General features: G+C 32.0%; 48 protein-coding genes (2 of these 48 only partly in view). 24 read left to right on the forward strand and 24 right to left on the reverse strand.

The features are described 5' to 3' along the window. The 3 genes from AC3IF2_RS07455 to AC3IF2_RS07465 form a co-directional block, all read right to left on the reverse strand. Positions 1-267 carry the start of a PspC domain-containing protein gene (locus tag AC3IF2_RS07455; RefSeq protein WP_489166445.1) on the reverse strand. Its footprint begins 1,530 nt before the window's first position, so 267 of the gene's 1,797 nt are visible here — the first part of the coding sequence; the start codon lies at positions 265-267; its stop codon lies off the left edge, out of view. Continuing rightward, the gene (locus tag AC3IF2_RS07460; protein ID WP_489166446.1) at positions 264-605 is read right to left on the reverse strand and encodes a PadR family transcriptional regulator; all 342 of its coding nucleotides are present in this window, start codon (positions 603-605) and stop codon (positions 264-266) included. Before AC3IF2_RS07460 ends, AC3IF2_RS07455 begins: the two co-directional genes overlap by 4 nt. 106 nt (positions 606-711) lie before the next feature. Continuing rightward, complete coding sequence (locus AC3IF2_RS07465) at positions 712-1,152, reverse strand: DUF4870 domain-containing protein (protein ID WP_489166447.1); 441 nt, start codon at positions 1,150-1,152, stop codon at positions 712-714. 282 nt (positions 1,153-1,434) lie between these two features. Between AC3IF2_RS07465 and AC3IF2_RS07470 the strand changes: the two genes are divergently transcribed. The 6 genes from AC3IF2_RS07470 to AC3IF2_RS07495 all read left to right on the forward strand — a co-directional run bounded on the left by AC3IF2_RS07470 (position 1,435) and on the right by AC3IF2_RS07495 (position 6,646). Continuing rightward, positions 1,435-1,893 (forward strand): DUF4442 domain-containing protein, encoded by a 459-nt coding sequence (locus AC3IF2_RS07470; protein WP_489166448.1) that lies wholly within the window; start codon positions 1,435-1,437, stop codon positions 1,891-1,893. A gap of 45 nt (positions 1,894-1,938) precedes the next feature. Next, the gene (locus AC3IF2_RS07475) at positions 1,939-2,568 is read left to right on the forward strand and encodes a hypothetical protein (RefSeq protein ID WP_489166449.1); all 630 of its coding nucleotides are present in this window, start codon (positions 1,939-1,941) and stop codon (positions 2,566-2,568) included. 113 nt (positions 2,569-2,681) lie between these two features. Beyond that, positions 2,682-4,952, forward strand: a complete 2,271-nt coding sequence (locus AC3IF2_RS07480) for an aminotransferase class III-fold pyridoxal phosphate-dependent enzyme (RefSeq protein WP_489166450.1) — start codon at positions 2,682-2,684, stop codon at positions 4,950-4,952. An 83-nt stretch (positions 4,953-5,035) separates the two neighbouring features. Then, positions 5,036-5,347 carry a YbjQ family protein gene (locus AC3IF2_RS07485; protein WP_489166451.1) on the forward strand — a complete coding sequence of 104 codons (312 nt, stop codon included), beginning with the start codon at positions 5,036-5,038 and terminating at the stop codon, positions 5,345-5,347. 140 nt (positions 5,348-5,487) lie between these two features. Beyond that, the gene (locus AC3IF2_RS07490; RefSeq protein ID WP_489166452.1) at positions 5,488-5,820 is read left to right on the forward strand and encodes a hypothetical protein; all 333 of its coding nucleotides are present in this window, start codon (positions 5,488-5,490) and stop codon (positions 5,818-5,820) included. A 25-nt stretch (positions 5,821-5,845) separates the two neighbouring features. Continuing rightward, complete coding sequence (locus AC3IF2_RS07495; RefSeq protein ID WP_489166453.1) at positions 5,846-6,646, forward strand: TIGR00266 family protein; 801 nt, start codon at positions 5,846-5,848, stop codon at positions 6,644-6,646. A 30-nt stretch (positions 6,647-6,676) separates the two neighbouring features. Here AC3IF2_RS07495 and AC3IF2_RS07500 read toward each other — a convergent pair whose 3' ends face one another. From AC3IF2_RS07500 to AC3IF2_RS07530, 7 genes are all read right to left on the reverse strand, one after another. After that, a complete protein-coding gene (locus AC3IF2_RS07500) occupies positions 6,677-7,366 on the reverse strand; it encodes a DUF4369 domain-containing protein (RefSeq protein ID WP_489166454.1) in 690 nt (229 codons plus the stop codon). A gap of 45 nt (positions 7,367-7,411) precedes the next feature. Beyond that, positions 7,412-8,722 carry a DUF819 family protein gene (locus AC3IF2_RS07505; RefSeq protein ID WP_489166455.1) on the reverse strand — a complete coding sequence of 437 codons (1,311 nt, stop codon included), beginning with the start codon at positions 8,720-8,722 and terminating at the stop codon, positions 7,412-7,414. 10 nt (positions 8,723-8,732) lie between these two features. Continuing rightward, complete coding sequence (locus AC3IF2_RS07510; RefSeq protein ID WP_489166456.1) at positions 8,733-11,264, reverse strand: M14 family metallopeptidase; 2,532 nt, start codon at positions 11,262-11,264, stop codon at positions 8,733-8,735. Between the two features lie 42 nt (positions 11,265-11,306). Beyond that, the gene (locus AC3IF2_RS07515) at positions 11,307-13,526 is read right to left on the reverse strand and encodes a DUF5916 domain-containing protein (protein ID WP_489166457.1); all 2,220 of its coding nucleotides are present in this window, start codon (positions 13,524-13,526) and stop codon (positions 11,307-11,309) included. A gap of 51 nt (positions 13,527-13,577) precedes the next feature. After that, the gene (locus AC3IF2_RS07520; RefSeq protein WP_489166458.1) at positions 13,578-13,748 is read right to left on the reverse strand and encodes a type II toxin-antitoxin system antitoxin; all 171 of its coding nucleotides are present in this window, start codon (positions 13,746-13,748) and stop codon (positions 13,578-13,580) included. Between the two features lie 9 nt (positions 13,749-13,757). Further along, a complete protein-coding gene (locus AC3IF2_RS07525; RefSeq protein ID WP_489166459.1) occupies positions 13,758-14,210 on the reverse strand; it encodes a hypothetical protein in 453 nt (150 codons plus the stop codon). 62 nt (positions 14,211-14,272) lie between these two features. Next, positions 14,273-15,133, reverse strand: a complete 861-nt coding sequence (locus tag AC3IF2_RS07530; protein ID WP_489166460.1) for an SPFH domain-containing protein — start codon at positions 15,131-15,133, stop codon at positions 14,273-14,275. 113 nt (positions 15,134-15,246) lie between these two features. On the opposite strand from AC3IF2_RS07530, the gene AC3IF2_RS07535 reads away from it, so the two are divergent. Next, the gene (locus AC3IF2_RS07535; protein WP_489166461.1) at positions 15,247-16,029 is read left to right on the forward strand and encodes a S1/P1 nuclease; all 783 of its coding nucleotides are present in this window, start codon (positions 15,247-15,249) and stop codon (positions 16,027-16,029) included. Positions 16,030-16,033: 4 nt separating this feature from the next. Here AC3IF2_RS07535 and AC3IF2_RS07540 read toward each other — a convergent pair whose 3' ends face one another. Beyond that, a complete protein-coding gene (locus AC3IF2_RS07540; protein WP_489166462.1) occupies positions 16,034-19,486 on the reverse strand; it encodes a pyruvate carboxylase in 3,453 nt (1,150 codons plus the stop codon). A 21-nt stretch (positions 19,487-19,507) separates the two neighbouring features. Then, complete coding sequence (locus AC3IF2_RS07545) at positions 19,508-20,569, reverse strand: hypothetical protein (RefSeq protein WP_489166463.1); 1,062 nt, start codon at positions 20,567-20,569, stop codon at positions 19,508-19,510. A 297-nt stretch (positions 20,570-20,866) separates the two neighbouring features. On the opposite strand from AC3IF2_RS07545, the gene AC3IF2_RS07550 reads away from it, so the two are divergent. Further along, complete coding sequence (locus tag AC3IF2_RS07550) at positions 20,867-21,565, forward strand: M15 family metallopeptidase (RefSeq protein WP_489166464.1); 699 nt, start codon at positions 20,867-20,869, stop codon at positions 21,563-21,565. A gap of 53 nt (positions 21,566-21,618) precedes the next feature. Here the strand turns inward: AC3IF2_RS07550 and htpG are convergent, their stop codons facing one another. After that, complete coding sequence (gene htpG / locus AC3IF2_RS07555; protein ID WP_489166465.1) at positions 21,619-23,547, reverse strand: molecular chaperone HtpG; 1,929 nt, start codon at positions 23,545-23,547, stop codon at positions 21,619-21,621. Positions 23,548-23,704: 157 nt separating this feature from the next. Here htpG and AC3IF2_RS07560 point away from each other — a divergent pair, with 157 nt between their 5' ends. After that, the gene (locus tag AC3IF2_RS07560) at positions 23,705-24,712 is read left to right on the forward strand and encodes a 3-oxoacyl-ACP synthase III family protein (RefSeq protein ID WP_489166466.1); all 1,008 of its coding nucleotides are present in this window, start codon (positions 23,705-23,707) and stop codon (positions 24,710-24,712) included. 47 nt (positions 24,713-24,759) lie between these two features. On the opposite strand, the gene AC3IF2_RS07565 is transcribed toward AC3IF2_RS07560, so the two are convergent. The 5 genes from AC3IF2_RS07565 to AC3IF2_RS07585 form a co-directional block, all read right to left on the reverse strand. Further along, entirely contained in the window at positions 24,760-26,664 is a 1,905-nt protein-coding gene (locus AC3IF2_RS07565; RefSeq protein WP_489166467.1) for a DUF349 domain-containing protein, read from the reverse strand. Positions 26,665-26,798: 134 nt separating this feature from the next. Beyond that, the gene (locus AC3IF2_RS07570) at positions 26,799-27,557 is read right to left on the reverse strand and encodes a shikimate dehydrogenase family protein (protein WP_489166468.1); all 759 of its coding nucleotides are present in this window, start codon (positions 27,555-27,557) and stop codon (positions 26,799-26,801) included. Continuing rightward, the gene (locus AC3IF2_RS07575; protein WP_489166469.1) at positions 27,529-28,551 is read right to left on the reverse strand and encodes a DUF368 domain-containing protein; all 1,023 of its coding nucleotides are present in this window, start codon (positions 28,549-28,551) and stop codon (positions 27,529-27,531) included. Before AC3IF2_RS07575 ends, AC3IF2_RS07570 begins: the two co-directional genes overlap by 29 nt. 1 nt (position 28,552) lies before the next feature. Beyond that, the gene (locus AC3IF2_RS07580) at positions 28,553-29,473 is read right to left on the reverse strand and encodes a polyprenyl-phosphate transporter (protein ID WP_489166470.1); all 921 of its coding nucleotides are present in this window, start codon (positions 29,471-29,473) and stop codon (positions 28,553-28,555) included. Between the two features lie 87 nt (positions 29,474-29,560). Next, complete coding sequence (locus AC3IF2_RS07585) at positions 29,561-30,898, reverse strand: tetratricopeptide repeat protein (RefSeq protein WP_489166471.1); 1,338 nt, start codon at positions 30,896-30,898, stop codon at positions 29,561-29,563. A 215-nt stretch (positions 30,899-31,113) separates the two neighbouring features. Here AC3IF2_RS07585 and pyrR point away from each other — a divergent pair, with 215 nt between their 5' ends. The 5 genes from pyrR to AC3IF2_RS07610 are packed head-to-tail and all read left to right on the forward strand — an operon-like array spanning position 31,114 to position 34,242. Next, complete coding sequence (gene pyrR / locus AC3IF2_RS07590) at positions 31,114-31,656, forward strand: bifunctional pyr operon transcriptional regulator/uracil phosphoribosyltransferase PyrR (protein ID WP_489166914.1); 543 nt, start codon at positions 31,114-31,116, stop codon at positions 31,654-31,656. Beyond that, positions 31,657-32,586, forward strand: a complete 930-nt coding sequence (locus AC3IF2_RS07595) for an aspartate carbamoyltransferase catalytic subunit (protein WP_489166472.1) — start codon at positions 31,657-31,659, stop codon at positions 32,584-32,586. Then, on the forward strand, positions 32,528-32,923 hold the full coding sequence (locus AC3IF2_RS07600) for a ribonuclease Z (RefSeq protein ID WP_489166473.1): 396 nt from the start codon (positions 32,528-32,530) through the stop codon (positions 32,921-32,923). The genes AC3IF2_RS07595 and AC3IF2_RS07600 overlap by 59 nt, the downstream gene beginning before the upstream one ends. Before the next feature lie 12 nt (positions 32,924-32,935). Then, a complete protein-coding gene (locus tag AC3IF2_RS07605) occupies positions 32,936-33,289 on the forward strand; it encodes a T9SS type A sorting domain-containing protein (RefSeq protein WP_489166474.1) in 354 nt (117 codons plus the stop codon). Next, entirely contained in the window at positions 33,286-34,242 is a 957-nt protein-coding gene (locus AC3IF2_RS07610; RefSeq protein ID WP_489166475.1) for a ribonuclease Z, read from the forward strand. The genes AC3IF2_RS07605 and AC3IF2_RS07610 overlap by 4 nt, the downstream gene beginning before the upstream one ends. On the opposite strand, the gene AC3IF2_RS07615 is transcribed toward AC3IF2_RS07610, so the two are convergent. Continuing rightward, complete coding sequence (locus tag AC3IF2_RS07615; RefSeq protein ID WP_489166476.1) at positions 34,239-34,601, reverse strand: CoA-binding protein; 363 nt, start codon at positions 34,599-34,601, stop codon at positions 34,239-34,241. The genes AC3IF2_RS07610 and AC3IF2_RS07615 overlap by 4 nt on opposite strands. A 243-nt stretch (positions 34,602-34,844) precedes the next feature. On the opposite strand from AC3IF2_RS07615, the gene AC3IF2_RS07620 reads away from it, so the two are divergent. The 4 genes from AC3IF2_RS07620 (at position 34,845) to AC3IF2_RS07635 (ending at position 41,110) form a co-directional block, all read left to right on the forward strand. Continuing rightward, entirely contained in the window at positions 34,845-37,271 is a 2,427-nt protein-coding gene (locus AC3IF2_RS07620) for a TonB-dependent receptor (protein WP_489166477.1), read from the forward strand. A 171-nt stretch (positions 37,272-37,442) separates the two neighbouring features. Continuing rightward, positions 37,443-39,047, forward strand: coding sequence for an alanine/glycine:cation symporter family protein (locus tag AC3IF2_RS07625; protein ID WP_489166478.1), 1,605 nt, complete (start codon positions 37,443-37,445; stop codon positions 39,045-39,047). 10 nt (positions 39,048-39,057) lie between these two features. Then, entirely contained in the window at positions 39,058-39,936 is an 879-nt protein-coding gene (locus AC3IF2_RS07630; protein ID WP_489166479.1) for a helix-hairpin-helix domain-containing protein, read from the forward strand. Between the two features lie 7 nt (positions 39,937-39,943). After that, positions 39,944-41,110 (forward strand): acyl-CoA dehydrogenase family protein, encoded by a 1,167-nt coding sequence (locus tag AC3IF2_RS07635; RefSeq protein ID WP_489166480.1) that lies wholly within the window; start codon positions 39,944-39,946, stop codon positions 41,108-41,110. Positions 41,111-41,235: 125 nt separating this feature from the next. Here AC3IF2_RS07635 and AC3IF2_RS07640 read toward each other — a convergent pair whose 3' ends face one another. Genes AC3IF2_RS07640 through AC3IF2_RS07655 form a run of 4 tightly spaced genes read right to left on the reverse strand, consistent with a single transcriptional unit; the run spans position 41,236 to position 45,563 of the window. Next, positions 41,236-42,399: a sigma-54-dependent transcriptional regulator gene (locus tag AC3IF2_RS07640; protein WP_489166481.1), complete on the reverse strand. Its 1,164-nt coding sequence runs from the start codon at positions 42,397-42,399 to the stop codon at positions 41,236-41,238. A 13-nt stretch (positions 42,400-42,412) separates the two neighbouring features. Then, positions 42,413-43,276, reverse strand: a complete 864-nt coding sequence (locus tag AC3IF2_RS07645; protein WP_489166482.1) for a DUF6268 family outer membrane beta-barrel protein — start codon at positions 43,274-43,276, stop codon at positions 42,413-42,415. Between the two features lie 42 nt (positions 43,277-43,318). Next, positions 43,319-44,635 (reverse strand): ABC transporter permease, encoded by a 1,317-nt coding sequence (locus tag AC3IF2_RS07650; protein WP_489166483.1) that lies wholly within the window; start codon positions 44,633-44,635, stop codon positions 43,319-43,321. A gap of 1 nt (position 44,636) precedes the next feature. Beyond that, the gene (locus tag AC3IF2_RS07655) at positions 44,637-45,563 is read right to left on the reverse strand and encodes an ABC transporter ATP-binding protein (protein ID WP_489166484.1); all 927 of its coding nucleotides are present in this window, start codon (positions 45,561-45,563) and stop codon (positions 44,637-44,639) included. 201 nt (positions 45,564-45,764) lie between these two features. On the opposite strand from AC3IF2_RS07655, the gene AC3IF2_RS07660 reads away from it, so the two are divergent. Genes AC3IF2_RS07660 through AC3IF2_RS07675 form a run of 4 tightly spaced genes read left to right on the forward strand, consistent with a single transcriptional unit; the run spans position 45,765 to position 51,672 of the window. After that, positions 45,765-46,223: a MarR family winged helix-turn-helix transcriptional regulator gene (locus tag AC3IF2_RS07660; protein WP_489166485.1), complete on the forward strand. Its 459-nt coding sequence runs from the start codon at positions 45,765-45,767 to the stop codon at positions 46,221-46,223. A gap of 23 nt (positions 46,224-46,246) precedes the next feature. After that, on the forward strand, positions 46,247-48,655 hold the full coding sequence (locus AC3IF2_RS07665; RefSeq protein ID WP_489166486.1) for a 3-hydroxyacyl-CoA dehydrogenase/enoyl-CoA hydratase family protein: 2,409 nt from the start codon (positions 46,247-46,249) through the stop codon (positions 48,653-48,655). Between the two features lie 4 nt (positions 48,656-48,659). Then, positions 48,660-49,850, forward strand: a complete 1,191-nt coding sequence (locus tag AC3IF2_RS07670; RefSeq protein ID WP_489166487.1) for an acetyl-CoA C-acyltransferase — start codon at positions 48,660-48,662, stop codon at positions 49,848-49,850. A gap of 19 nt (positions 49,851-49,869) precedes the next feature. After that, entirely contained in the window at positions 49,870-51,672 is a 1,803-nt protein-coding gene (locus tag AC3IF2_RS07675; RefSeq protein ID WP_489166488.1) for an acyl-CoA dehydrogenase FadE, read from the forward strand. An 85-nt stretch (positions 51,673-51,757) separates the two neighbouring features. Here the strand turns inward: AC3IF2_RS07675 and AC3IF2_RS07680 are convergent, their stop codons facing one another. Continuing rightward, positions 51,758-53,206 (reverse strand): S8 family peptidase, encoded by a 1,449-nt coding sequence (locus AC3IF2_RS07680; protein ID WP_489166489.1) that lies wholly within the window; start codon positions 53,204-53,206, stop codon positions 51,758-51,760. 215 nt (positions 53,207-53,421) lie between these two features. Between AC3IF2_RS07680 and AC3IF2_RS07685 the strand changes: the two genes are divergently transcribed. Together AC3IF2_RS07685 and AC3IF2_RS07690 are read left to right on the forward strand one after the other, a co-directional pair. Next, the gene (locus AC3IF2_RS07685) at positions 53,422-56,019 is read left to right on the forward strand and encodes a zinc-dependent metalloprotease (RefSeq protein ID WP_489166490.1); all 2,598 of its coding nucleotides are present in this window, start codon (positions 53,422-53,424) and stop codon (positions 56,017-56,019) included. Between the two features lie 100 nt (positions 56,020-56,119). Then, a protein-coding gene (locus tag AC3IF2_RS07690) for an amidohydrolase family protein (RefSeq protein ID WP_489166491.1) crosses the window boundary here: on the forward strand, positions 56,120-57,671 show its start. The gene runs 1,736 nt beyond the window's last position; 1,552 of the gene's 3,288 nt are visible here — the first part of the coding sequence; its start codon is at positions 56,120-56,122; its stop codon lies beyond the right edge, outside the window.

Below are 57,671 nucleotides of genomic sequence, written 5' to 3' on the forward strand. Positions count from 1 at the left end.
ATCAACCAGATAATCTTCTGGCTGCCCCATTACCTCTACAACTTCGTCTATATCAGACTCATTAACTACTTGACGAACATCTTTAACTCTTTCAGATAACAACTCACCAATACGCAATTCTATATCGGCAATAATTTCATCCCTTCCTTTAGGATCGTCACTTAATGATCTACGAATCGCATCTATGTATCTTCTTAATTTTTGATAAGCAGTTTCATCAATATGAAAAAAGATTCCTCCTAGATTTATATTAATTGTCTTGTTCATTTTTTTGTTGGTTTTTTGCTAGTTACGATTTTTACAGCTCCAACGAGCTCGTTCCAAGTTGTGTTTAATTCTTTTAAAAACAGTTTACCTGTTTCTGTTAATGCATAATATTTTCGTGGCGGTCCAGATGTAGATTCTTCCCATCTGTAACTTAGCAATCCTGCATTCTTTAATCGGGTAAGTAAAGGATACACTGTACCCTCAACCACCAGCAGTTTTGCATCTTTCAAATGTGATAGAATTTCAGAGGTATAAGCATCTCCACCTTGTAAGATGGAAAGGATGCAGAACTCTAACACTCCTTTTCTCATTTGCGCCTTTGTATTCTCTATCTTCATACTATTCTATTGATTAATGCTTATAAAAATATGGCGACGAAAACGTCTACTACATATAAGATTATGGCTGTTAATATTGAAATCATAATTGGTTGATTTTAAGATTTTATTTTATAAATTTTATTGTTAGAGGATACTTATATACTTCTCCTCTACTCGCTTTAATTGATGCTACTATTACTAGGATGAATTTTATGAATCCTAAAACAGCGATTATTGAACCTAAACTTAATATTCCGAAAAGGTTATCAAAACCCCAATCGAAATGAAAATCGAAATGGTCAAAATCATCTACATGCCTTAAGTATCTAAAAAATGACCCAAAAGCGAATGGAAACATTACCATGCCTAAGATTGTCATATATAATACATAGCTAATATTAAAGTTTACTGCTTCCACTCCATTTTCATCTACGTAAGCACTTCTCTCCTTATTTACAGACCACATAATTAATGGACCTAAAATGCTCCCTAAAGGAAACATAAAACTGAAAAATGATGATAAGTGCGTTAAAAATGCTGTGTTCTTTTCTCTTTGAGTTAACATTGTATTATATTTTTATAGTACTTGACACTGCAAATATATATACAAAAACTAGTATTATGCAATACAAAGTACTAAATATTTTTAAAATTTAACATTTTATTAACTTTTTAATTATGTATAAAATCATTTAAAATATTGTTTATCAACTAATTATATATTTTTATTGATTTTATAAAAAAAAATAAAAAAGCTCTTGTTTTTTTCTATTATTAAGTTTTTTTGATTAAATCCACATCTTTTTTGTCATATTTTTTGTTTACATTCACACCAAATAAATCGAAAATGCCAAAATTCACAGTTAGTAATCTCAACAAATTTTTACTTTTTAAATTGCCTTCTGCATACTTTTCTGGAGTTCGTGTAAAATCAATGTCTAAAAACGAAGCAGTTGCTACTGTTAAACATCGTTGGATAAATCAAAATCCTTTTAAATCGTTGTATTGGGCAACACAGGGCATGGCATCTGAATTAGCTACTGGTATATTAGTTATGCAAAAGATTCGTGAAAGCGATAATAATATATCAATGTTAGTAAGAGCTCAAAAAGGAGAATTTACAAAGAAAGCTACAGGTAGAATCAATTTTACATGTAAAGATGGGCACTTAATTGATGATGCAATTCAGCAATCTATTAAAACGGGTGAAGGTCAGACTGTAATTATGACATCAGAAGGCATCGATGAAAATGGTGATTCGGTTTCTAAGTTTGAATATACTTGGGGAATAAAAGTAAAGAAATAGAAAATAAAATATTGCAGTGCAGTATATGCAATAGATGAAAAACATATGAAAAAAACCCTGCTAGCATTTATAATCGGAATTTTAATTTATTCTTGTTCTTCTACAAAAATTGGAAATGACAAGACTAAATACTTTGATGAAAATAATGTAGAAATTAGTAAATCAAAATTTAATAGAATCCGTTCGACAAATAAATTATTAAATATTATCGGGGATTCTGTTAATCACAAAAAACTAACTTTAAGAGAGAAACGAGGAAAAATAACCAATAGAGCTTTATTGGAATCATTACTTGAGAAAGAAATAAATCAAGAGTTAGATTCTAATAAACCAATAATTATAGTTTATTATCCAGGGAAAGACCCTTGCAATTCAAGTGGTTCAGCAACAAAAGAATCAAGAAGAATTTGGTTTGAACAATTAGAAGATGGAATAAATCAAGTTGCCCAAACTAAACCAATTTATCTTTATAAAGATAATGATGGTTTGGAAAAATACGCTGGAGTTTTGACTTGGCACAAGGACCCAAAAGGAACTATTGAAAAGTTATTTTTTAAATACCACTACCCTTGTAGCAGTTTTGTAGTGATATCAAAAGACGGTAACTACATTAGTTATTTTGGAGAATTTGGAAAAGAATATGTCTGGGAAGCAACTCAACTTATGAGTAATTAAATACGTTGTTGTACAACGTATTTAATTACTTGCTTCAGGTTTCTCTTATTTTAAATCCACATCCTTTACTTACCTTTGATTTATAATAAATAATCTTACATCAATCTTGTAGCATGCAAAAACTTTTACAAGAACATTTTAAACTTCAGTCGCCAAAAATAAAAAAGCTTAATGGTTACGATAACATCAACTATTTGGTTAAAGAAAATGAAGTAAAATATATATTTAAAACTTATCCTTTTAACAATGAATTACTCAACATAGTATATGCCGAAAATGAAGCGTTACTACACCTTCAAGATTTATTACAAGACACGTTTCCTAAGCCAATACCTTTTAACGATTGTGAATTTATAAAAGTTCTAGAGATAGATGGAAAAGCAACTATTTGTAGAATGCTTTCTTATTTAGAAGGAGATTTTTTAGGTGATTCAAAAGTAACAGAAGAGCTCATCACTTCGCTAGGTGCTTTGCTAGCTCAAATCGATATTCATTTACAAAAGTTTACAAATTATACTTACAAAGCAAGACAATGGGAATGGGATTTACAGTATCTGCAACTCAACAAGAAATATATTAATGATATCCCTAATACTCATAACAGAAATGTGGTTAGATACTTTATGCAACAATTTCAAGAAAATGTGCTGCCAGTTGCCTCCAAATTACGTAAGCAAATCATTTATAATGATGCCAACGAATGGAACTTACTTATAAGAGGTAATAACATTTCAGGTATAATAGATTTTGGAGACTTAGCGCATTCGTTTCTTATTAATGAAGTAGCAATTGCTATTACATATGCATGCTACGATAAGGAAGAACCTCTACAATGGGCCTCCATACTCCTTAAATCATACCATAATGTGTTGCCTTTAGAAGAAAAAGAAATACAGATACTATATTATTTGGTCGCGGCAAGACTATGTATAAGTGTTTGTAATTCTGCTCATTCAAAAAAAGAAAATCCAGAAAATGAATATGCAACAGTAAGTGAAAAAAAAGCTTGGTCTATGCTACACATGTGGATAGCAATTGGACCTATTGCTGCTCAAAATAGTTTTAGAAAAGCTATTGGTCTATCTATACCAAAAGTAGTATCGATAGAAGAAAAATTAAAAAAACGCAACAAATATATAAGCTCGATCTTATCTGTTAGCTATAAACAGCCAATTCCAATAGAGCAGTCAGCATTCCAGTATATGTACGATTCATACGGAACAACCTTTTTAGATGCTTATAATAATATACCGCATGTAGGGCATTCGCACCCTAAAGTAGTAGCCGCTGGTCAACAACAAATGGCAAAATTAAATACCAATACTCGGTATTTATATGATTTATTACCAAAGTACGCCGAAAAATTATTGTCTAAGTTTCCTGACTCATTAAATAAGGTCTTTTTTGTAAATTCTGGCAGCGCTGCTAGTGATTTAGCTTTGCGTTTAGCTCGAACCTATACAAGAAAAAATAAAATTATGGTTATGGAGCATGGTTATCACGGTAATACGCAGTTGGCAATGGACATTAGTGACTATAAATTCAGTAATAAAAAAGGTCAAGGTCAAAAAGATCATATTATAAAAACACCCATTCCAGACACTTATAGAGGAAAGTATTCTAAGAATACTAATGACGCCGGGAAATTATATGCAAACGAAGCTATTAAAAGTATACAGCAATCTGAAGGTAAAATAGCTGCATTTATTAGTGAATCCATTGTAGGATGTGGCGGACAAGTACCGTTGGCTAAAGGCTATTTAAAAGAAATTTATCCAGTAATTAAAGCTCAAGGTGGAATCTGTATCAGTGATGAAGTACAAACAGGTTTTGGACGTTTAGGAGATCATTTTTGGGGGTTCGAAGCTCAAGAGGTAGTTCCAGATATCGTAATAGTTGGAAAGCCTATGGGGAATGGTCATCCTATAGGTGCTGTAATTTGCACAAACGAAATAGCAGAATCTTTTGCTCAAGGTGTTGAGTTTTTTAGCTCTTTTGGAGGAAATCCTGTTTCATGCGCTATTGGTTTAGCTGTTCTTGATGTAATCGAAGAAGAAAAATTACAGCAAAACGCTAAAGTTGTGGGTGATTATTATATGAATCTTTTTGAAGATTTGAAGAAAGAATATCCTTGCATTGGTGATGTAAGAGGTTCAGGATTGTTTATAGGGATTGAGATTATCAAAAATGATAAATTAGAACCTGATACTAAACTAGCTCAACATATAAAGAATGAATTAAGAAATAGAAATATTCTTATAAGTACTGATGGACCTTATGATAATGTATTAAAAACCAAACCCCCATTGTGTTTTACCAAAGAAAACGTACAAATGGTTGTTGAGAATATAAATGAAATTTTAAAAATTACTTTAAAACGGTAATTATTGGTTAATATGAAAAATTGTATTGTAACAAAATCTTAAAATTTGCAACTAATAGTTACATTAATCAAAAACAACTTACCATGATCATTTCAACAACCGAAACCATTCCCAACAGAGAAATTAAAGAAATTTTAGGTATTGCACGCGGTAGTACTGTACGAGCTCGTAATGTAGGTAGAGATATTTTTGCTGGATTAAAAAATCTGGTTGGTGGCGAAATTGAAGAGTATACAAAACTTCAGGCACATGCAAGAGAACAAGCTATGCAACGTTTGGTGCAAGATGCAAAACGTATGGGTGCAGACGCAGTAGTAAATGTTCGATTAACAACTGCTATGGTTATGCAAGGAGCTGCTGAGATCTTAGCATATGGCACAGCTGTAAAATTATAAGTTATGGATACAGCGGCGATTATATTACAAATATTTATTTGGGCAATTATAGCAATAATTTTAATCTACTTGATCTTTAGAAGAATTAAAATTAAAGAAACTGAAAATTTTGAAAAAAGAGATAATTAGTTTTATATCTAATGAAAAAAGATAGAGGTAGAAGAATGAACCCAGGTTCAGCATACATAGGGTTTGGAAATAAAACTAATTTTTTTACAAATAGGCCTAAAGTTCCATTTAGTAAAATAAGGCAGATTTATGGAGAGCAACTTGAACGGTATAAACATAACCATATTGGATCAAAAAAAGAGTTTGACAAATTATTAATTCAAAAAAAGAAGGAAATTAGACAGAAAATCACAAGTGAAATAGCAAAAGAAAGAAAACGAAATATAATTATAGTCATTATATTATCTATCTTAATTCTAAGTTTAGGAATTTTTCTGAATTATTATCTCCCTAAATATTTATAATTTTTAACTACTAAAAATATTAAAAATGACAGCACACGAAATAGATTATACTATATACGGCGAAGAAATGCAATATGTAGAAATAGAATTAGATCCACAGGAAGCAGTAGTAGCAGAATCTGGTAGTTTTATGATGATGGATAATGGTATTAAAATGGATACCATTTTTGGTGATGGTTCTGGGCAAACAAAAGGTGTATTAGGTAAAATTTTCTCAGCAGGTAAAAGAATACTTACTGGTGAAAGTCTTTTTATGACAGCTTTTCTAAATGTAGAACAAAGTAAAAAGAAGATATCTTTTGCTTCGCCATATCCTGGTAAGATTATACCATTAGATTTAACTAAATATGGGCAAAAATTTATTTGCCAAAAAGATGCTTTTCTATGTGCTGCTAAAGGTGTTTCTATAGGTATAGAATTCTCTAAAAAATTAGGTAGAGGGCTATTTGGTGGCGAAGGTTTTATTATGCAGAAATTAGAAGGTGATGGCATGGCTTTTTTGCATGTAGGTGGTACAGTAGCTAGAAAAGAATTACAGGCTGGTGAAGTTTTAAAAGTAGATACAGGTTGTATTGTTGGCTTTGACCAAACAATTGATTATGATATTGAATTTGTAGGCGGTGTTAAAAATACTGTATTTGGTGGTGAAGGCTTATTTTTTGCTACTCTAAAAGGACCCGGAACTGTATATGTACAATCATTGCCTTTTAGTAGATTAGCAGGTAGAGTAATCGCTTCAGCTCCTAGAACTGGTGGAAGAGATAAAGGTGAAGGAAGTATTCTAGGTGGTTTAGGTGATATTCTAGACGGAGATAATAGGTTTTAAATAAAAAATCTCGCTTGAGCGGGATTTTCTTTATTCTTTACTTTTTATATTCTGAATATATTTAGCTAATTCTTTACCATATTTAGAGGATTTAACCTTTTCAGAAAGTGAATTATTAACTGTATCTAATAATTTGATATTGGCATTGTATAATTCCGTTAAAGCTAAATATGGAGCAATTTCGGCATCAGCATTCTTAACTGCAAAATTAGCAGTATAATAATACCTACGTTTTAATAAACTACTTGATAATTTTAAAATGGAGTCTCTTTTTAGACTATCACTTTTAGATTCAAAATCAGCCTTAATTAGATCTAAGTTTTTATCTCTAAACTTATCCATCATTTCTTTGTACTCATCTAATAATTGCTGATTATTTAATCCTTTTATTTCTGCTGAATAATTAAACTTATCTAACTTGGTATTGATTTCAATAGTTCCTTCATCTCCAAAGAAAAGTATTCTTTTATCTTCGGCATTATCAAGAGTTAAATAATAAATTTCTGGAGTTTCTAAAGCATCCGACAAAGTAAAAGTACTTACTCCGTCTAGCAATACAGAGTCAACGGCTACAAAAGTAGTATCAATCTGCTTATGCAAATACAGTATGCCTTTTTTTAATCCTTTAACCTCACCGTTCACAAACATGTTACTTTTCTTTTCGCTAGAACAAGCAATAAAAATAAATGCAACACATGTTCCTAATAAAATATTCTTCATATACTATTTTTAACGGATGCGAATATATAGAATTTTAGAACAAATTTAGCCCCCAGAGGCAATTTGCATTAAGATAGTACAACCAATTGCAGCAACTGTACCTACAGCATAACCAAAAACAGCTAAGAGCACACCAACGGTCGCTAAAGATGGATGAAATGCCGCTGCAACTACAGGTGCAGACGCTGCTCCACCTACGTTAGCCTGACTACCAACAGCAAAGAAAAAATAAGGTGCTTTTATAAGTTTAGCAACTATAATCATTAATAAAGCATGAATAGTCATCCAAACAAAACCAATAGCGACTAAACCTACATTATCGAAAATTAATGTTAAGTCCATTTTCATACCGATAGTAGCAACTAAAATGTAGATAAAAACGCTTCCTATTTTACTTGCTCCGGCTCCTTCATACGTTCGCATCTTGGTAAATGATAATACAATAGCAATGATAGTTGCGATACTTATCATCCAAAAGAATTGTGAGCCCAAAAAAGTGAAAATATTTCTGGTTGTTTCAGATTGAATACCACTAACAACATCACCGAAATAAGTACTTAAATGACCTCCTAAAAAATGTGCTATACTAACAGAGCCAAAAGCGATAGCAGCTAAGATCATTAAGTCAGATAAACTAGGATTACGTTCTACTTTTTTAGCAAAGCTTGAAACTTTATCCTTTAATTCTTCAATAGCTGTATTATCTGCTTTTAGCCATTTATTAATACGATCTGATTTACCAATGCCGATAAGTATCAACGCCATCCAAATATTGGCAACCACGATATCAACAAATACCATTCCTCCGTATAATTTTTGATTATAGCCATAAATTTCTAACATAGCTGTTTGATTGGCCCCTCCTCCGATCCAACTTCCTGCCAAAGTAGATAAGCCTCTCCATACAGCATCTGGCCCAACTCCACCCACAGTTTCTGGTGAAACCGCTGAAATTAATAATATAGCTATTGGTCCGCCAATTACAATACCAATAGTGCCTGCAAAGAACATTGCTAAGGCTTTCCAGCCTAAATTAAAAACTGCTTTTAAATCGATACTTAAGGTCATTAAAACCAACGCCGCTGGTAATAGATATCGGCTTGCCATAAAATATAAATTGGTTTTATGTTTGCTTACCTCACCAGCTTCATTTACTGTTTCCCAATCTGGAGCTATCATTCCTAGTGTGGTAAACAAGGCAGGTATCATATATGCCATGAATAAGGCGGGCACAATACTGTAGAATTTTTTCCAGAAACCTTCTTTTTTAGATGATGTATAAAAAATAAAGCCTAATGCGACCATCAGCAATCCAAAAACAATCGTATCTTTTGTAAATAAAGGTGTGGTATCCATAAAATTTATTTTATTGTCCTACTAAAAATACTGCGTTACAAAAAGCTAGCTTACCGTTTTCCCAAAAGCTTCTAAATAAAGGATTATCGGCTAAATATACTACCTCTCCTGCTCCGATAGATTCTACACCAAAAACTAAAGATTTATCTACATTTTTTAATGCATTGGAACCTGCAAAACCACTTACCTGATCTGCTTTATCTTTAATAATACTCACATTATAACCATCTTTTAAATAAGCATAATGGTTACTATTTAATCGTAATGTATGATAGCTTTTACCATAACCAAAACCAAGTGGATTTGTATTATCCATCTTAGCTTTAAAAATACTACCTGTAATTAAATTTGAAATTGATTTACGTTCTAGATTATCGAAAGCCTCTAATTCTAATTTTTCTTTTTGCTCTTTCTTTGATTTTTCAGCTGCTTTCTTTTCTTCATCATCTTTAAACTTAGACAATTTAAACTCTTTGCTATCGGCAAATTTTCCTAAAGCTCTATCTATGGCAATTAATTTACCTCCTTTTTGCATCCAAGATTTTAATGATTTTAATCTCTTATCGTTCAAGAAACTTCCATATGCTCCATTAGGTAAAATCAAAACATCATATTTGCTTAAATCTACACCTGAAAAATAAGCGACGTCTAGTATAGTTACCGGATACTTTAATTGTTGTTCAAAAAAGTGCCAGACCTCACCAAAACTTAATGTAGAAATTCCATCGCCTGATAGCACTGCAACTTTAGGTGGTTTAATATATCTTACAGTAGATGAACCAAAATCCTTTCCTTTAGTCACCATACCTGTAGCAACTCCATTCAAATTTCTATCAAATTTTTCTGCAGCTTTTCTTACTATCTCATCAAATTTATCTGCCAACTTTTCATTACCAGTTCGTGTAATTATCAGTGAACCTGCCGCGTGATTTTTTCCATCTATTGTAAATGGCAAACTAGAAAAACGAGCTTTAACTTTATGCTTTAATAATTCTGCTAAAAAGGACGCATCATTGAGGCTATTCCATTTAGAAACATAAGCGTAAGGCTTAGTTACACCAGAAATTTTCCCTTTACTTTCAATTTGGGCCATCTCTTTAACAGCAACAATATTTGGTAAAGCATAGGCCTTTAATCCTCTAGCGTATGGCAATGACCAAGCAGTGATATCATAAGTTAAAGAGTCTTTTAATTTTGCCTGAGGTTCAAACAATGACTTTATAAAATTAGATTTTGGCTGGTTCATATTAATTACTAAATCATTACCAGAAAGTTTTACTGTTTGGTTTTTATTTGATTGATAGTCAAATCCTTTTATAGAAGATGTTGAATTTGACAATCCATATTTAATTTCGTGACGATCTAATAATTTCCTCAAATCATTGATCTTATCAATATCATTTTGTCCACTTATTACAAAACTCTTATACTTTCCTTTAGGGCTACTTTTAGCTTTTCTAAAATAATCTGCAAACTCGCTTTTTAATTTATCGGCGTTATTAGAGGCAGTTTCTATGGTTGATAATCCTGTTGTATAATGATGAGCTATTCTATCTTTTAATGTAAGTAATCCACCTTCTGTAGTTGTAACTCCTAAACCAGCTCTACCACTACCTCCTTGTTCATAAGTCATACCAATAGCTCCATTAAATGTAGGATATGTGTCCCCATAACTAGGGTATAAAAGGTCAAACCATTCTTTTGTAAAATAGAGCCATCCGTTCTTATCAAAATATTTCGCATGATTTTTACCTATAGTTTTTTGAAAATCACGTTGAAAATTTGTAATCACTTCATGATAAGGTTCTGCAGCAGGCGCAAAATAATAAGGATTATCTACACCTTGTTCATGAAAATCTACATGAATATGCGGCATCCATTTATTATATTGCTTTATGCGCTGTTGTGATTCTACTTGAGAGGTCCAAGCCCAATCTCTATTTAAATCGAACATATAATGATTAGCTCTTCCATTTAACCAAGGCTCATGATGTTCTTTTGAATCGGGGTTTTTATTGTAAGGTGTGTTTTTATATTGATTGTACCAATTTACATAACGATCACGACCATCTGGGTTAATACAAGGGTCTATAATTACAATTGTATTTTCTAACCATTGCTTTGTTTTTTTATTGTTAGGATCGACCAAATCGTATAAAGTTTTCATCGCAGCTTCTGTGCTTACAGATTCATTACCGTGAACATTATAACTTAACCATACTATTGCGATATCATCTGTTGAGGTGCCTTCAATAACTCCAATAGTTTTTAAATGATCCTTTCTAAGTTCTTCTAATTTCGAAAAATTCTTTGGTGCAGTTATAAAAGTTAGATATAGAGGGCGCTTTTCATATGTTTCACCATATTTAGTTAAACTAACATTATCATTTGTTTTTGCTATATGATTAAAATAATCAATCACTTGATGATGACGCGAAAAACGTTCGCCAAGTTCATATCCTAAAAAGTCTTTAGGAGATTTGGTTTGTGATAAAATTGAAAATGAGATAAAGAAAACGAATAGAAAAATTATTTTTTTCATTTTATATTGAGTTAGGGATTCAAATATAAAGAAATGTAAATTCTATATATTAATCCAGTAAGTAAATTTTAATGATAAAGCTCTAGTTTTAGGGGCAAATGTATTAGTGAAATAATTATCATTATAAACTATAAATAGATCTGACAATGGTTTAAAACGCCATTGTATACGGCTATTAATTCCGAAATTATCATTTTGATTACTATATTGAACTAAAGTCGTCCAAAAGAATTTCTTACTGAACGTCACATCAAATCGAGGACCAACTAACCAAATTGAAGCTTCCGGATATGGATCAGGTAATTGAATATTATCGTAATTAATTTGGGCAGAAGCAACAAAATATGGTTGTAATCGAAAATTAAAACTCCCTTGAAATGAGAATTTATTTCCATTGTAAAATTTTCCATAAGAAGGTTCTAAAGAATAAGAAAATTTTCTACGCTGATCAGATCTATATTCAAGTTCAAAACTGGTATAATGGTAGTCAGTATTTGCAGGTAGTTCAACTCCGCCATCGGTGCCTGTTGGATCGAAATTATCATACAAGAAAGTATACCTATTAAACATAGTTAAATTAATTTCAGATTGATTATTTAGGTTACTTTGCCAACGAGTAAAAACTGTATAATCAGAATTCTTAAAATCTAATTCTGGCCTCCACAGAAAAATAGGCGTTATATTAAGGCTATGTCGATTAAAAATGCCTTTTTTAGGCCAAAACCTTAATTGAACTTGTGGGTTTATTTTTAAAATATCTGTTCGTCTTACAAAGCCTAAATCTGATTGAAAGTTATCTCCCACATAAACTCCGCTTAATCTGAAACTATAATTGCGACTATTGAATTGTGTTGAAACTCCTGTAGAGAAATCTTTTGAACTTGATTCTGGTGAAAATGACTTATGAAAAAAATATTTCCCTACCCAAGTGTTATCTTTTGAAGCTAAATTATAATCTAAACCAACAACTCTATTATACGTATTGTTTTCTTCATTGCCATCATTATCATTTAAAAAATCATAATCTTTTGTAGCTTGTCTGTTAATAAATAAAAAACTTAAATTTGATCGACTGAATAGTTTATGTTGTAAAGCTAAAACTGCATTATTATTTGTTGGTATTTCATTGACCACATCTTCTGCAGTTTGCATATTTAGAAAACCAATTCTAAAATTATTATTCAATTTCCCGCTTATTCTAGCTCCTGCAATAATATCATTCTGAATTGAATTACCATCAATATCTTTAGCTATACCTATTCTGCGAGAGAAAAATGTTCTTGAATCTCTATTATTACCAAAATCTCCAAAAAGATCGCTATTCTCAATAAAAAATTGTCTCCTTTCTGGTAATGCAATACTAAACCGAGTAAGGTTTGTTACTAATCTATCAACTTCAACTTGCGAAAAATCTGGATTAATGGTTAGGTCTAAATTCATACTATTACCTATAGTCATTTTTGCATCTCCTCCAACTTTAAAATCGCTATCATCAACGTCATTTTCATAGTCTTTAGAAATACTTGTATTTAAATAGGGTATAATAGAAATTGGTGATTTAGATTTTCCAAGTGGTTTTTCGAAAATCATATCCCCCATATAAGCTAGATTAAAAATAATTTGGTTTTGAGGTATATTAATCCATGTATTTCTCTCGTTATCTTGTGTATCGAAGTGATAACTATTAAATCTCCATTTAGTTTCACCTTCTCTATATTTAAAAGCATATAAAGGAATTGCCCACTCACATATATAATAACCATCATAGATTTTTGATTCACCCGTCCATTTTACATCCCAGGCGCCATTGAACCCGCTTATATCTGTTCCTCCACCAGATAGTAACATTTCTCTTAGTACACCATAAGGGTTTGATCCGAAAAGAAAAGCATTTGTTCCATCATTAAAAGTGTCGAACATTAATGTAATATTATCATTTCCACCTGCTCTAAAGTCTCTTCTTAGTGAGGGGACAACGTAATCTTTACCAGGAGCGTACACCTTTATCCCTACATAAAGAGTTTCATCATCAAATAGCATTTTTATTTCAGCTTGTTGTTTAGCTTGCAGCGAATCCGAAGGAAAATACTGCCAAAAGTTTTTTGCAGTTCCAGTTTCTTGCCAAACTGGCTCATCTAAAATAGCATCGATCTTAATAGGCGAGTTGATATATTTTACAGTAAACTGTTTTTTTTGAGCAGATGCACAAAAAATAATAGATAAAAAAGCTATAATAAAGTATAGCTTATAGGTTTGTTTCATTCCACTAATTGACTTACGTCAAATATAGAATTTTTATCTGTTAAAGAATTCTTAATTATCATTCGTTTTTTTCTTAGGCTCACGCTTAGCTTTTTTAAGGCTTTGATTGAGTATCCACTCAATCTGACCATTAGTACTGCGAAATTCGTCGGCAGCCCATTTTTCAATTGCTTTGAGCATTTCTTCATTTATCCGTAAAGCAAATGCTTTCTTTTTGGCCATTTATATAATTTAACTAATAATTCTCTCTTCATAAGTTCTCAAAACCCTCTTTACTTCTTCTTCTTTTTGAGTACCAATTAATATCTTTTTACCATTTCTAAGAACTAGTTGTATACCTTTATTACCTCTCACATTATAAGCTATTCCTTTATTCTTATTATTCCATAGCTTTCCTCCTTTTATCCCCCAGCCACCATAATCTGAGATAGGGTTATACTTTCTAACATATACTTTTTCAATTTCTTTCCAATACACTAGTCTATCAGAAAAGTGAAATGGTTTAAACCTAAAATGAATTCCTTCTTCATCAATTCTGGTATTCAATTTTAACGTAAAAATTAAACCAAAAGTTAATAAAATAGAAACCAAAACTACTATCAAACCAATATTAGCATCCTTATCTTGTCTATTTGACTCAATTACTTCTTTTATAATTAAAATAACAGGCAACAACAAAGTCATTATTAGCAATACGAATAACCACATTTGAGTAAATCGTTGTTCCTCTTTAAAACTTTCATTTTCTATTGATTCAAAGTCCCTGTATTTAATACGGGAGAAGCATCTTTATCTCCACATAAAATAACCATTAAATTACTTACCATGGCTGCTTTACGCTCTTCGTCTAAATCAACAATTTCTTTTTTACCTAATTCTTCTAACGCCATTTCTACCATACTTACAGCTCCTTCAACAATTTTATGTCTTGCAGCAACGATAGCAGTAGCTTGTTGGCGTTTTAGCATTGCATTGGCTATTTCTTGTGCATAAGCAAGATAACCAATTCTAGCCTCTAATACTTCAATGCCTGCTATAGCTAGGCGCTCTTCAATTTCTTTTTCTAAAGTTTCACTTACTTCATTAACACTAGACCTTAGCGTAATATCTTCAGCATGACCTTCATCAGCAAAATTGTCATAAGGATACATACTGGCCAATTTGCGTACTGCAGCATCAGTTTGCACACGTACAAAATTTTCATAATTATCTACATCAAATGCAGCTTTATAAGTATCTGTAACTCTCCAAACTAAAATTGTACTAATCATGATAGGATTACCAAGTTTGTCATTCACTTTTAACCGCTCGCTATCAAAATTACTAGCTCTCAATGAAACTTTCTTTTTAGTATAAAAAGGATTCACCCAATAAAAGCCATTCTTTTTTATTGAACCTACATATTTACCAAATAACAAAAGTACTCTAGAATTATTTGGTTGTACCATAATGAATCCGATAGCTAAAAAAATTACTAATAACAGACCAAGAACAAATAGTGGGTTCCTTAAGCCAATGAGACCAAATAAACTAGTTATTAATAAGGCTAAAACAGCAAATAGCATTAAATAGCCATTAGTTGGTATTATAATCTTTTCTTGCTCCATGTTGTTGATTTTAATATGATATTATTTTGATATCACAAATATATAACAAAAAAAATGATATTTACAATTTTTTTAACATACATATTTCATACTTTAGCAGAAATTTATAATAGATGAGATCATTAATTGTTTGTATATTTTTAATTACTTTATTTAATTTTAATGCCGTCTATGCTATTGATTTTTGGGGACCTACGGGGCATAGAGCAACAGGCGAAATAGCTGAAAAGCATTTAAAAAGAAGTGTAAAAAGAAAAATTGAGAAATTATTGAATGGACAAAGTCTAGCGTTTGTTTCTACCTATGCAGATGAAATTAAATCTGATAGAAAATACAATGATTTTTATACTTGGCATTATGTAAATATGCCTTTTGATAAAACTTATGAGGAATCTGAGAAAAATCCTAGAGGAGACATTGTTACTGGAATTAATAAATGCATAGAAATTCTTAAGGATAAAAATAAGACCGATGAAGAAAAGGTGTTTTACTTAAAAATGTTAGTTCATTTAATCGGTGATTTGCATCAACCGTTACATATTGGAAGAGCCGAAGATAAAGGTGGAAATGATTTACAAGTTCGCTGGTTTAATAATGGAACCAATTTGCATAGAGTTTGGGATGAAGATATGATCGAAAAATGGAATATGAGCTATACTGAATTAGCAAATAACACCGATAAACTTTCTAAACAGCAAATTAAAACCATACAGGAAGGCTCTACAATAGATTGGATGCGTGATACTAGAAAATTGACTAAATCAACTTATGAATCGGCTGAAGTCGGTGAAAAATTACGCTATAGATATTCTTACGATCATTTTAAAACTGTAAGAAAACAATTGCAAAAAGGTGGTATTAGGTTAGCTAAAGTTTTAAATGATATTTTTAGATAAGTTCTTATTCAAGAGTAAGTACCAAATCATCTTGCATTACCATTGAGCCTTCGTTTAAGATTATAGATTTTACCTTACCAGATTTTGTAGCTGCAACTGTGGTTTCCATTTTCATTGCTTCAATAACAAATAAAGGATCATTTTCTTTTACCTTTTGACCTTGTTTTACTAGAGTTTTATATAACAATCCTTGCAATGGAGCACCAATCTCATTACTATTTTCAGAAACAACTTTTCTATTTTCTATTATCTTAATATCTAGTGACTTATCTTTTATTTCTACATAACGATTTTCACCGTTCACTTTAAAAAATACTGTTCTAATACCTTCATCATTAGGTTCGCCAATAGAAAGTAATTGAACTAAAACTGTTTTACCAGGTTGTAGTTCGACCATAATTTCTTCTCTCGGCTCCATACCATAAAAGAAATTTTTAGTAGGTATGGTAGCTACATTTGCATAATTTTTATAAAATTCATGTGCTTGTTCAAATACTTTAGGATATAAGCTATATGATAAAAAATCTTCAAATTCTATTGCTCTAGTAAATCCTTTCTGAAATTTCTTTTCAAAGGTTTTATACTCCTTATCAAAATCTATAGGTTTTAAATGTGCATTAGGCCTACTCTTATATGACTTTTTATTTTTTAAAATTACTTTTTGTAATTTTTTAGGGAATCCGCCAACTGGTTGGCCCAAGTCGCCTTTAAAGAAATTAATAACAGATTCAGGAAATGAAATTTCTTCACCTCTTTCTAAAACCTCTTCCGGGGTTAAGTCATTTGTAACCATAAAAATAGCCATATCACCTACAACCTTTGAACTAGGTGTTACTTTAATCAAATCGCCAAATAATTGATTTACTTTTCCATACATTTTTTTTACTTCATCAAATCTATCGCCTAATCCTAATGCAGTGGCCTGTGGCCTAAGATTTGAATATTGTCCTCCAGGAATTTCGTGTTTAAACACCTCTGCCGTTCCAGACTTTAATCCAGATTCAAAAGGATAATAATATTCACGAATATCTTCCCAATAATTCGAGAATTCATTCAGTTTGTCAATATCATATTCATGTTCTCTTTTATAATATTTCATCATTTCTACTACAGAATTAAAATTGGGTTGTGAGGTTAAGCCTGATAATCCACCTAAAGCAACATCTACTACATCTACTCCTGCTTCTATAGCTTTTAAATAAGTAGCAGATTGTAGTGATGATGTGTCATGTGTATGCAAATGAATTGGCAGATCAACCGTATCTTTTAATGCTTTTACTAACTCAGTGGCTGCATAAGGTTTTAAAAGACCAGCCATATCTTTAATAGCAATCATATGAGCTCCGGCATTTTCTAAGTCTTTTGCTAATTGAGTATAATATTTTAAATTATACTTAGTATTACTCATATTAAGAATATCTCCTGTATAACTTATAGCCGCTTGCGCAATTCCACCAGTTTGTTTTCTAACATAGTTAATACTGGGCTCCATAGCTTTAACCCAGTTTAGTGAGTCAAAAATTCTAAAAAGATCGATACCATTTTCCCAAGATTTTACAACAAATTTTTCAATTAAATTATCAGGATATGCTGTGTAACCCACTCCATTTGAGCCTCGAAGCAACATTTGAAACAATATATTTGGCATCGCTCTTCGTAAAGTCCTCAAACGTGTCCAAGGGCTTTCATGTAAAAACCTTAAACAAACATCGAATGTCGCACCTCCCCACATTTCCATACTAAACGTATTTGAATGATTTTTAGCAAAACTCTCAGCTACTTTAAGCATATCATAACTACGCATACGAGTAGCTAATAAAGATTGATGTGCATCTCTAAATGTTGTATCTGTAAAATGTATTTTCTTTTCTTTTTGTAGCCAATTGCAAAAATTTTCTGGACCAAGCTCAGTCAGCATATCTTTGGTACCCTTTGGATAGTCAGAAAAAGGTGAGAATTGAGGTACTTTTGGAGTTCTAAATTCTTTATTCTTATTAACGAACTTTACATCTGGATTACCATTTACAATTATCTCACCTAAATAATTAGTGAGTTTAGTTGTTCTATCTTGAGGTAACTCAATATTAAAAAGTGATGGTGTTTTCTGTATAAAATTTACAGTTACTTTACCCTTTGTAAATGTGTCATGCTGAATTACATTCTGTAAAAATCGAATATTCGTTTTAACACCTCTAATTCTAAACTCCTTTAATGCTCTCACCATTTTTCTTGTAGCACCATCTAAAGTTCTACCATGGGCAGAAACCTTAACAAGCATTGAATCGAAAAAGGGACTAATCTTTGAAGCCTGATAAACGCTACCTGCATCTAATCGAATACCCATACCAGCAGCACTTCTATAGGTTGTTATTGTACCATAATCTGGAGTGAAATTATTTTCAGGGTCTTCGGTAGTTATTCGACATTGCAATGCAAATCCGTAAGTAGATAATGAGTCTTGATCATATATTTTTATTTGTTTATCTGATAATTTATAACCTCCAGCAATAAAAATTTGTGTTTTCACCAGATCTATACCTGTTACCATTTCTGTCACAGTATGCTCGACTTGAATTCGTGGATTTACTTCAATAAAATAAATATTGTCTTTTTTATCTACAAGAAATTCAACTGTTCCAATATTGTTATAATTTACCTCTTCAGCAATAGAAACAGCATAATTGTATAGGTTTTGTTTTAATTCATCTGATAAACCAAAAGAAGGAGCAACTTCTACAACTTTTTGGTGACGCCTTTGTACAGAACAGTCACGCTCATGTAAATGTCGAATGTTACGATGATTATCTGCAACAATTTGAACCTCTATATGTTTAGGATCTTCAACATATTTTTCTAAAAAAACTGTGTCGTCTCCAAAAGCATTTAGGGCCTCATTTTTTGCTGAATCAAAACTCACCTCTAAATCTTCAATACTTCTTACAATACGCATACCTCTTCCGCCGCCACCTGAGGCAGCTTTTAACATTAAAGGATAACCTATTTTTTCAGCCTCAGCTAATGCGATTTTTAGAGAAGACAATTGTTTTTTATTACTTTCAATAATTGGAACTTTACACTTCGCTGCTATCTTTTTAGCGGTGATCTTATCACCAAGAGCATCCATAACTTTTGGATCTGGACCAATAAAAATTATATTATTTTCAGCACAAGCTCTAGCAAAAGTTGAATTTTCTGAAAGGAATCCGTAACCAGGATGTATAGCATCTACACCTTTTGCCTTTGCCAAACCAATAATTTCTTGAATATCTAAGTAAGGTTTTAATGGCTGATCATTTGCGCCTATTTGATAAGCCTCATCTGACTTATAGCGATGTTGAGAATAACGATCTTCATATGTATAAATAGCTACTGTTTGGATATTTAATTCAGTACAGGCTCTTAAAATTCTAATTGCTATTTCACCTCTATTAGCAACAAGTATTTTTTTTATTTTCATTTTGGCAATTTTGTTAGTTGATTAACGAATAATATATGGATTTAAATTTTTATAATTTCTTACTATAAAGTCTAGAGCACTTTCTAAAATTTCACCCATATTTTTTGAGTTCTTAAAATTAATATCAAATGTGAGATCATATAATCCTTTTTTGAGTTCTTTTATTTTTTCTGGTGTTGAAATAGTATCCTTCTTCATGCAGGACAATAAATGTTTTAAACGGTCATCTTCACTTGTAGCTCTTTTAGCTAATAATGATCGTTCTTCTTTTTTATATTGTTCTATGGATTCTTCCTGCAAAATATCTAAAGTCATTTCCACTAACTTATTGTTTTCCTTTAGAAATTGAGGTTTGTATACCTTTGGATTACCTTCAAAATTTTGCTGGTCAAAATCGATAGCTCTAATACGATATTGTATTCGATCAAAATCGTGAGTTAATACCATTACATAGTTATAGGATCTCATATCACCTAATAGTCTCACAAAGCTTCGCTCATTAAACTTCACAAACTCCTTAGCTATAGCGGCTTTATCTTGTTCTGACACACTGTATAACTGCTCGGCTATAAAAATATCCCCTGGTATGCCAGAAATATGTTCCTCAATCAAGGTATCCTTATGTACCAAAAAATTAATATGATTTGGCGAGAGCATATGCTCTAACTCTAAACCATAAATTCTAGAGGCATCTGCCGTCTTTACATACAAGTATATATAGTTATCATTTAAAACATTGCGGACTTTAATTCTAAAAGGTTTTGAATTTCCGAATGTGCAAAAATCTATAGAATCAATATTTAAAAATGGTAAAATTGAATCACTTCCGTCTGCATGAAGTATGGTATACATACGTTTTAAACTCAATTCGATTTCTGCGCGTTCATGCTCAGCAAAATATGTACTAATCCAAAGTGTATCGTTACCGTCTTTATCATATATTTCTACTGCACCCTGAAAACGTAAAAGATCATCATAATAAATAGGAATCTTTATATTTCTACTATGTTCGGTAAGATACTCTGAAAGCTGCTGCGTAATAGGATATGCAGGCTTTTTCTTAGACATTAGCTTTTCATCCATAGCATTTAAAGATAAAATGATTTAATGTCAAAAACAAAAACAATATTGATTATTTATTAAATATTGAGTTAGGAATTTATGAGCTTTAATTGTTTATTTATAGTATTGATTGTTTTTATGTGAATTCTAAACATTAATTGTTAAGAATTTAAAAAGTAATTATATAAAATTGCAGGTTATAAAATTAGAAAATATACTCTCTAATTTGTTGATTTTTAAATGAAAATCGATTTTATATATTAAAATATATTTAAAAGTTTTTCGTTACATTAGCTAGAGAATAAACCCGAACCCAAAATGAAAAAGCTAAGCTATATTAAAGCTGTATTGCTTATTACTATTTTAAACCTTACTACTGTTGTATTTGCACAGCAAGCATTAAATGAAATGCCTGAAGGATTTGTATATGCCAAGGAAGTAATTCCTAACCTACGTTCAGACATGCGTTATTATTCTTCTAATAACTTTATTGGCAAACCTATAGAAGGATACATTCAACCTAAAATTATTTTAACAAAAAAGGCTACTGAAGCACTAAAAAAAGTACAAAGTGAATTAGAAAAATTAGGCTTTGGGCTTTTAATTTATGATGCATATAGGCCACAGCGTGCTGTAGACCATTTTGTAAAATGGGCTGAAGATTCTACAGATACAAAAATGAAAGAAAAATACTATCCTAACATTAACAAAAAAGACCTTTTTGATAAACAATACATTGCGAAAAAGTCTGGTCATAGTCGTGGTAGCACTGTAGATTTAACAATCGTTTCTTTAACTACTGGTCATATATTAGATATGGGAGGAACTTATGATTTTTTTGATGATAAGTCTTCTATAGATTATCCAAATATTACCAGAAACCAACGTGCAGTTCGTTTATTGTTAAAACGACGAATGGAAAAGCATGGTTTTAAATCACACTCTAAAGAATGGTGGCATTTTACTTTAAAAGATGAGCCTTATAAGGACAAGTATTTTGATTTCTTAGTTCAATAAAACATAAAAAAACCGCTCAATTGAGCGGTTTTTTATGATATACTACATTATTATTACTTCATTAAATCAAAGCTACGCTTTATAAAATTAGTTAAATCTTCACCTTGCAGTAAGTTTTGAGATAATTTTGCTAAGTCTAATGCTTGATTTACATATTCCTCTTTTTTACCCTTTGCCTTTAAAATCTTCTGCATCAAATCATTATTGGTGTTTACCACTAAATTATACATCTCTGGAAAACCACCCATGCCCATAAATCCGCCGCCACCAGTTTGCTGCATTTCTTTCATTCTACGCATAAACTCTGGCTGTGTAATGATAAATGGATTTGCGCTAGAATCTAAAGCTTCTAATTGAACCGTATATTTTTCTTTTGGTACAATTCCTTCTACAATTTCTTTTAATTTATCTTTTTCATCGTTAGATAGCTTAGAGATTTGCTCATCATCTTTTTTGATTAAATTATCGATATGATCTGAATCTACACGTGCAAATTTGATAGGGAATTTCTCATCAGATAGTTCAGTATTTTCACCTTCGATCTTTTGAATTAAATGCGGTATAATTGGCGAGTCTAATAATAAGACTTCATAGCCTTTGTCCTTGGCTTGTTGAATATAACTATGCTGCTCTTCCGCATTACTAGCATATAACAATACTAAGTTTTTATCCTTATCGGTTTGTGCTGCCTTTAGCTTATCTTTTAATTCATCGAACGTAAAATAAGAACCGTCTACTGTTGGGTATAAAGCAAATTTCTGAGCTTTTTCATAAAACTTCTCTTCAGAAAGCATTCCGTATTCAATAACAATCTTGATATCATTCCATTTCTTCTCAAACCCTGCTCTATCTTTTTTAAATAATGATTGTAGCTTATCACCAACTTTTTTAGTAATATAACTCGAGATTTTCTTTACGGCTCCATCAGCTTGTAAATAGCTTCTTGAAACATTTAATGGAATGTCTGGTGAATCAATCACACCTCTCAACATCTGCAAGAAATCTGGTACAATACCTTCAACATTATCTGTTACAAATACTTGATTTTGATATAATTGAATTCTATCTTTTTGAATATCAAGGTTTGTAGTCATCTTCGGGAAATATAAAATTCCCGTCAAGTTAAAAGGATAATCTACATTTAAATGGATATTGAACAAAGGTTCTTCGAACTGCATAGGATACAGTTCTCTATAAAACGATTTGTAATCTTCATCTTTTAGATCAGCAGGTTTTTTTGTCCATGCTGGATTCGGATTATTAATAATATTATCAACCGTTATCTTCTTTTGAGGTTCCGTTGTTTCCTTACCCTCTTTATCTTTTGTAGTTTTTGGTGTATGATTTGGATCATCAACTTCTTTAGTGCCAAACTTAATTGGTATCGGCATAAATTTATTGTACTTGGTCAATAATTCACTGATTCTATGCTCTTCTAAGAACTCTGTAGAATCATCTGAAATATGAAGAATAACCTCTGTACCTCTATCTTCTTTTTTCGCTTTCTTTAAAGTAAACTCAGGTGATCCGTCACAAGTCCAATGTACAGCAGGTTCTTTTTCTACATGTGATTTAGTAATGATCTCAACTTTATCTGCTACCATAAAAGCAGAATAAAATCCTAAACCAAAATGTCCAATAATTCCTGCATCTTTAGCTGCATCTTTATACTTATCTAAGAATTCTTCTGCACCAGAAAAAGCAACTTCATTGATGTACTTTTGAACTTCTTCTTCGCTCATCCCCAATCCTTGATCGATAATGTGTAGTTTCTTACCATCTTTATCAATCTTAACCTCAATTTTAGGATTACCAAAATCAGCTTTAGAATCGCCTACAAATGTTAAATGTTTTAATTTTAAAGTAGCGTCAGTTGCATTTGAAATTAATTCACGTAAAAAGATCTCGTGATCTGAATACAAGAATTTTTTAATTAATGGAAATATGTTTTCGACTGAAACATTAATAGTTCCTTTTGCCATAATATGTGTTTTTTGATTTATAATTTTCTAATTAATCTTAGTCAAAAAAAATACCAAATAAACAATTATGACAAGATGACAGCAAAGCATTTACTATTCTACGCATAATAAATTTATTTATATTTGATTTTATAAATACTACCCTAAACAATTGTATATGTATAATTCAAAAATTACTGGTCTAGGATATTATGTGCCAGATAATATAGTAACCAACAACGATTTAAAGCAGTGGATGGATACTAGCGATGAATGGATTCAAGAACGAACTGGTATTAAAGAACGACGATGGATAGATCCAAAAACTGGTGACACAACTTCTTCGATGGCAGTTAAAGCTTCCAAAATAGCTATAGAACGTGCTGGTTTAACAAAAGACGACATAGATTTTATAGTATTCGCAACACTAAGCCCCGATATGTATTTTCCTGGTGGTGGTGTACGGGTTCAAGATATGCTAGACATGCCTACAGTTGGTGCTTTAGATGTTCGCAATCAATGTTCTGGCTTTATTTACAGTCTATCTGTTGCCGATCAATTTGTAAAAACCGGGATGTATAAGAATATTTTGGTGATTGGCGCTGAAAATCATTCTGGCGGTTTAGAGCGCTCGACTAGAGGACGTGGTGTTACTGTTATTTTTGGTGATGGCGCTGGAGCAGCTGTTTTAAGTAGATCTGAAGAAAAAGGTAAAGGTATATTATCATCTCACTTACATTCTGAAGGTAAGCATGCTAAAGAACTTTCTTTAGAAGGCCCATCAACTGGGCGTTGGGTACCAGAAATTTTAAAAGAAAATAATCCTGATGATGTTTCGTATTATCCTTACATGAATGGACAATTTGTATTTAAACATGCTGTTGTTCGTTTTTCTGAAGCTATTATTGAAGGATTACAGGCTAACAATCTACAAAAGGATGATATTGATATGTTAATACCACATCAAGCCAATTTACGCATAGCTCAATTTATACAAAAGAAATTTCAGTTAGATGATAGTAAGGTTTATAATAACATTCAGAAATATGGTAATACTACCGCGGCCTCAGTAATTATTGCTTTAACAGAAGCTTGGGAAAAAGGTAAAATAAAAGATAATGACCTAGTGGTATTGGCTGCTTTTGGTAGTGGATTTACTTGGGGAAGTGTAGTTATTAGATGGTAATAATTATAAGAAGAATATTTATTAAAAAGTGCTCTTTCGAGCACTTTTTAATATTCTAACTTATTGAGGTAATCAAGTTTAGTTTTCCAAATTTTCAAGTCTTCAGAATAACGATCAATATTTTTTTGAACATTCATCAGTAAAGGATTATTCTCTGTAGCACTCGAAACAAAACTAATATTGTTCTCTAATTGTTTTATTTCTCTAGTTGCCTCATCTATTTTTTTTCTAACAAAATATTGTTCATCTTCAATCTTTTTAAACTGTTTACTTGTAACATATCCATTCACTATATTCTTGAATTTTAGCATAGCTACTTCGGGTTTTCCTAAATTCAATTTTTCGTAAAATTTATCTAATACTTTATTAAATTTAGATTCTATGTGTCTCATGTTAAACGGAACAGAACCTAGATTTTTCCAATCATTAATATAAGATTCTATAACTTCTAAAGTAAGTGCTTGGTCACCCTCTGTTTGACTTCTTAAATTCTCTAAGAGTTCTTTCTTTTTATTAAAGATATCTATCTGTTCTTTATTAGCTTCGTCTTGAACTCCATGTAATTTATTGAAGTAATGATTACAGGCATCTTTAAAACGTTTCCATATCTCATCAGAATACTTTTTAGGTACATGACCAATTGATTTCCAATCAACTTGAATTTGCTTCATTATAGGAGTAGTAGCATCCCAGTCGTCGTTATCTTTTAACGATTCAGCTTTTTCAACCAAGGCCATCTTTTTAGTAAGATTTTCTTGCTGTACCTTTTTTACACTTTTATAAAATACATTTTTGGCTCTATTAAACTCTCTAGTAGCGTCTTTAAAAGCTTGCCAAGTTTTATTATTCTTAGATCTTGGAACTTTACCAATTTTAAAGAAACTTTGACGTAAAGCGTCTAGTTCTCTAATCTTCTTTTGCCATTCTGAATGCGAATTTATCTCTTTAGAAGTCAATTTTTTTATTTCTTCAATAACAGCTATTTTTTCTACAAGATTATCTTCATACTTAGAGTCTAATTCCCTCTGATTGTCATGTCGTTTATCGTGTATTTTTTTTGTTGCTTCGCTAAATCTACCCCAGACCTCTTCGCGATGTTCTCTATCAACCGGACCAATATCTTCCTTCCACAAACGATGTAGCACTTGTAATTCTTTAAATGCTTTGTTTATGTCAGCTTCTTCAGCTAAAGCTTCAGCTTTTTCTACCAACTTTAGTTTCTCTTCTAAATTATGTTTAAAATCGAGTTCTCTAAAGTCTTTATTTAAATGTAATAGATCATAAAAACGCTCAACATGATGATGATATGTACGCCAAACATCATTATATTTTGAATGAGGAATTTTACCTATTACTCGCCATCTATCTTGTAAACTTCTAAAATTTTTATACATGGTAGAAGGCTCTGCATTATCAATCAAATTTTTTAACTCATCAATTAAAGTGAGTCGTTTGCTAAGATTTTCTTTTTGAAGTTCTTCTTGTTGTTTGTAATAGCGGTCTCTCTTTACTTTATACTCAAAGAGCAGGTCATTATATTGAGATTTTACTGGACTGTTATACTGAAAGTCTATTTCATTACCTCCATCATCTAAAAATGCTTTTTTCTTATCGGCTAATAAAGTCCCAAATTTTACATTAAAATTATTCTTTATGGCTTCTACCTGATTTTTTATTTGATACACCGCATCAACCTTTAAAAGCTTTTGAAATTCTTTTACTAAAGCCTCAAGATCTAAAGCTGAATAATCAACTTTTTTTATTTCTTCTGTAACAGGTTTTTCTGGGGTAATTTCAGGAGTAGCATCTTCTTCAGCGGTTTCTGAAGTAACTTTCTCAATTTCCTCGGAAGGTGTTTCTATTTCTTTATCAAGTGATTTCTCACTTTCATTTAAAGTAGTTTCTTCGTCTATACCTTCTACAGGTATATTTTCAGTATTATCATCTAACATATCAAATAATGTTTAAGTTCCTCTTTTATTCTTTATAAAAGTCTCGAAAGATACTAATAGCTTGATAAACGACAAAACCAAACTACCTTAGTAAAGATACAAAATTCTAAAAAACGTTGCGTCTTATTTGTTAATTAACCATTCCAGATTTTCCAGGATTTTTCGGCTTGAAGCTCAAGCATTTTTAATCCGTTAACAACTGTACTTTTCTTTTCTAACCCTTTTTTAAGGAAAGATGTATGAGCAGGATTATAAATTAGGTCGTACAATAAGTGTTTCTTGGTTAGAAATTTATAAGGTATATCTGGATATTTTTCAATATCAGGATATGTCCCTAAAGGCGTACAATTAATAATTATTTTGTGATCCTTTATAATATCTTTTGTCAGTTCTTTATAAGAAAGTTCATTCTCTTTTTCAGGATTTCTTGAAACATATAATGTCTCAATATCTAATTTATTTAGCACAAAATTAATAGCCTTAGAAGCACCTCCTGTACCTAAGATCAATGCTCTATTATGATGCTTTTTTAAAAATGGTTTTATAGATTCTCTAAAACCATAAGCATCTGTATTATACCCCTTAATCTTTTTATTTTTTAAGAATTTAATAGTATTTACGGCGCCTATTTTTTTAGCATCATTATCTAATTCATCTAAAAAAGGAATCACTTCTTCTTTATAAGGGATGGTAACATTTAATCCTTTAAGGTTTGTATTATTCGTAATAATCTTAGAGAAATTTTCAATAGAATCGATATCAAAATTTTCGTAAGAGTAATTCTCTAAACCTAAATCTTTGAATTTCTCGGAAAAATAATTCCTTGAAAAAGAATACGAAATATTCTTACCAATTAAACCAAATCTATGCTTTTCTTCCTGTCTTTGTGGCATAACGATCAATTGCTAAAATAATAGTCATTCCGAATATGATAAATAAAATGGCATACCAATTGTTTATATCACTCATATCTGGGAAAAAACGTTTATAATTTTCTAATACTTTGTCTCCTTGAGAATCTAACAAGAACTCACCTGCTTCATTTTTTCTAAATATTTTCTCTTTCCAAGGCCACACAACACCTAAAGATCCAGCAATAAATCCTATAATGGTTGCAGTAACAATTTGATGCCAACGCTTTAAAACATACCCTAAAATTTGCGATGTAACTACTAGCCCAAAAGCTGAACCAGCTCCAAAAGAAGCAATGATTTTAAGATATCGTACACGGTCCATATCCTCTAAAAAAGAAAAATCTCCTGAAAAAACATCCATAATCGACCGATATAACATATTAACAGAATCTACCAAGAGCAATACATAATTTCCTAATAAGATCAAGATAAAGGAACCTGACAGCCCTGGTAAAGTCATACCTGAGACGCCGATAATACCACAAAAGAATACAAACCAAAGGTTGTCATTCTCTTTTGCCGGACTCATAAAACTAATAGCTATACCGCATATAATCCCTATAGCAATAGCAATAATATTTTTTGTAGACCAATCTTTGAATCCTTTGCTTATATAATAAATCGAACCGATGATCATCCCAAAAAAAGTAGACCAAACAAATAATTCGTAATTTCTTATAAGATAATCTAAGAATAATGAAACACTAAAGTAACTAAAAATACTACCTGCAAAAAGAGTAACTATAAACCGACCATTTATATATTGATAAAAGCTCTTAAATCTACCATTAAACAATAATTTAAAAGCTTTACTATTGATCTTTTGAAATGAATAAATCATTTCTTCGTAAAACCCAACTACAAAAGCAACCATACCACCAGAAACACCAGGCACCTTATTAGCTGCACCCATAGCTACACCTTTAACAAAAAGCAATATTCGGTCTAAAAGTGTACGTGTTTTTTCTGGCATATTAAGCAGTCTTTTTTACAGCCGTTCTTTCTAAAACTAATATTGTAGCAAATCCGATAATCATTAACAAAATGGCTAATGACAATTGACTTTCTCCTTCATAATTGAATGGAGAAATACTTTGATCTCTCAATATTTTTAGTTTACCATTTATCATTTCTGATTCTAATACTTTCTTCCATGGCCAAATTTTATTTAGAGAGCCAAGTATAAATCCTGTTAAAGCTGCTAGCGTTAAATTCTTATAATTATCAAACAGCCATTTTAAAAGACGTGAAAAAGTTAATAAACCTACAATTGCACCGACTGCTAAAAAGAAAATAGTTTTAAAGTCTCTATCATGAATAGCATCTACTGCTGGTTTATAAGCACCAAGAAGTAATAGTATAAAAGCTCCTGATATACCTGGTAAGATCATCGCACAAATTGCTAAACTACCAGACAGCATCAAATATAAATTAGAATCATTTGTTGTTAAGGCTGGTAATGTAGTTATATAATAAGCTAATACAGCACCAATTAAAAGTGTGATTATACTACTAAAATTCCAATCTTTTATTTGTTTACCGACATAAATTATGCTGGCTAAAACCAACCCGAAAAAGAAAGACCAAACTAAGATAGGTTCGTTTTCTAATAACCACTTAATCAATTTCACCAATGATAAAACACTAATAGCTATTCCTATTAATAATGATAATAAGAAATTACCATTAATAGATTTCCACATAGCAGAAAAGCCTTCTTTTTTAAGGGTTTTTAGAGTTCTAAAATTTACTTTATTAATAGAGTTGATTAATTCTTCGTAAATACCTGAAATAAAAGCAATAGTACCGCCAGAAACACCAGGAACTACATCGGCTGCCCCCATTGCAATACCTTTTAATAAAATGATAAAATAATCTAAAAAAGTACGATTCATTAGCAATTTAAATTAGCTCGTCAAATATAACTTATTGAATCGACAATATTCTAGCTAATTTAATTTTGAAATTGGAAAGAAGAATTTCTATTTTCTGCCTTTTTTTAATAATGCCTTTACTGCTTCTTTATCAAAAATTGATGGATATAACTCTTTAATTACTTGATGATATTCGTAATCTATTTTTAATGCATTTTTTAAATATAGAAGTCCATTTTTCTCATCTTGAGCTAAAAAATTTATCCCACTCAAACGATACTCTATTTCAGCAAAATCTGTATATAAACTCTTAGCCTTTTTAAGCACAACTAATGCATCTCTATACTCACCTAAAAAGTGTAAAACATCAATTAAAGCAATAAAAACATCTAATCTGTAATCTTCTAAATCTATACATTTTTGGAATGCTTTTGCAGCCTCTTCAAATAGATTTAGCTTTAAGTTAACTTCAGCGAAACGAGACCAATATAATGGATTTTCATTATCTATTTGAATCGCTTTATTGATAAAATATAGTGCTTTTTGATAGTTTTTTTCCTGAACATATAAATTTGTTAAAGCTAGCCAACCTTTATCTAATAAAGGATCTTCTTTTACAGTCAGGTTATAATATTTTAGAGCAAGTTTTTTATCAGAAATTTTTTCATGACACCAACCTAATCTTAAATAAATAAAAGGTGTACCATCTTCTAGCTGAATAGCCACCATATAGTTGGCAATAGCTTCTTCATATCGCTCTAACTCTTCTAAAGTTTTCGCTTTTTCTATATATGCCCCTATAAAATCTTCATCTATAACTATTGCATAGTCAAATGCCTTTAGGGCTTCTTCATATTTATCTATAATATAAAATTGACGCCCTAATTGATGCCAAGCTATTTCACAATAAGGTTCATTATTTATATATTCTTCTAAATAATCGATTGCTTCATGATGTTTTTGCTCCATATCGAAGCAATAGATAATATTGTATAATGATGAATAATCATCATACTCTACTTCTAAGCACTTAGCAAAATTTAATCTAGCTGTTTCATAATCATCTAAAAAAAGATATTCCATACCGATCATTGATAGAATATCAATTTCATCTTCGGCAAATAATAATGCTTTATGCAAAGCCTGAATAGCTTCTTTATGCATGTCTTTTTTAGAATACAAAGTCGCTTTATGAAGATAAATCTGATCGTTAGATGGCTCTATTTCTTCAAGTTGATTAAGCATACTAGACGCCTTATCAAATTTCTCTTCAAATATTAATAATTCAATAAAAGCCAACTTTAAATTGATAGCTGTAGGGTGCTGCTTTAAACCTAAATCAATTGCTTTTTTGGCTAATGATGTTTTACCATTATCTAAATAATGTGTTATGATTTCTTCAAACTCTGTAGAATCAAAAAAATAGACACTATTAGTCTTTAGCATTGATTCGAATCTGGTAAGCGGTAAGTTATTGTTAGCACCAGGAAATTGAAACATATAATTCAGCCATCGGTTATGTAAATAAAAGTAGCACAAGTCGTTTTCTGTACAACTTTATGTGTGCTAATCTTTTTAACAATTTAATTAACACCTTAGTGACCGATAATTTTTCAAAAAATAATGTACTTTTGTATTCCAAACAAGGTTTGGATAGCAACATGGCTCAAAAGACATTACTCAACGCTAAAGACATACACATTATTCTTCACCGTTTGGCCAATCAGTTGTTAGAAAATCACTTAGACTTTTCGAATACAGTACTAATAGGTTTGCAGCCTCGTGGCATTTTTTTAGCAAATAGATTAGCCAAGATTCTCACAGATAGTTATAAGATTAAAAACTTAAAACTAGGGTATTTAGATATTACTTTTTTTAGGGATGATTTTAGGCGGAGAGACGAACCTCTTGAGGCAAATTTGACAATGTTAGATTTTACAATAGAAGATAAAAAAGTGGTATTAATTGATGACGTTCTATATTCTGGTAGAAGTATTCGTTCGGCTTTAACAGCAATTCAGTCATTCGGCAGGCCAGAATCTATCGAATTATTAGTGCTAATTGACAGGCGTTTTAGCAGGCATTTGCCGATTCAGCCAAATTATAAAGGTAGGCAAGTAGATGTTATCAATTCAGAAAAAGTAAAAGTAACTTGGTCTGAACATGAAAAAAAAGATGCAGTATATATTATAAATACTAATTAAATGAAGCAGTTAAGTGTAGAACATTTACTAGGCATTAAATATCTTAATAAAAAGGATATAGACCTTATTTTTGAAACTGCAGATCATTTTAAAGAAGTAATTAATCGTCCGATAAAAAAAGTTCCTTCGTTAAGAGATATTACCATTGCCAATTTATTTTTTGAAAATAGCACTAGAACGAAACTATCTTTCGAATTGGCAGAGAAACGTCTTTCAGCAGACGTAATTAATTTTTCTGCTAGTCAATCTTCTGTTAAAAAAGGTGAAACTTTAATAGATACTGTCAACAATATTCTTTCTATGAAAGTTGATATTGTTGTTATGCGTCATCCTAATGTGGGAGCCGGTGTATTTCTGTCAAGGCATGTCGATGCTAAAATCATCAATGCCGGTGATGGAGCGCATGAACATCCTACACAAGCATTATTAGACACTTACTCTATTAGAGAAGAATTAGGTTCGGTTAAAGGAAAAAAAGTGGTTATTGTTGGTGATATTTTACACTCTCGAGTAGCTCTTTCTAATATTTACGCTTTACAACTACAAGGAGCTGAAGTGATGGTTTGTGGCCCAACTACTTTGATACCTAAATACATGTCGAGTTTAGGAGTAAAAGTTGAACATAACCTTAAAAAAGCATTGCAATGGTGCGATGTTGCTAATATGCTACGAGTACAACATGAACGTATGGATATCAACTATTTTCCTTCAGTTCGTGAATACGCACAATTATTCGGAATTAATAAAAAATTATTAGATAGTCTTGGCAAGAAAATTGTAATAATGCATCCAGGGCCAATTAATAGAGGTGTAGAAATTACAAGTGACGTTGCAGATTCTGATCAATCTATTATTTTAAATCAGGTTGAAAATGGCGTTGCCATTAGAATGGCAATCATCTATTTATTGGCTCAACAGATTAAAAGATAATACCATGTTAATTGAAAAAGAAGATAATCAAACAATTATAAAACCAGAAGAAAAATCGATTTCAGATTTTTTTATTGGATTTAAAAAAAAATATTCTAACTTTAAGAACGAGAATTTAATTTTAGACTTTTCTGATTTAAAAGGGGTAAAAACAGAAAATATCTTACTATTTTTGCACTTTGCAGAAGAGCATAGAAATAATGGCACATCTTTTGTGTTAGTTGTTAATGAAATTGATTTCAATAATTTACCAGACGAAATCATAGCAGTACCAACTATAACTGAAGCAAAAGACATTATAGAAATGGAAGAGATTGAGCGAGATTTAGGTTTTTAATTAAAATTGCGTATGGTAAAAAAACTACTTTTTATACTTATTGTCACACTCTCAACAGCAGCTTTTGCTCAGCAAGATAATTCTATCGAAGTTGCAAAAGATTCAACTAAAGTTATAAGAGACATTGTGGCGTCACCAAACCCTTTTAGTGTTACAACTAGAATTAAGTTTCATGCCGAGGCCATTTTTAAGGTCGAGTTTTCGGTGAAGGATTTAATTGGAAATACTGTTTATTTCCAAAAGTATACCACTAAAAAAGGGATGAATTCTATTCCGTTCTACAGAGACAAACTAGATTCTGGAATTTATATTTATTCAATTAAAACGAATAACGAAATAATTTCTAAACGTATCGTAATTAAATGAGCCTACAGTTAACAATATTAGGATGCCACTCGGCCACTCCAAGAACTTTTGCTCATCCAACATCACAATATTTAGAAATTAATAATCGATCGTTTTTAATAGATTGTGGTGAAGGAACTCAAACGCAACTTAGAAAATACAAGATCAAATTTTCTAAGATTAACACTATATTTATCTCTCATTTGCATGGAGATCATTTTTTTGGTTTAATAGGATTAATTTCTACATTCGGGTTATTAGGCCGGCAAAATGATCTTCATATTTATGGGCCAAAAGGAATCAAAGAGATCATAGAACTTCAATTGAAGTTTTCAAATTCTCATCTTAATTTTGGCTTGTATTTTCATGAATTAGAATCTAATACAAGTGAACTTATCTATGAAGATGAAAAAGTAGAAGTATATACTATCCCTTTAGAGCACAGAGTATATACTAATGGATTTTTATTTAAAGAAAAACAAGGAGAGCGTAAATTAAACATTGACGTTATCAAGGAAAATCCTGAAATAGAAATTTGCGATTATCAGAACTTAAAGAATGGCAAAGATTTTATTGCAGAAGATGGAACCATTATCAAAAATCGTGAACTTACTTTTAATCCTCCGCAACAGGTAAGTTATGCATATTGTAGCGATACTGTATATAAGCCAGTAATTTCCGAAATAATTAAAAATACTGATCTGCTTTATCACGAATCTACCTTTTTAAAAGACAAAGAAGAACTTACTACAAAAACAAAACATTCTACTGCAGAGCAAGCTGCTAAAATTGCCCACAAGGCAAATGTTGGGCAGTTAATACTAGGTCATTATTCAAGTAGATATAATGATATTTCATTATTTAAAAATGAAGCAGAAACTATTTTTGCAAATGTTGCTCTAGCTGAAGAAGGTAAGGTTTTTGAAGTTGAAAACAAGGTAAGTAAAGAATTACTTCTAGCTCATCAAAATTAATATTGACCTGTAGATAATAACACTAAAGTACAGGCACTTTCAGACTCTATATCATTTTCCTTCAATAGCTTTATAAGCTCCATATTTTCGGTTCCTGGGTTAAAAATTACACGCTTTGGTTTTAACGATATGATGTAATCATAATATTCTTGTTGTCTCTTAGAATTTAGATAAAGAGTAATAGTATCTACATCATTAAAGTGTAGTTTTTCAGTTTCAATAGACACACCAGATACACATCCTGCGATTAATCCAATCGCTACAACTTCATGATTTTTCTTTACTAAAGATTTAATTGCCCTGTTAGAATATCTGTTCTCTTTAAGTGAAGCTCCTAATACTAGTGTTTTCTTACTCATTATGTTAAAAAAATGTTAAGCTGTTAATTAATGTTAATCTGTGTTAAAACTTGTTACAAATATACAACTGTTGGCGTCTCTATAGTGTTACTGAAAATAGCACAACAACTCGCTAAAAAGTAATCGTACAAAAATCACAAACTAATGAACTTTTCAAAGAAAAATCCCGAACATCAAAAGATAAATTTACAATCCGTGAGTAAAAATTTTATTTATGTCATTTGTTTTTGCTTAAGCTTGAACATGACTGCGCAACTAGCCAAAAACAAACTACCGAGAAACGGAAGTATTTCTGGTAAAGTTGTAGATGCTAAAACACAACAACCTATACCTTATGCAACTATTGTTATTAAAGATACAGCAGATAAAACTGTTACTGGCGGTATTACTGATGATAAAGGTAGTTTTGAAATCAAAAAAATACCCGAAGGTAAAAATATTGTAGAAGTTCAGTTTATTGGTTATCAAAGCTTTAAAAGAGAAGTGAATTTAATTCCTGGGAGGTTAAAACAAAATTTAGGTACTATTCCTTTAACTGAGGAAGCTGCTAATTTAGATGAAGTTACAGTTGTAGCAGAGACTTCTACAGTAACCCAAAAAATTGACAGAAAAGTTATTAATGTAGGTAAAGATTTAACTGCCGCAGGAACTACAGCAGCTGAATTGTTAAATAATGTACAATCTGTTAGTGTAGATTCTCAAACTGGTAATATCAGTTTACGAGGTAATGAGAACGTTCGTGTTTTAGTAGATGGTAAGCCAACTAATATAAGCGCCGCTCAATTATTACAACAAATTCCTTCTACATCGATAAAGCAAGTAGAATTAATCACAAATCCTTCAGCTAAGTATAACCCAGAAGGAATGAGTGGAATGATTAATATTATTTTACATAAAGGTGCTAATCAAGGTTTTAATGCTACTATAAATACAGGTCTTACCAGAGGTGAAAATACTCGTTTTAATGGATCAGTAGATATGAACTATAAAACAGGTAGTGTAAACTTTTTCGCCAATTATGGTTATAGAAGTGGGAAGAATGACAACTTTGGTTTTGTTAATAGAACGGATAATAATTCGTTACAAAATTTTGAGTTTGACAATGATAGAACATCTCATTTATTAAAAGTGGGAGCAGATATCTATTTAAATGAGAAAAACACTATTTCATTTTATACCACACAAAATAGAGCCGAAGATATAGCTGAAGGCAAAACTGTAATTAATGATAATGGTATTTTAGTAACAAACAGTTCAGTTACAAATGACAACTTCGATGATAATAACGAAGCCTATAATATTAATTATAAAGTAGATTTTAAAAAAGAAGGTCACAACCTAGAAATTGAGGCAAATTTTACAAAGTCGGAAAGTCCTTCACTAGCTACAAATAGAGAGTCTGTTCTACCTAATGACCCTTTTACAAATTTTTTAGAGGATATAGAAAACGATAGAAAAGGTCAATTGTATAACATAGATTATACAAACCCAATATCAAAAAAAGGAAAGTTAGAATTGGGGTTAGAATTTAGAACTAACACAACAGAGAATAGTAGAGTTACAGATCAACATGAATTTGTACTAGACGTGAACGAAGATCGTATTAATAATCCTGCTTTTGACCCTTTAAATGACCCTTACTATCTACAATTCTTGACTCAAGAATTTCCTTTAAGTTCATTTAAATATGATAGAGATATTTATTCTGCTTATGCAACTTATAGCCATAAATTTGAGAAAGTTTCTTTACAATTAGGTGCACGCTTAGAACAATACGAAATTGAGGGGACATTTAGAAAAGGTGCTGTATTAGAAACTGTAACTGATGAGATATTTACTGTATATCCTTCAGCGTTTTTAACTTATAATCCTAATGAAAAAGATCAATTTCAAGTAAGTTATAGTAGAAGAGTTGATAGACCATCTTTAGGACAAATAAACCCTATTAGAGAATGGAGTACGCCTAGAATTACATCTGTAGGTAATCCCAATCTAATGCCTCAGTTTACGAATTCTTATGAGGTAAATTATACTCGTAAATTAAAGAATGGATCATTAACACTCGGTACTTTTTACAGAAGAGTGAACGACAATATTACACGTATTCTAAATATTGACCCATTTGATGAGGATAAAGTATTACTTACGTATAGTAATACCAAAAGTAATAATCGTTATGGTTTTGAAGTTTCTTCAAACTACAAAATTGCTAAATGGTGGAGAGCTAATGCTAGTTTAGATTTATATCTACAAAAAGAAAATGGTATAGCTAACGGCACTGAATTAGAAGTTACTAACAACGCTTTTAATGCTCGTATTAGTAATAGTTTCACTGCTACAAAAAATCTAAGACTACAATTGTTTGCGATGTACAGAGGGGGTGGAAGAAGTATTCAGTTCGAAGTAGACCCAATGTGGATGATAAATACTGGAGCAAGCTTAAATGTTTTTAAAAGAAAAGGGACAATTTCCTTTAGAGTAAATGATATTTTTAAAGGCATGAAATTCAAATTTAACTCTCAAAATCCTTACCCGTCTAATGGTCAATTTAATTGGGAAAGCAGAACGGTATATATAGGTTATATGCATCGCTTTAGCAAGGGAAAAACAAAGAGTAGAAGAAGAAAGAACAGAAGAGATAACGAAACCCAAGGAAGCGGTTTCCTATAAAATATTTTTTCAATTTTGGTTAATTAAACCCTTAAGTACAATTTGGTTGGCTTAAGGGTTTATGTGTTTTTAGAACATTGTATTTTCTCAATATTTAATCACTAAAATTTGTGACAAGGCATTTTTTTTGTGATATTGCGCGTTAGAACAAAATTCTAACTCAACGTAATTATGAAGAAAAAACTTCTCTCACTACTTTTATTAGTAGCGCCATTAATAACATTCGCTCAAGAAAAAGGTCTAGATCAACGTATCGATGAAGCTTTTCAGCCTGTATCAGATTTTTTTAGTAATGTTATATTTTTCCTTGTATGGAAAGATCCAGATATTCCATTTGTATTACTATTATTAGTGGGTAGTGCAGCATTTTTTACCATCTATTTTTCATTTCCAAATGTTAGACACTTTTTTACCGCTATAAATGTAGTAAGAGGTAAATATGATGATATTGATCATGCTGTTTCCGAGCCTGCATATGGAGATTCTACTCCAGGTGGTGACGCTATAGAAACTATTAGAGATGAAAGCAAAGAAGGAGAAGTAACACATTTTCAAGCCTTGGCAACTGCCGTTTCTGGTACAGTTGGTAACGGAAATATTGCAGGTGTAGCTTTAGCAATTGCACTTGGTGGACCAGGTGCAACATTTTGGATGATTGTTTGTGGTCTTTTAGGTATGTCTACCAAATTTGTGGAATGTACACTGGGTGTTCAGTACCGTGATGTTGGTGAAGATGGTACTGTATATGGTGGACCAATGTATTATATAAGTAAAGGGTTGAAAGAAAGAGGTTTTGCCACATTCGGCAAAATAGCTGCAGTGTTGTTTGCAATTTTCTGTATTGGTGGCTCTTTTGGTGGTGGTAATGCAGCTCAATCAAATCAAGCAACTATAGTTTTAAAAGAATTACTTGGCTTAGAAAGCACTAGTGCTGGAGCGGTTATCGGCTTAATAATTGCAATAATTGTTGGTATTATAATTATTGGTGGTATTAAAAGAATTGCAGCAGTAACAGAAAAGGTAGTGCCATTTATGGCAGTATTATATATAGTTGCTTGTTTATATATAATTTTTAGCAACTTTAGCTTCATTGATGATGCGCTTAGTTTAATTTTTACTGAAGCGTTTAATCCAAGAGCTATTGGTGTTGGTGGTATTATAGGTGTATTGCTTGTAGGATTTAAAAGGGCAGCTTTCTCAAACGAAGCTGGTGCTGGTTCTGCTTCTATTGCTCATTCAGCTGTAAAAACGAAATATTCAGCATCTGAAGGATTAGTAGCTTTATTAGAACCATTTATTGATACTGTTGTTATTTGTACTATGACAGCTTTAGTAATTATTATATTCAATTTCGGAGGTTATTTTGAATATGGTGGTGATGGAACAGGTTCAGTATTTATTGATGGTGTAGCTTATGAAGGCGCAGGTATAACATCAAAAGCATTCGCACAATATATTCCGTATTCAAACATATTCTTAACCATAGCAGTATTCTTATTTGCAATATCAACAATGATTTCTTGGTCTTATTATGGATTGCAATCTTGGAAATACTTATTTGGAAGAGGAAAAAGAGCCGATCTTGTTTATAAATTATTATTCTGTGCATTCATTGTAATTGGTGCTGCAGCAAGTATGAACTCAATTTGGGCATTCTCTGATGCAATGATTTTCGCTATGGTTTTCCCAAATATGGTAGGTTTATACTTCCTATTTCCGGTTGTTAAGAAGCAATTAAATAGGTATTTGACAGCGATTAGAGAAGCTAAAGAATAGTCTAACTCAAATGAACATAAAGAAATCCCATTTCTGGTATAACGAACGCCAACGAAATGGGATTTTATTTTTAGCAATTTTGATAATTGCATTCCAATTAATTTACTTTTTTGCCGATTTTAATTCAAAAGAAACTACAGATTTAAATACTCCAGAGATTATTCAATTTCAAAAAGAAATAGATTCTTTAAAACAATTAGAGTTAGAAAAAAGAAAACCTAAAATATTTCCTTTTAACCCAAGTTTCATAACTGATTTTAAAGGTTATCAGTTAGGTATGTCTACCAAAGAAATTGATCGATTGTTAGAACACCGTGCAAAAGGCAAGTATATAAATTCTAAAGAAGAATTTCAGCAAGTTACAGGCGTATCTGATAGTTTATTAAATGTTATTTCTCCATATTTTAAATTCCCTGATTGGGTTATTAAAAAGCAAAAGAATCAAAAGGTCATTACGAACGAGCGTGAGAAATCTTTGGCAAATCTTCCCATCAAGGATATTAATTCAGCTACAGCAGAGGAACTAAAAATTATAAACGGTGTTGGAGACAGGCTTTCGCAACGAATCATTAATTATAGAGATAAATTAGGAGGTTTTTTAATTAATGAGCAACTCTACGAAGTTTACTATCTAGACAAAGAAGTAGCTGATAGAGTTTTAAAACAATTTCAAGTTTTGCAAAAGCCAAAAATAACAAAGATTAACGTGAACGAAGCGTCCTTTAAAGAAGTACTTTCCATTGTTTACATTGACTATGAATTAACTAAGAAAATTTTCAATTATCGTGATGAAGTTGCTGAGATACAATCACTAGAAGAATTAAAACAAATTGAGGAATTTCCATTAGAAAAATTTGATAGAATAGCCCTATATTTGGAAGCCAAATAAGTTGCACATGAATAGTTTATATTTTACCGAAGAACACGAGTCTTTTAGGCAAAGTTTTAAAGAATTTCTTCTTAAAGAAGTTGCCCCATATATAGAAAAGTGGGAAAAAGAAGGGAAAATCGAACGCTTTATCTGGAAAAAAATGGGCGAGATGGGCTACTTCGGATTAAATACTCCAGAGGAATATGGAGGTTTAAATTTAGATCTATTCTATACTGTAATTTTTCTTGAAGAACTGCAAAAAATAAATTCTGGCGGTTTTGCCGCTGCTATGTGGGCACATGCATATTTAGCCATGACACATTTGAACAAAGAAGGTGATGATAGAATAAAAAAAGAATATTTAACACCAAGTGTAGATGGTGATAAAATAGGTTGTCTATGTGTTACTGAACCGTTTGGTGGTTCTGATGTAGCTGGTATGCGCTCTACTGCAATTAAAAATGGTGATCATTATATTTTAAATGGTTCAAAAACATTTATTACCAATGGTGTTTATGGTGATTATATGGTGGTAGCTGCCAAAACACAACCAGAATTAGGTAATAAAGGTATCAGTATGTTTGTTATAGATAGTGATACACCTGGGGTTTCAACCAGTAAATTAGACAAGTTAGGCTGGCGAGCATCAGATACTGCAGAAATTGCTTTTGATAATGTAAAAATACCAGCCGATAATTTAATGGGTGAAGAAGGGAAAGGTTTCCCATATATCATGCAACATTTTGCTTTAGAAAGATTGGTAATGGGTGTTAATGCACATGCTCGTTCTGAATATGCTTTAGAATATGTATTGCAATATATGAGTGAACGTCAAACTTTTGGAAAGACCATAGATAAATACCAAGCTCTGCGACATAAAGTTGCTGATATGGCTGCTGAAATTGAAGTTTGTAAAGTATTTAATTATTCAGTTGCAAAACGACTCAATGATGGTGAATATGTTGTAAAAGAAGCTACCATGTCTAAATTGGTTTCTACAAGAGTTGCTGATGAAGTAGCTAATGGATGTTTACAGATGTTAGGTGGTTATGGCTATATGGAAGATTATCCTATGGCGCGTTTACTACGAGATAGTCGTCTTGGTCCTATTGGTGGGGGAACTTCTGAAATTCTAAGAGAGATCATTGCCAAAATGATTATTGATAAGAAAGAGTATAAACCAGCGACGTAATACTTTTTATACTGAATATTACTCAATTAAAATTGTCATTCCGGACTTGATCCGGAATCCATTATAGTTTTTGAGTACAAATCTGTATTTCAGCCTTTGCAGGAATGACAAGAATAGTTGAAGTTTTACTTACTCGCAAACAACTTTACATCATCTTCAGACACTTCACTACCACCGAGAATAATAAGACGCTCTACAACGTTACGTAATTCACGTATGTTACCTGTCCAATCGTATTCTTGCAATTTTTTAATGGCTTTCGTTGCAAAACTTTTTACAACAGTACCTTGCTCAGAAGCTATTTGTTTTGCGAAATGATCTACCAATAAAGGTATATCATCTCGTCTCTCATTTAATGCAGGTACTTTTATTAGAATTACTGCTAACCTATGATATAAATCTTCTCTAAACCTGCCTTCTGAAATTTCCTTTTTTAAATCTTTATTGGTAGCAGCTACAACACGAACATCTACTTTGATATCTTTATCGCTCCCTACTCTACTCACCTTATTTTCTTGTAAAGCACGTAATACTTTTGCCTGAGCTGAAAGACTCATGTCACCAATCTCATCTAAGAAAATAGTTCCTCCATTTGCAGCTTCAAATTTACCTGCACGATCTTTATTTGCTCCTGTAAAAGATCCTTTTACATGACCAAATAATTCACTTTCAATAAGTTCTGAAGGTATTGCCGCACAGTTTACCTCTACCATTGGTGCTTTTGAACGTTCACTCTTTTCATGTAACCAATGTGCCACTAATTCCTTACCAGTTCCATTTGGGCCAGTAATCAATACTCTGGCATCTGTGGCTGCAACTTTTTCGATAATATCTTTTATATGAGATATGGCATCACTTTCGCCAATCATCTCATAATTCTTACTAACTTTTTTCTTTAACTGTTTGTTTTCTACAACTAGATTCTTTTTATCAAGTGCGTTTCTAACGGCATTCAATAAACGATTTAAATCTGGCGGTTTAGAAATATAATCGAAAGCTCCCATTCGCATCGTTTGTACTGCTGTATCTAAATCACCATGACCAGAGATCATTAACATTGGAATTTCGGGTTTAATCTTTTGAGTCTTTTCTAACACCTCAACCCCATCCATCTTTGGCATTTTAATGTCGCATAATATCAGATCATAGTCATTGTTTTTAATTAACTCCAAACCAGCTAAACCATCTTCTGCTTCTTCAACTTGGTATTTATCATTTTCTTCTGAAATAATCTTTTTTAAGACTCTTCGGATTGCTGCTTCATCTTCTATGATCAATATTTTAGACATCTATATTTTCTGTTTAAAAATTAAATTTTAATCCTCCTCTAAAGGTAAAAGCTTTTGACATATCAAAATCAAAAACTTCATCATTTCTGTTTTCTACTAAACGTAACTTATTTGTAAGCGTATAACCACCTTTAACATACAGATTTAATCGCTTACCTAAGTATTTATCAAAACCTATACCAGTAATAATTGCCGACATAGAAATGTTCTCAGCAACTTTATTATTCACCTCTAAATTATTACTTAAATTGGCATAGTATCCGTCTAACGTAATAAAACTTTCAATACTTGTTTTTTTATTGAAAAAGTATTTCACTTTACTTATTGGGACACCAATAGTATATGTTAAGTGGTCATTGACTTCTTTAAAATAGGTTACAAAAGGTAAAGGAAGTGGAACTCCTATCCGTTGATTATACACTAAACCTAATGTAAGTCTTGATTTTTTAGATTCCTTATTGGTTCGAATAAGCAAAATACCTCCACTCCAAGTAAGATCATCTGTAGTTATTTTATTTGCTAAATTAGACGAAATGGTTGGTGAAACCTGAGTTGTAAATCGCCAATTTTCATTCATTAGAAAAGTGTATCCTAATGTATATTCTAACACATGAATTTCATGTAAAGGATCTGTATCGAAAGAATAATCAGCATCAAAGTCTAATTTTACATTACTATACCTTAATCCATTAACTAAAATATGATCTTTCTTCTTTAATTTTACAGGAAAGTTCAACCAAACTCTAGATCTACTAAATGTTGGTTCTGCCTTATTACCAAAAACTGTTGTATAATCTGCACCACCTATATCTTTTATCTGACATAAGACGTTACTACAAAAAAGTAATGAGCATATAAAAAGAAAAAAACGTTTCAATTGTAGGGAATATTACTAATTAAACATAACGGCTTATATCTGTCAATATTTTAACCATTTGGCTAATTCTTTATACGTAGGCTTTTTACCGTACATTAAAATACCTACTCTATAGATTTTAGCAGCCACCTTAACTAAAATAAAGAACGTTCCGAATAAAAGTAGTAATGATACAATTTGTTGCCAGATAGGGACACCAAATGGTATTCTCATTAACATTACAACTGGTGATGTAAATGGTATATATGAAAACACCTGCGACACGGTACCATGCGGGTTTTCTATAACTGTAAAAAAACCTACATAAATTGCTAACATTAGTGGCATTAAAATAGGCATCATAAACTGTTGCGTGTCTGTTTCATTATCTACAGCTGCACCGATTGCAGCATATAAAGAACTATATAATAGATAACCTCCAATAAAATAAAGAATGAACATTATAATTAGATTAAAAAAAGGTAATCTGTAAAATTCACCTTTAAGTAGTTCTAATTGCTTAGCAAAATCCGAATTACTAGACAATTGATTTAAAACTTCTTGTTGCTGCTCCATCTGAGTCTCCGTGATATTTACACCAAAAATTAAAAATAGAACAATAGATAATATTCCTCCTAAAATAACCCAAGCCACAAACTGTGTAATACCAGCCAATGAAGTTCCAAATATTTTGCCTAGCATTAATTGAATCGGTTTTACCGAAGAAATTATTACTTCTATAATTCTACTGGTCTTTTCTTCAATTACACTACGCATGATCATATTACCATAAATGATAATGAACATAAATAATAAATACCCTGCAGCACCACCAAAAGCTAACTTCATATAATTACCTCGTTTTGATGTTTTCTCCCCTTCAAAAGTTTCTAAGTTTGCACTAATATTAACATCTAACTTGGCAATTGTTTTTGGATCAAAGCCTGATTCCTTTAGTTTTATATTTCTGGCTTTCTCTTTCAACTTATCTTCAATTTTATCCATTACGAATGGTGAAGGAGATTTTTCAGAATAAAATTTAATTTTATCAGATATTATATCTACTGAAGTAGCTTTAGGCACATATAATAAACCGTAATTTTCAGCCTCCTGTACTATTTTTTTGGCATCTTCTAGACTAACATTCTCTAAAATATCGTATTTGGTTTTTTCTGTGTTCTTAAATTCATCAACAAAAAAATGACTCTCATCTAAAACAGAAATTGTTTTTACACCATCATTATTTAATTGAGTTAAGTAACCTATTAATGCAAAAAGTGCCACCATTATTAGCGGACTTAAAAAAGTCATAATAATGAAGGATTTATTCTTTACTTTGTTTAAGAATTCTCTCTTAGTAATTAATGCTAAATGGTTCATATTAGTTGTTTTCTACTGTTTTAATAAAGATATCACTGGCACTAGGTATTATCTCTACAAAATGGGTTAGTTCACCTAAAGTTGTTAAATAAGATGCCAGATCATTAGCAGAACCTTTACCGTTGAGTTTAATATTAAACTTAAGTTCATCATTAATGGTTTTAAAAGTTGCATCTGTTAGTTCAAATTTTTCTGATAATTTATTGTTTACAATTTCTTTGTTATTAGCTATAAGGCCTACCTCATAAGTATTAGATCTATACTGTTTTTTTATATCAATTAGTTTTCCGTCTAATACTTTATTCGATTCATGAATTAATGCAATATGATCACATAGTTCTTCAACAGATTCCATTCTGTGTGTAGAAAAAATTACAGTTGCCCCTTCTTCCCTTAATTGAAGTATTTCATCTTTAATTCTATTTGCATTTATAGGATCGAAACCGCTAAATGGTTCATCAAAAATTAACAGCTTTGGTTGATGCAATACAGTAACAATAAATTGTATTTTCTGTGCCATCCCTTTAGATAATTCTTGAATTTTTTTATTCCACCAATCACTTATTTCAAATTTTTCAAACCAATACTTTAAACGTTCTCTTGCTTGAGCTTTACTTAAACCTTTTAATTGTGCCAAATACAAAGCTTGTTCGCCGACCTTCATTGATTTGTAAAGACCACGCTCTTCTGGTAAGTAGCCAATATCTTTTATGTGATCAGGTTTTAGATTCTCTCCGTCTAGAATAACTTGCCCTTCATCAGGCATAGTTATTTGGTTGATAATCCGTATCAATGTCGTTTTACCTGCCCCGTTAGGGCCCAATAATCCAAAAATACTTCCTTTAGGAACTTCAATAGAAACATTATTAAGGGCACGGTAATCACCATAATTCTTAACAATATTCTCTGCAACAAGTAAATTATTCATTGGCTTGATTTAAGTTAGCGCAAACCTACATAAATTTTTAATTTTTTCATTTACCCCGAAAGCAATTCTATATGCTACGGTTTACCTATTGTTAGTATACTTTCAATAAAAAAATCACTATCGAAGATCAAATTTACTATGCGTGCATAATTTTTTATTAATTTACTATGCGTGCATAGTATTTTTTTATATATTTGTATCATGCTCAAAGAAACTACAATAGATCATGCATTGCGAGCTACATGGCAAGCAGTTGCAAAAATGTATAATGAACAAGCTGCAAAGCACGGCAGCACAATGGCAACTGCCTTTGTTTTATTAAATATAGATTACGAAAATGGCACACCTTCTACCGCTTTAGGGCCACAAATGGGTATGGAACCTACAAGTCTTTCGAGGATTTTAAAAACTATGGAAGAAAAAGGAGCTATCTATAGAGAGAAAAACCCAGAAGATGGCAGAAGTGTACTTATAAAACTAACAGAATATGGAAAAGAAATGAGAGAAGTTTCTCGTCAACATGTAATTACTTTTAATGAAAAAGTTAGAGAATATGTTTCAGATGAAAAATTACAACATTTCTTTGAAGTAACAGAAAAAATAAATCAATTAATCGCAGAACGAGATATCTATAAACAGGTAGATCGTAAAGCAATCTAAAATAAATATTGTACAAACTTAATATGAAGAATAGACCAATTAAAAAAGTAGCTGTTATCGGTTCCGGAATTATGGGATCTGGCATTGCTTGTCACTTCGCCAATATTGGTGTTGAAGTTTTGCTGCTTGATATTGTACCACGAGAATTAAACGATGCAGAAAAAGCCAAAGGATTAACTTTAGAAGATAAAGCAGTTCGCAATAGATTAGTAAACGATAGTTTAAAGGCTTCACTAAAGTCGAAACCCTCACCTATTTACTCTCAAAAATTTGCAGATAGAATTTCTACAGGAAACTTAGAAGATGATCTACAGAAAATTAAAGATGTAGATTGGGTGATGGAAGTTGTAGTAGAACGACTAGATATTAAACAAAAAGTTTTTGAACAGGTTGAGAAACACAGAACTCCTGGCACTTTAATTACCTCTAATACTTCTGGTATTCCTATCAAATTCATGAATGAAGGGCGCAGTGAAGATTTTCAGCAACACTTTGCAGTAACGCATTTCTTTAATCCGCCACGTTATTTACGCTTATTCGAAGTTGTTCCAGGGCCAAATTGTAAGCAAGAAATTACTGACTTCTTAATGATGTATGGTGAAAAGTTTTTAGGAAAAACTTCAGTATTGGCTAAAGATACACCTGCATTTATTGGCAATAGAATTGGAATATTTGGTATTCAATCTCTTTTCCATCAAGTAAAAGAATTAGGTTTAACGGTTGAAGAAGTCGATAAATTAACAGGGCCTGTTATTGGTCGCCCTAAATCAGCAACATTTAGAACTGTAGATGTTGTAGGTTTAGATACTTTGGTTCATGTTGCTAATGGTATTTATGAGAATTGTGCTGATGATGAAGCTCATGAGTTATTTAAACTCCCTGATTTCATCAATACCATGATGGAAAACAAATGGTTAGGTAGTAAAACAGGACAAGGATTCTATAAAAAATCGGTAAGCAAGGAAGGTAAAAAAGAAATCTTAACACTAGATTTAGATACGATGGACTATCGTTCTAAAAAACGTGCTTCTTTTGCTACTTTAGAATTAACAAAAACTATAGATAAGCCAATTGATCGATTTAAAGTATTGGTTGGCGGTAAAGATAAAGCTGGTGAGTTCTACCGTAAGAATTTTGCAGCCATGTTTGCTTACGTACAAAATCGTATCCCTGAAATTTCTGATGAATTATATCGTATTGATGACGCAATGAAAGCCGGCTTCGGATGGGAAAATGGCCCATTTGAGATTTGGGATGCCGTTGGAGTTGAAAAAGGTATTGAACTCATGAAGGCTGAAGGAAAAGAGCCAGCTACTTGGGTAACTGAAATGATAGAAAAAGGTGGGACTTCTTTTTACACAGTTAAAGACGGAGCTACTTATTATTATGATATTCCTGCAAAAGCTCAAACCAAAAAACCTGGTCAAGATTCATTTATAATTTTAGACAACATCCGCAAATCAAATGAGGTGTTTAAAAACTCAGGTGTTGTAATCGAAGATCTTGGTGATGGTATTTTAAATTGTGAGTTTCAATCAAAAATGAATACTATTGGTGGTGATGTTCTTGCTGGATTAAACAAAGCTGTTGATCTAGCTGAACAAAATTATCAAGGGTTAGTTATTGGTAACCAAGCTGCTAATTTTTCAGTTGGAGCAAATATTGGTATGATCTTTATGATGGCTGTTGAGCAAGAATACGATGAGTTGAACATGGCTATTAAATATTTTCAAGATACGATGATGCGTATGCGTTATTCATCAATTCCAACTGTAGCTGCACCACATGGTATGACTTTAGGTGGTGGTTGCGAATTATCATTACATGCAGATAAAGTTGTAGCTGCTGCCGAAACTTATATTGGTTTGGTAGAATTTGGTGTTGGTGTAATTCCTGGTGGCGGAGGTTCTAAAGAAATGGCTCTTAGAGCAGCAGACCAATTCCATAAAGGTGATGTTCAATTAAATGTTTTACAAGAATATTTCCTAACCATTGGTATGGCCAAAGTAGCAACTTCTGCTTATGAAGCTTTCGATACTGGTATCCTTCAAAAAGGAAAAGATGTGGTGGTAATAAACAAAGATCGTCAGGTTGCAGAAGCTAAAAAACATGCTTTGTTAATGGCCGAAGCTGGTTATACGCAAAAACCGAAACGTAAAGATGTATTGGTACTTGGCAAACAGGCTTTAGGTATGTTCTTAGTAGGTACAGATTCTATGGAAGCTAGTAAATATATTAGCGAACATGATCAAAAGATTGCTAATAAGCTGGCCTATGTAATGGCTGGTGGTGACCTTTCTGAACCAACTAGAGTATCAGAGCAATATTTATTAGATATAGAGCGTGAAGCATTCTTGAGTTTATGTACAGAACGTAAGACTTTAGAACGTATTCAGCATATGTTAAAGACTGGTAAACCTTTAAGAAATTAAGAAAATGAAAACAGCATATATAGTAAAAGGATATAGAACCGCCGTAGGTAAATCTAAAAAAGGTGGATTCAGATTTAAAAGAGCTGATGAATTGGCTGCAGAAACTATTCAGTATCTGATGAGTAAGCTGCCTGATTTTGATGTAAAACGTATCGATGATGTAATCGTTGGTAATGCTATGCCAGAAGGTTCACAAGGTTTAAACATGGCCCGTATTATTTCTTTAATAGGATTGGATACAGTTGATGTTCCTGGTGTAACCGTAAATCGTTTTTGTGCTTCTGGGTTGGAAACTATTGGCACTGCCGTCGCTAAAATTCAAGCGGGAATGGCTGATTGTATTATTGCTGGCGGTGCAGAAAGTATGAGTTCGGTACCCATGACAGGATTTAAGCCAGAATTGAATTACAATATTGTAAATTCTGGTCACGAAGATTATTACTGGGGAATGGGTAATACCGCTGAAGCTGTCGCTCAAGAATACAACGTATCTCGAGAAGATCAGGATGAATTCGCTTATAATTCTCACATGAAAGCTTTAAAAGCTCTAGATGGAGATCGTTTTCAAGATCAAATCGCTCCAATTGAAGTAGAAGAAAATTACATTGATGGTAAAGGCAAAAAAGCTACACGCAAGTTTACTGTAAATAAAGATGAAGGCCCACGCCGAGGTACAAGCAAAGAAGCTCTAGCAAAATTACGACCAGTATTTGCTGCCAATGGTAGTGTAACTGCAGGTAATTCATCACAAACTAGTGATGGCGCAGCATTTGTACTAGTAATGAATGAGGAAATGGTAAAAGAGTTAAATCTCGAACCTATAGCTCGTTTGGTAAGTTATGCCGCAGCTGGTGTACCACCTCGTATTATGGGTATAGGACCAATAGCCGCTATACCTAAAGCATTAAAACAAGGTGGGTTAGCGCAAAAAGATATAGAATTGATTGAACTAAATGAAGCATTTGCATCACAATCATTGGCAGTAATTCGAGAATTAGATTTAAACAATGATATCGTAAATGTAAACGGCGGAGCTATAGCACTTGGGCATCCTTTAGGATGTACTGGTGCAAAACTGTCAGTTCAATTATTTGATGAAATGCGTAAGCGAGACATGAAAGGTAAACATGGTATGGTTACCATGTGTGTTGGTACAGGTCAAGGTGCAGCAGGCATATTTGAATTTTTAAACTAAAAATAACAACAAAGTAATAATGGAAGTAATAGAAAAAGATATTTTACGTGGAGGGCAATTCCTTGTAAAAGAGACAAAATGTGAAGATGTTTTTACTCCAGAAGATTTTTCTGAAGAACAAACAATGATGAAAGAAGCTGTGATGGAGTTTAATGATCGTGAGATTATTCCGCACAAAGCTAGATTTGAAGCAAAAGATTATGCATTAACAGAAGAATGTATGCGTAAAGCTGGTGAACTTGGATTCTTAGGTGTTGCCGTTCCAGAAGCTTATGGAGGTATGGATATGGGCTTTGTATCTACTATGTTAGTGTGTGATTATATATCGAGTGGTACAGGTTCATTTAGTACAGCATTTGGCGCACATACTGGTATTGGTACAATGCCAATTACACTATATGGAACAGAAGAACAAAAGAAAAAGTATGTTCCTAAATTGGCTACTGGTGAATGGTTTGGTGCTTATTGTTTAACAGAGCCTGGTGCTGGATCTGACGCAAACTCTGGTAAAACTACCGCTATCCTATCTGAAGATGGAAAAAGCTATAAGATAAATGGTCAAAAAATGTGGATATCTAATGCAGGGTTTTGTAGTTTAATGATTGTTTTTGCTCGTATTGAAGATGACAAAAATATTACAGGATTTATTGTTGAAAACGATCCAGGTAATGGAATTACAATGGGTGAAGAAGAGCATAAACTAGGTATTCGTGCTTCTTCTACACGACAAGTATTTTTTAATGACACTGTAGTTCCTGTTGAAAATATGTTATCTGAAAGAGGTAACGGATTTAAAATAGCAATGAATGCATTAAATGTAGGTCGTATCAAATTGGCAGCAGCTTGTTTAGATTCTCAGAGACGTATTACTTCTTTAGGGGTTCAATATGCTAATGAGCGTAAACAATTTAAAACTCCAATTGCTGATTTTGGGGCTATAAAAACTAAGCTTGCAGAAATGGCTACAAGCGCTTATGCAGGTGAGTCTGCTTGTTATAGAGCCGCTAAAAATATTGAAGACAGAATCGCTATTAGGCAAGCATCTGGTAATACGCATCAAGAAGCTGAGTTAAAAGGTGTAGAAGAATATGCCATAGAATGTTCCATTCTAAAAGTTGCTGTTTCAGAAGATGTACAAAATTGTGCTGATGAGGGTATTCAAATTTTTGGAGGCATGGGATTCTCTGAAGAAACACCAATGGAAGCTGCATGGAGAGATGCTCGTATTGCTCGTATTTATGAGGGCACCAATGAAATTAATAGGATGTTATGTGTTGGAATGTTGGTCAAAAAAGCAATGAAAGGACATGTTGATTTATTAGGTCCAGCTCAAGCTGTACAAGAAGAATTAATGGGTATTCCTTCTTTTGACACACCTGATTATTCTGAATTGTTTTCAGAAGAAAAAGAAATGATTAAGAAATTAAAAAAGACATTCTTAATGGTAGCTGGAGGTGCAGTTCAAAAATATGGCCCACAATTAGAAGATCATCAACAATTATTAATTGCAGCAGCGGATATTTTAATTGAAATTTATATGGCTGAGTCTGCAATTTTAAGAACTGAAAAAAATGCGAAACGTTTTGGTGAAGAAGCGCAATCAGTTCAAATTGCAATGTCAAAACTATATTTATATCACGCAGTAGACATTATAGAAGAAAAAGGAAAAGAAAGTATTATTTCTTTTGCCGAAGGTGATGAACAACGCATGATGTTAATGGGCTTAAAACGTTTTACTAAATATACAAACTACCCAGATATTGTAGATTTACGCTTAGAGATAGCTGAAAAAGTGAAAGCAGAAAATAAATATTGTTTTTAATTTTTAATCGAAAACAAAGTTTAGTGGAAATTAAAAAGCCGATTCAAAATTGAATCGGCTTTTTTTTGACTAAATAAAATTGCGTCTATTTTACTGCGTTATAAGCATTTACACGTCCTGCTCCATAAACATCATCATTACCAGGTTTGCCTAAATCGTCTGCAGATTTTTTAAGTGCAGCTTCAACTTGTGCTGGTTTCATAGAACCTCCATTCTTTCCAATAATAATTGCTGCAACACCAGTTGCATGTGGTGCAGCCATACTTGTACCAACTGACCAATACCACCCGTTATTACCTGTACTAAATACATAGTCAAATAGATACGCAAAACGTGTCAATCCTCCTACTGTATATGTATTAAAACCTCCTGGTTCAAAAGCATATATAAAATCTCCACCTGGAGCCGCAAAATCAATTGTTGATTGGCCGTAATTTGAATATGACGCCAATTCATCAAGACTAGTTGATGGATCAGCAGCCCATCCTCTTGGAGCTGTAGCAGAAATGGATATCGCATGTGCAGCATCAGAAGGCATATGTACTAAATCTGCACTATGATCATAATCGGTTCCCGCATTACCTGCAGAGGTAATAACAGTAGTTCCATTTTGATAAGCAAAAGTTATAGCTCTGTTATATACATTAATATATTCTGCAATGTTTTTTGCATCTGTAAATCCTAATAAATTTCCACCACTATCATATACTCCTCCTCTTCTAGAAACCGTAGCACCAATACTCATATTAATTACATCAACATCGTTCATAGCAGCATAAATAATTCCATTAATTATATTTGAAAGCGAACCTGAACCAGCATCTCTAAGTACTTTTATTAAGACTAGATCCACTTCAGGTGCTACACCAATAGTACCATACCCATTATCAGCCGCAGCTACAGTTCCTGCAGTATGAGTTCCATGACTAAATGTATCAGGAAGAGCGTATTGCAAACCTTCTCCTGTAAAATCTCTACTTAAAGCAAAATTAATGTTTGGAGCCAAATCTTGATGATCTAGATCAAATCCTGTATCAAGAACAGCCACTCTAACTCCTGCTCCTCTATAACCAGCATTCCAAGCTTCAACAGCATCAACCGCATCATGCCCCCATTGTAAATCAAAAAAGAAATCATCATCACCACTTACAGGTGGGTTAGCAAAATCAGCCTCTATAGCCTCTCTTCTTTCGTTTGGGTCTAACCACTCTGTAACCAAATCAGGCACAACAGACTTTATACCTTTTATATTAGATGCGTTTTCAATAAAGTTAGGGTCATTAGATTCAACAACCGCAACACCAATTGAAGAGATTTTTTCTTTTAATTTTCCATTAGCTTTGGTAATAGCATCATTCAAGTTATTAGAAAGTGAATTAGAATTTGAAATAACTAAAAACCTATTGGTTGAGTTAGTACTTTTAGTAATACTTAGATCATCTTTTGCCGAGGTATCAATTATACTTTCTTCTTTTTCACATGCAAAAAATAATACTACTGACATCAGTAGTACAATAAATTTCGTTTTTTTCATAGATATATTATTTAAATTAATTAAAAAGTGGCGTGAATTTACCATTTTTTTTGTAAAAAGAAGATTTTATAGTTAAAAAAATAAACATTTAACAACTATAGTGTTAACATTTTTTAACATTTAACATTCTTAACTGAGTAGTTAAATTTTTTACCTTAGCAAAATTCTAAAAAAGTATATCAGTTTGTTATACTTGATTAATTTAATTCACTACTATGAAATTTAACTATTCTAAGACTGCGAAATTGTTTTCGTTGGCAATTTTACTTACAGCGTTTTTAATTCCTCAAAATACTGAGGCACAACGAAAAAAAAGAAAAAAGAAAGGCAAGACCGAAATGCCTGCTAACCCAACTCCTAAAAAATCGAAGGAGAAAAAAATAAAAGATTTAATAAAATCAAGTAAAGAAATTGACGGGTTATTTAAGATCTATCAAGATACTGTTTCTGGCACTACGCAAATGCTAATTAGAGAAGATCAACTGGGTAAAGAGTTTATTCACTTTAACCAAGTTGCAGATGGCGTTTTAGATGCTGGAAGGTTTAGAGGTGCTTTTGGACGTGCAAAAGTTTTTAAAGTAAAAAAACATTTCAATAAAATAGAATTTATAACACAAAATACATCTTTCTACTTCGACCCAAATAATGCCATCTCTAAATCAAAAGATGCTAATATGAGTGAAGGTAATATGGCTAGTCTAAAAATTGAAGCATATGATAAAGCTAAAGGACTTTATTTAGTAAAATCAGACGGGTTATTTTTAAAGGAAACGCTTTCTCAAGTTAAACCTCCTAGACGACCAGGTCAAAGACCTACAGCATTTACTTTAGGTAATTTAGATAAGAATAAAACTAAAATAAATTCTGTAAATAATTATCCTGATAATACAAATATTGCGGTAGAATATGTGTATTCAAAACCATCTGTCTTAAATGGTGGGTCAGCAGCAGTTACAGACGGAAGAAATGTAAGCATTAAAGTTTATCATAGCTTAATTGCAATGCCTGAAAATGATTATGAACCAAGATTTGATGACCCAAGAGTAGGTTACTTTTTTACAGGAGTAACAGATCAAACATCTACTGGTTCAACTCCTTATCGTGATTTAATTCACCGTTGGAATCTAAAAAAGAAAGATCCAAATGTCGCTGTGTCAGAACCAGTTGAACCAATTACTTGGTGGATGGAAAATTCAACCCCTGTTGAATGGAGAGAAACTATTAAACAAGGTGTTGAAGAATGGAATAAAGCCTTTGAAAAGGCAGGTTTTAAAAATGCTGTAGTTTGTAAAATGCAACCCGATGATGCAGACTGGGATGCAGGTGATATTCGTTACAATGTTTTACGTTGGACTTCTTCACCAAATCCACCATTTGGAGGATATGGTCCAAGTTTTGTAAACCCTAGAACTGGTCAAATTATAGGAGCTGATATTATGCTTGAATATGTGCACTTTACTAATAGAGTGATGTATGATAAACTATTTGATTTAGCTGCAATACAAAAAGAATTTAACCCTTCTGAGTTTTTACAAGAAAATCAATTTACTTGCTCAATGGGACATTTAATGCATGAAAATACGATGTTTGGTCAAGCAGTTTTAGCAGCTGACGGTGCAACTGATTTACAAATGGAGCGTATGAAAAAAGAAGCAATGCTTGCTTTAATTATGCATGAAGTTGGTCATACTTTAGGATTAAATCATAATATGAAGGCTAGTCAAATGTTCTCTCCAGAAGAATTAGCTAATGCTGATTTGATCAAAGGAAAATGTTTAACAGGTTCTGTAATGGATTATGCTGGTATTAACTTAACAAAAGATAAAACAAAGCAAGGACAGTTTTATGACACATCTGTTGGTCCTTATGATATTTGGGCTATTCAATATGGTTATACTCCATTTAAATCAAAAGCTGAAATGAATACCTTATTAGCTCAATCAACAAAACCTGAGTTAACTTTTGGTAACGATGCTGATGATATGCGTGCTCCTGGTAAGGCTATTGATCCAAGAGTAATGGTAGGTGATTTATCTAGTGACCAAATTGGCTATTCTATTGATCGTATTGAATTAGTAAACGATATGATGAATGATGTGAAATCTAAATTTACAAAAGATGGGAAATCATTTCAAGAACTACGTAGAGCATATTACATTTTAAGTGGTCAAAGAGCTTGGGCTGGTAATGTAATTTCAAGGTTTATTGGTGGTGTTTATGTCGACAGAGCTATGGCTGGTCAAGGCGGTGGAACTAAACCATACACTCCTGTAAGTTTAGAAGATCAAAAAAGAGCGATGAACGCTTTAAGTAAGTATATATTTGCGCCAAATGCTTTTAAAGCACCAAATGATCTTTACAATTATCTCGCTATGCAGCGTAGAGGATTTAATTTCTTCAGATCACCAGAAGATCCAAAAATTCATAATCAAGTATTGACTTACCAAAAAAATGTACTGAATCATATTTTACACCCTAATACATTACAAAGAATTTCAGATTCTGAATTATATGGTAATCAATATAGTTTGTCGAGCTTTATGACCGATCTTAATAGAGCTCTTTTTAATGCAGATAGATATTCTAGCGTAAATTCATTTAGACAAAATTTACAAGTTGAATATACAAATAGGTTAATTAGTATGTTGACAGGTAAGCAAAAAGGAAGGTTTACTAATGCAGCAAAATCAATGGCCTTATATAACCTAAAGAATATTAGAACTATGGCTACACCAACTGGTAACGTAGCAACAAGAGCCCATAGACAGCACCTACGTACATTAATTGATAATGCATTGAAGGAAATTAAATAATTTTAGTTTTATTTTCTGTTAAGAAGAGTCATAACACTTTAGTTGTGACTCTTTTTTTATAATTGATTATCTTAGTAAGCTAACTCAACTACCTATAACAATGAACAATTTCAAACACATTTTATTTATCGGAATATTGAGCATTTTTAGTTTAAATGCTCAAGAAAAAAAGGATAAAAAATGGGATGTCTCAAATCCTGAAGGAGAATTTAACTTCAAAGAAGTGCAACTATCAACAGATGAAGGCACTTGGATGAATCTCGATGTTAGTCCTAATGGAAAAGAGATAGTATTCGATCTTCTCGGTGATATCTATAAAATGCCTATTACTGGAGGAAAAGCTAAACTATTGCGAGAAGGACTTTCTTTTGAAGTGCAACCAAGATTTAGCCCAGATGGTTCTAAAATTCTATTTACAAGTGATGCAGGCGGTGGTGATAATATTTGGACTATGAATTCCGATGGATCAGATGCAAAACAAATAACTAAAGAAAAATTTAGATTACTAAACAATGGCACATGGTCAGCCGATGGTAATTATATCATTGCACGTAAACATTTTACCTCACAACGTTCATTAGGTGCTGGTGAAATGTGGATGTATCATATTACTGGTGGATCTGGAACACAAATTACGAAACGTAAAAATGATCAGCAAGATGTTAATGAACCCAATGCATCATTAGATGGTAAGTATTTGTATTATAGTGAAGATGTATATCCAGGTGGTTTTTTTCAATACAACAAAGACCCTAACAAGCAGATATATGTCATCAAACGCTACAATTTCGAAACTGGCGAAACCGAAACGATTACTGGAGGTCCAGGTGGAGCTGCCAGACCTCAAATATCTAGAGATGGTAAAAAACTAGCCTTTATAAAGCGAGTACGCACTAAAACGGTATTGTTTATTCATGATTTAGAAACTGGTGAAGAATGGCCTGTTTATGATAATTTAAATAAAGATCAGCAGGAAGCATGGGCTATTTTTGGTGTGTATCCTGGTTTTAGTTGGATGCCTAATAATGAAGAACTTGTATTTTGGGCAGGTGGTAAAATCCATAAAATAAATATAAATTCTGTTAAAGTTGAGAATATCCCTTTTGAAGCTGATACAAAAATTAAAATTGCTGAAACTGTAGCATTTGACAATCCTGTTTTCACTGAAGGTTTTACAGCTAAGGTTATTCGTGGAGCAGTAACTTCCCCAGATGTAAAATCAATCGTTTTTAACGCATTAGGTTATTTGTGGGCTAAGAAACTCCCTAATGGAACACCAAAACGTTTAACAAAAGGAACTGATTTTGAATCAGAACCTAGCTTTTCTCCAGACGGTAAAAACATTGTTTATGTATCATGGAATGATGAAAATTTAGGAGCTATTTATAAAATTCCTGCAAAAGGAGGAAGTCCAGTAAAGTTAACCTCTTCGAAGGGTATTTACAGAAATCCTGCTTTCAATAATAGCGGCTCTAAAATTGCTTATGTCAAACAAAATGGCAATGGCGATCAAGGTAGAACCTTTGCAAAAAATACAGGTATTTATCTAATGGATACCGATGGCTCTAACGACAAACGTCTTACAAAAAATGGTGATTATCCTACTTTTAGTAAAAATGATAAACGTGTTTTATATCAAACAGGTGGCTACT

Source organism: Maritimimonas rapanae (assembly GCF_057837205.1).

What these genes read in the sequence shown, in the direction of transcription:
- AC3IF2_RS07630 (WP_489166479.1), top strand. Translation starts at nt 39,058, where the DNA reads ATGAACATAAAGAAATCCCATTTCTGGTATAACGAACGCCAACGAAAT.
- AC3IF2_RS07600 (WP_489166473.1), top strand. Translation starts at nt 32,528, where the DNA reads ATGGCGTTGCCATTAGAATGGCAATCATCTATTTATTGGCTCAACAGA.
- AC3IF2_RS07610 (WP_489166475.1), top strand. Translation starts at nt 33,286, where the DNA reads ATGAGCCTACAGTTAACAATATTAGGATGCCACTCGGCCACTCCAAGA.
- AC3IF2_RS07485 (WP_489166451.1), top strand. Translation starts at nt 5,036, where the DNA reads ATGATCATTTCAACAACCGAAACCATTCCCAACAGAGAAATTAAAGAA.
- AC3IF2_RS07565 (WP_489166467.1), bottom strand. Translation starts at nt 26,664, where the DNA reads ATGTTAGATGATAATACTGAAAATATACCTGTAGAAGGTATAGACGAA.
- AC3IF2_RS07470 (WP_489166448.1), top strand. Translation starts at nt 1,435, where the DNA reads ATGCCAAAATTCACAGTTAGTAATCTCAACAAATTTTTACTTTTTAAA.
- AC3IF2_RS07500 (WP_489166454.1), bottom strand. Translation starts at nt 7,366, where the DNA reads ATGAAGAATATTTTATTAGGAACATGTGTTGCATTTATTTTTATTGCT.
- AC3IF2_RS07670 (WP_489166487.1), top strand. Translation starts at nt 48,660, where the DNA reads ATGAAAACAGCATATATAGTAAAAGGATATAGAACCGCCGTAGGTAAA.
- AC3IF2_RS07465 (WP_489166447.1), bottom strand. Translation starts at nt 1,152, where the DNA reads ATGTTAACTCAAAGAGAAAAGAACACAGCATTTTTAACGCACTTATCA.
- AC3IF2_RS07475 (WP_489166449.1), top strand. Translation starts at nt 1,939, where the DNA reads ATGAAAAAAACCCTGCTAGCATTTATAATCGGAATTTTAATTTATTCT.
- AC3IF2_RS07620 (WP_489166477.1), top strand. Translation starts at nt 34,845, where the DNA reads ATGACTGCGCAACTAGCCAAAAACAAACTACCGAGAAACGGAAGTATT.
- AC3IF2_RS07625 (WP_489166478.1), top strand. Translation starts at nt 37,443, where the DNA reads ATGAAGAAAAAACTTCTCTCACTACTTTTATTAGTAGCGCCATTAATA.
- AC3IF2_RS07515 (WP_489166457.1), bottom strand. Translation starts at nt 13,526, where the DNA reads ATGAAACAAACCTATAAGCTATACTTTATTATAGCTTTTTTATCTATT.
- AC3IF2_RS07535 (WP_489166461.1), top strand. Translation starts at nt 15,247, where the DNA reads ATGAGATCATTAATTGTTTGTATATTTTTAATTACTTTATTTAATTTT.
- AC3IF2_RS07550 (WP_489166464.1), top strand. Translation starts at nt 20,867, where the DNA reads ATGAAAAAGCTAAGCTATATTAAAGCTGTATTGCTTATTACTATTTTA.
- AC3IF2_RS07605 (WP_489166474.1), top strand. Translation starts at nt 32,936, where the DNA reads ATGGTAAAAAAACTACTTTTTATACTTATTGTCACACTCTCAACAGCA.
- AC3IF2_RS07540 (WP_489166462.1), bottom strand. Translation starts at nt 19,486, where the DNA reads ATGAAAATAAAAAAAATACTTGTTGCTAATAGAGGTGAAATAGCAATT.
- AC3IF2_RS07510 (WP_489166456.1), bottom strand. Translation starts at nt 11,264, where the DNA reads ATGAAAAAAATAATTTTTCTATTCGTTTTCTTTATCTCATTTTCAATT.
- AC3IF2_RS07560 (WP_489166466.1), top strand. Translation starts at nt 23,705, where the DNA reads ATGTATAATTCAAAAATTACTGGTCTAGGATATTATGTGCCAGATAAT.
- AC3IF2_RS07685 (WP_489166490.1), top strand. Translation starts at nt 53,422, where the DNA reads ATGAAATTTAACTATTCTAAGACTGCGAAATTGTTTTCGTTGGCAATT.
- AC3IF2_RS07490 (WP_489166452.1), top strand. Translation starts at nt 5,488, where the DNA reads ATGAAAAAAGATAGAGGTAGAAGAATGAACCCAGGTTCAGCATACATA.
- AC3IF2_RS07660 (WP_489166485.1), top strand. Translation starts at nt 45,765, where the DNA reads ATGCTCAAAGAAACTACAATAGATCATGCATTGCGAGCTACATGGCAA.
- htpG (WP_489166465.1), bottom strand. Translation starts at nt 23,547, where the DNA reads ATGGCAAAAGGAACTATTAATGTTTCAGTCGAAAACATATTTCCATTA.
- AC3IF2_RS07615 (WP_489166476.1), bottom strand. Translation starts at nt 34,601, where the DNA reads ATGAGTAAGAAAACACTAGTATTAGGAGCTTCACTTAAAGAGAACAGA.
- AC3IF2_RS07680 (WP_489166489.1), bottom strand. Translation starts at nt 53,206, where the DNA reads ATGAAAAAAACGAAATTTATTGTACTACTGATGTCAGTAGTATTATTT.
- AC3IF2_RS07570 (WP_489166468.1), bottom strand. Translation starts at nt 27,557, where the DNA reads ATGCCACAAAGACAGGAAGAAAAGCATAGATTTGGTTTAATTGGTAAG.
- AC3IF2_RS07495 (WP_489166453.1), top strand. Translation starts at nt 5,846, where the DNA reads ATGACAGCACACGAAATAGATTATACTATATACGGCGAAGAAATGCAA.
- AC3IF2_RS07655 (WP_489166484.1), bottom strand. Translation starts at nt 45,563, where the DNA reads ATGAATAATTTACTTGTTGCAGAGAATATTGTTAAGAATTATGGTGAT.
- AC3IF2_RS07585 (WP_489166471.1), bottom strand. Translation starts at nt 30,898, where the DNA reads ATGCTAAAGACTAATAGTGTCTATTTTTTTGATTCTACAGAGTTTGAA.
- AC3IF2_RS07460 (WP_489166446.1), bottom strand. Translation starts at nt 605, where the DNA reads ATGAAGATAGAGAATACAAAGGCGCAAATGAGAAAAGGAGTGTTAGAG.
- AC3IF2_RS07530 (WP_489166460.1), bottom strand. Translation starts at nt 15,133, where the DNA reads ATGGAGCAAGAAAAGATTATAATACCAACTAATGGCTATTTAATGCTA.
- AC3IF2_RS07480 (WP_489166450.1), top strand. Translation starts at nt 2,682, where the DNA reads ATGCAAAAACTTTTACAAGAACATTTTAAACTTCAGTCGCCAAAAATA.
- AC3IF2_RS07525 (WP_489166459.1), bottom strand. Translation starts at nt 14,210, where the DNA reads ATGACTTTGTTGTTGCCTGTTATTTTAATTATAAAAGAAGTAATTGAG.
- AC3IF2_RS07595 (WP_489166472.1), top strand. Translation starts at nt 31,657, where the DNA reads ATGAAGCAGTTAAGTGTAGAACATTTACTAGGCATTAAATATCTTAAT.
- AC3IF2_RS07505 (WP_489166455.1), bottom strand. Translation starts at nt 8,722, where the DNA reads ATGGATACCACACCTTTATTTACAAAAGATACGATTGTTTTTGGATTG.
- AC3IF2_RS07575 (WP_489166469.1), bottom strand. Translation starts at nt 28,551, where the DNA reads ATGCCAGAAAAAACACGTACACTTTTAGACCGAATATTGCTTTTTGTT.
- AC3IF2_RS07635 (WP_489166480.1), top strand. Translation starts at nt 39,944, where the DNA reads ATGAATAGTTTATATTTTACCGAAGAACACGAGTCTTTTAGGCAAAGT.
- AC3IF2_RS07640 (WP_489166481.1), bottom strand. Translation starts at nt 42,399, where the DNA reads ATGTCTAAAATATTGATCATAGAAGATGAAGCAGCAATCCGAAGAGTC.
- AC3IF2_RS07520 (WP_489166458.1), bottom strand. Translation starts at nt 13,748, where the DNA reads ATGGCCAAAAAGAAAGCATTTGCTTTACGGATAAATGAAGAAATGCTC.
- AC3IF2_RS07675 (WP_489166488.1), top strand. Translation starts at nt 49,870, where the DNA reads ATGGAAGTAATAGAAAAAGATATTTTACGTGGAGGGCAATTCCTTGTA.
- AC3IF2_RS07665 (WP_489166486.1), top strand. Translation starts at nt 46,247, where the DNA reads ATGAAGAATAGACCAATTAAAAAAGTAGCTGTTATCGGTTCCGGAATT.
- AC3IF2_RS07650 (WP_489166483.1), bottom strand. Translation starts at nt 44,635, where the DNA reads ATGAACCATTTAGCATTAATTACTAAGAGAGAATTCTTAAACAAAGTA.
- pyrR (WP_489166914.1), top strand. Translation starts at nt 31,114, where the DNA reads ATGGCTCAAAAGACATTACTCAACGCTAAAGACATACACATTATTCTT.
- AC3IF2_RS07580 (WP_489166470.1), bottom strand. Translation starts at nt 29,473, where the DNA reads ATGAATCGTACTTTTTTAGATTATTTTATCATTTTATTAAAAGGTATT.
- AC3IF2_RS07545 (WP_489166463.1), bottom strand. Translation starts at nt 20,569, where the DNA reads ATGGATGAAAAGCTAATGTCTAAGAAAAAGCCTGCATATCCTATTACG.